At 65.9% G+C, this 52,968-nt stretch carries 52 protein-coding genes and 1 pseudogene (1 of these 53 only partly in view); 25 read left to right on the top strand and 28 right to left on the bottom strand.

What is annotated here, in order from left to right; all coding sequences use genetic code 11:
- Window positions 1-264 precede the first annotated feature (264 nt).
- The 4 genes from AAFP30_RS09140 to AAFP30_RS09125 form a co-directional block, all read right to left on the bottom strand.
- Window positions 265-1,041: a glucose 1-dehydrogenase gene (locus AAFP30_RS09140; protein ID WP_419229574.1), complete on the bottom strand. Its 777-nt coding sequence runs from the start codon at window positions 1,039-1,041 to the stop codon at window positions 265-267.
- Between the two features lie 173 nt (window positions 1,042-1,214).
- Window positions 1,215-2,879, bottom strand: coding sequence for an FAD-binding protein (locus AAFP30_RS09135; RefSeq protein ID WP_419229573.1), 1,665 nt, complete (start codon window positions 2,877-2,879; stop codon window positions 1,215-1,217).
- A gap of 11 nt (window positions 2,880-2,890) precedes the next feature.
- A complete protein-coding gene (locus AAFP30_RS09130) occupies window positions 2,891-3,268 on the bottom strand; it encodes a nuclear transport factor 2 family protein (protein ID WP_419229572.1) in 378 nt (125 codons plus the stop codon).
- A 32-nt stretch (window positions 3,269-3,300) separates the two neighbouring features.
- A complete protein-coding gene (locus tag AAFP30_RS09125; protein WP_419229571.1) occupies window positions 3,301-4,836 on the bottom strand; it encodes an FAD-binding protein in 1,536 nt (511 codons plus the stop codon).
- A 198-nt stretch (window positions 4,837-5,034) separates the two neighbouring features.
- On the opposite strand from AAFP30_RS09125, the gene AAFP30_RS09120 reads away from it, so the two are divergent.
- Window positions 5,035-6,669 carry a flavin-containing monooxygenase gene (locus AAFP30_RS09120; RefSeq protein ID WP_419229570.1) on the top strand — a complete coding sequence of 545 codons (1,635 nt, stop codon included), beginning with the start codon at window positions 5,035-5,037 and terminating at the stop codon, window positions 6,667-6,669.
- A gap of 81 nt (window positions 6,670-6,750) precedes the next feature.
- Window positions 6,751-7,356 (top strand): PadR family transcriptional regulator, encoded by a 606-nt coding sequence (locus tag AAFP30_RS09115; protein ID WP_419229582.1) that lies wholly within the window; start codon window positions 6,751-6,753, stop codon window positions 7,354-7,356.
- A 15-nt stretch (window positions 7,357-7,371) separates the two neighbouring features.
- Here the strand turns inward: AAFP30_RS09115 and AAFP30_RS09110 are convergent, their stop codons facing one another.
- From AAFP30_RS09110 to AAFP30_RS09065, 10 genes are all read right to left on the bottom strand, one after another.
- Window positions 7,372-8,223, bottom strand: coding sequence for an IclR family transcriptional regulator (locus AAFP30_RS09110; protein WP_419229569.1), 852 nt, complete (start codon window positions 8,221-8,223; stop codon window positions 7,372-7,374).
- Window positions 8,224-8,524: 301 nt separating this feature from the next.
- Window positions 8,525-9,430: a biphenyl-2,3-diol 1,2-dioxygenase gene (gene bphC / locus AAFP30_RS09105; RefSeq protein WP_419229568.1), complete on the bottom strand. Its 906-nt coding sequence runs from the start codon at window positions 9,428-9,430 to the stop codon at window positions 8,525-8,527.
- A 35-nt stretch (window positions 9,431-9,465) separates the two neighbouring features.
- The gene (locus AAFP30_RS09100) at window positions 9,466-10,647 is read right to left on the bottom strand and encodes an acyl-CoA dehydrogenase family protein (protein WP_419229567.1); all 1,182 of its coding nucleotides are present in this window, start codon (window positions 10,645-10,647) and stop codon (window positions 9,466-9,468) included.
- A gap of 134 nt (window positions 10,648-10,781) precedes the next feature.
- Entirely contained in the window at window positions 10,782-11,954 is a 1,173-nt protein-coding gene (locus AAFP30_RS09095) for a Rieske 2Fe-2S domain-containing protein (RefSeq protein WP_419229566.1), read from the bottom strand.
- Between the two features lie 142 nt (window positions 11,955-12,096).
- On the bottom strand, window positions 12,097-12,804 hold the full coding sequence (locus tag AAFP30_RS09090; RefSeq protein WP_419229565.1) for a GntR family transcriptional regulator: 708 nt from the start codon (window positions 12,802-12,804) through the stop codon (window positions 12,097-12,099).
- Window positions 12,805-12,849: 45 nt separating this feature from the next.
- On the bottom strand, window positions 12,850-14,085 hold the full coding sequence (locus AAFP30_RS09085) for a CaiB/BaiF CoA transferase family protein (protein ID WP_419229564.1): 1,236 nt from the start codon (window positions 14,083-14,085) through the stop codon (window positions 12,850-12,852).
- Entirely contained in the window at window positions 14,082-15,143 is a 1,062-nt protein-coding gene (locus AAFP30_RS09080) for an acyl-CoA dehydrogenase family protein (protein WP_419229563.1), read from the bottom strand. Before AAFP30_RS09080 ends, AAFP30_RS09085 begins: the two co-directional genes overlap by 4 nt.
- On the bottom strand, window positions 15,140-16,297 hold the full coding sequence (locus AAFP30_RS09075; RefSeq protein ID WP_419229562.1) for an acyl-CoA dehydrogenase family protein: 1,158 nt from the start codon (window positions 16,295-16,297) through the stop codon (window positions 15,140-15,142). Before AAFP30_RS09075 ends, AAFP30_RS09080 begins: the two co-directional genes overlap by 4 nt.
- Window positions 16,294-17,112: an enoyl-CoA hydratase-related protein gene (locus AAFP30_RS09070; RefSeq protein WP_419229561.1), complete on the bottom strand. Its 819-nt coding sequence runs from the start codon at window positions 17,110-17,112 to the stop codon at window positions 16,294-16,296. Before AAFP30_RS09070 ends, AAFP30_RS09075 begins: the two co-directional genes overlap by 4 nt.
- A gap of 45 nt (window positions 17,113-17,157) precedes the next feature.
- Complete coding sequence (locus tag AAFP30_RS09065; RefSeq protein ID WP_419229560.1) at window positions 17,158-17,973, bottom strand: SDR family NAD(P)-dependent oxidoreductase; 816 nt, start codon at window positions 17,971-17,973, stop codon at window positions 17,158-17,160.
- 184 nt (window positions 17,974-18,157) lie between these two features.
- Between AAFP30_RS09065 and AAFP30_RS09060 the strand changes: the two genes are divergently transcribed.
- The 5 genes from AAFP30_RS09060 (at window position 18,158) to AAFP30_RS09040 (ending at window position 22,060) form a co-directional block, all read left to right on the top strand.
- Window positions 18,158-19,246, top strand: coding sequence for a 2Fe-2S iron-sulfur cluster-binding protein (locus AAFP30_RS09060; RefSeq protein ID WP_419229559.1), 1,089 nt, complete (start codon window positions 18,158-18,160; stop codon window positions 19,244-19,246).
- Between the two features lie 70 nt (window positions 19,247-19,316).
- A complete protein-coding gene (locus tag AAFP30_RS09055; RefSeq protein WP_419229581.1) occupies window positions 19,317-20,237 on the top strand; it encodes an alpha/beta hydrolase in 921 nt (306 codons plus the stop codon).
- Window positions 20,238-20,339: 102 nt separating this feature from the next.
- Window positions 20,340-20,885, top strand: coding sequence for a flavin reductase family protein (locus AAFP30_RS09050; RefSeq protein ID WP_419229580.1), 546 nt, complete (start codon window positions 20,340-20,342; stop codon window positions 20,883-20,885).
- Between the two features lie 4 nt (window positions 20,886-20,889).
- Entirely contained in the window at window positions 20,890-21,150 is a 261-nt protein-coding gene (locus AAFP30_RS09045) for a hypothetical protein (RefSeq protein ID WP_419229558.1), read from the top strand.
- Window positions 21,151-21,187: 37 nt separating this feature from the next.
- Window positions 21,188-22,060: an alpha/beta fold hydrolase gene (locus tag AAFP30_RS09040; protein WP_419229557.1), complete on the top strand. Its 873-nt coding sequence runs from the start codon at window positions 21,188-21,190 to the stop codon at window positions 22,058-22,060.
- 110 nt (window positions 22,061-22,170) lie between these two features.
- Here AAFP30_RS09040 and AAFP30_RS09035 read toward each other — a convergent pair whose 3' ends face one another.
- The 3 genes from AAFP30_RS09035 to AAFP30_RS09025 form a co-directional block, all read right to left on the bottom strand.
- Window positions 22,171-23,028 (bottom strand): LLM class F420-dependent oxidoreductase, encoded by an 858-nt coding sequence (locus tag AAFP30_RS09035; RefSeq protein ID WP_419229556.1) that lies wholly within the window; start codon window positions 23,026-23,028, stop codon window positions 22,171-22,173.
- Between the two features lie 46 nt (window positions 23,029-23,074).
- Window positions 23,075-24,109: a zinc-binding dehydrogenase gene (locus AAFP30_RS09030; RefSeq protein WP_419229555.1), complete on the bottom strand. Its 1,035-nt coding sequence runs from the start codon at window positions 24,107-24,109 to the stop codon at window positions 23,075-23,077.
- A 103-nt stretch (window positions 24,110-24,212) separates the two neighbouring features.
- Complete coding sequence (locus AAFP30_RS09025; RefSeq protein WP_419229554.1) at window positions 24,213-24,395, bottom strand: hypothetical protein; 183 nt, start codon at window positions 24,393-24,395, stop codon at window positions 24,213-24,215.
- A gap of 102 nt (window positions 24,396-24,497) precedes the next feature.
- Here AAFP30_RS09025 and AAFP30_RS09020 point away from each other — a divergent pair, with 102 nt between their 5' ends.
- From AAFP30_RS09020 to AAFP30_RS09010, 3 genes and pseudogenes are all read left to right on the top strand, one after another.
- Window positions 24,498-25,391 (top strand): helix-turn-helix transcriptional regulator, encoded by an 894-nt coding sequence (locus AAFP30_RS09020; RefSeq protein WP_419229553.1) that lies wholly within the window; start codon window positions 24,498-24,500, stop codon window positions 25,389-25,391.
- Between the two features lie 71 nt (window positions 25,392-25,462).
- A complete protein-coding gene (locus AAFP30_RS09015; protein ID WP_419229552.1) occupies window positions 25,463-25,660 on the top strand; it encodes a type II toxin-antitoxin system VapB family antitoxin in 198 nt (65 codons plus the stop codon).
- Window positions 25,657-26,018, top strand: a pseudogene (locus tag AAFP30_RS09010) (type II toxin-antitoxin system VapC family toxin). Before AAFP30_RS09015 ends, AAFP30_RS09010 begins: the two are co-directional and overlap by 4 nt.
- 114 nt (window positions 26,019-26,132) lie before the next feature.
- Here the strand turns inward: AAFP30_RS09010 and AAFP30_RS09005 are convergent.
- Window positions 26,133-27,524, bottom strand: a complete 1,392-nt coding sequence (locus tag AAFP30_RS09005; RefSeq protein WP_419229551.1) for an amidohydrolase family protein — start codon at window positions 27,522-27,524, stop codon at window positions 26,133-26,135.
- A complete protein-coding gene (locus tag AAFP30_RS09000) occupies window positions 27,521-28,723 on the bottom strand; it encodes a CoA transferase (protein ID WP_419229550.1) in 1,203 nt (400 codons plus the stop codon). Before AAFP30_RS09000 ends, AAFP30_RS09005 begins: the two co-directional genes overlap by 4 nt.
- Window positions 28,724-28,766: 43 nt before the next feature.
- Between AAFP30_RS09000 and AAFP30_RS08995 the strand changes: the two genes are divergently transcribed.
- Window positions 28,767-29,828: an enoyl-CoA hydratase/isomerase family protein gene (locus AAFP30_RS08995; RefSeq protein WP_419229549.1), complete on the top strand. Its 1,062-nt coding sequence runs from the start codon at window positions 28,767-28,769 to the stop codon at window positions 29,826-29,828.
- Between the two features lie 225 nt (window positions 29,829-30,053).
- Here the strand turns inward: AAFP30_RS08995 and AAFP30_RS08990 are convergent, their stop codons facing one another.
- Together AAFP30_RS08990 and AAFP30_RS08985 are read right to left on the bottom strand one after the other, a co-directional pair.
- The gene (locus AAFP30_RS08990) at window positions 30,054-31,322 is read right to left on the bottom strand and encodes an amidohydrolase family protein (RefSeq protein WP_419229579.1); all 1,269 of its coding nucleotides are present in this window, start codon (window positions 31,320-31,322) and stop codon (window positions 30,054-30,056) included.
- A 52-nt stretch (window positions 31,323-31,374) separates the two neighbouring features.
- The gene (locus AAFP30_RS08985) at window positions 31,375-32,094 is read right to left on the bottom strand and encodes a metal-dependent transcriptional regulator (RefSeq protein ID WP_419229548.1); all 720 of its coding nucleotides are present in this window, start codon (window positions 32,092-32,094) and stop codon (window positions 31,375-31,377) included.
- A 169-nt stretch (window positions 32,095-32,263) separates the two neighbouring features.
- On the opposite strand from AAFP30_RS08985, the gene AAFP30_RS08980 reads away from it, so the two are divergent.
- Genes AAFP30_RS08980 through AAFP30_RS08965 form a run of 4 tightly spaced genes read left to right on the top strand, consistent with a single transcriptional unit; the run spans window position 32,264 to window position 36,245 of the window.
- Window positions 32,264-33,838, top strand: coding sequence for a methylmalonyl-CoA mutase family protein (locus tag AAFP30_RS08980; protein WP_419229547.1), 1,575 nt, complete (start codon window positions 32,264-32,266; stop codon window positions 33,836-33,838).
- Complete coding sequence (locus AAFP30_RS08975) at window positions 33,838-34,233, top strand: cobalamin B12-binding domain-containing protein (RefSeq protein WP_419229546.1); 396 nt, start codon at window positions 33,838-33,840, stop codon at window positions 34,231-34,233. The genes AAFP30_RS08980 and AAFP30_RS08975 overlap by 1 nt, the downstream gene beginning before the upstream one ends.
- A gap of 24 nt (window positions 34,234-34,257) precedes the next feature.
- Complete coding sequence (locus tag AAFP30_RS08970) at window positions 34,258-35,214, top strand: LLM class F420-dependent oxidoreductase (protein ID WP_419229545.1); 957 nt, start codon at window positions 34,258-34,260, stop codon at window positions 35,212-35,214.
- Window positions 35,215-35,258: 44 nt separating this feature from the next.
- Window positions 35,259-36,245, top strand: coding sequence for a CaiB/BaiF CoA transferase family protein (locus AAFP30_RS08965; protein ID WP_419229578.1), 987 nt, complete (start codon window positions 35,259-35,261; stop codon window positions 36,243-36,245).
- Between the two features lie 215 nt (window positions 36,246-36,460).
- Here AAFP30_RS08965 and AAFP30_RS08960 read toward each other — a convergent pair whose 3' ends face one another.
- Both AAFP30_RS08960 and AAFP30_RS08955 read right to left on the bottom strand, forming a co-directional pair.
- Window positions 36,461-36,775, bottom strand: a complete 315-nt coding sequence (locus tag AAFP30_RS08960; RefSeq protein ID WP_419229544.1) for a hypothetical protein — start codon at window positions 36,773-36,775, stop codon at window positions 36,461-36,463.
- 35 nt (window positions 36,776-36,810) lie between these two features.
- Window positions 36,811-37,845 (bottom strand): 2Fe-2S iron-sulfur cluster-binding protein, encoded by a 1,035-nt coding sequence (locus AAFP30_RS08955; RefSeq protein ID WP_419229543.1) that lies wholly within the window; start codon window positions 37,843-37,845, stop codon window positions 36,811-36,813.
- A gap of 136 nt (window positions 37,846-37,981) precedes the next feature.
- Between AAFP30_RS08955 and AAFP30_RS08950 the strand changes: the two genes are divergently transcribed.
- From AAFP30_RS08950 to AAFP30_RS08935, 4 genes are read left to right on the top strand one after another with little or no spacing between them, the layout of a single operon-like run.
- Complete coding sequence (locus AAFP30_RS08950; protein ID WP_419229542.1) at window positions 37,982-39,388, top strand: class I adenylate-forming enzyme family protein; 1,407 nt, start codon at window positions 37,982-37,984, stop codon at window positions 39,386-39,388.
- Complete coding sequence (locus AAFP30_RS08945) at window positions 39,366-40,268, top strand: acyl-CoA dehydrogenase family protein (protein WP_419229541.1); 903 nt, start codon at window positions 39,366-39,368, stop codon at window positions 40,266-40,268. The genes AAFP30_RS08950 and AAFP30_RS08945 overlap by 23 nt, the downstream gene beginning before the upstream one ends.
- Entirely contained in the window at window positions 40,255-41,340 is a 1,086-nt protein-coding gene (locus tag AAFP30_RS08940) for an acyl-CoA dehydrogenase family protein (protein WP_419229540.1), read from the top strand. Before AAFP30_RS08945 ends, AAFP30_RS08940 begins: the two co-directional genes overlap by 14 nt.
- A gap of 1 nt (window position 41,341) precedes the next feature.
- Window positions 41,342-42,109, top strand: coding sequence for an enoyl-CoA hydratase/isomerase family protein (locus AAFP30_RS08935; RefSeq protein ID WP_419229539.1), 768 nt, complete (start codon window positions 41,342-41,344; stop codon window positions 42,107-42,109).
- Between the two features lie 284 nt (window positions 42,110-42,393).
- Here AAFP30_RS08935 and AAFP30_RS08930 read toward each other — a convergent pair whose 3' ends face one another.
- Both AAFP30_RS08930 and AAFP30_RS08925 read right to left on the bottom strand, forming a co-directional pair.
- On the bottom strand, window positions 42,394-43,152 hold the full coding sequence (locus tag AAFP30_RS08930; protein WP_419229538.1) for an SDR family NAD(P)-dependent oxidoreductase: 759 nt from the start codon (window positions 43,150-43,152) through the stop codon (window positions 42,394-42,396).
- Window positions 43,149-43,910 carry an SDR family oxidoreductase gene (locus AAFP30_RS08925; RefSeq protein WP_419229537.1) on the bottom strand — a complete coding sequence of 254 codons (762 nt, stop codon included), beginning with the start codon at window positions 43,908-43,910 and terminating at the stop codon, window positions 43,149-43,151. The genes AAFP30_RS08930 and AAFP30_RS08925 overlap by 4 nt, the downstream gene beginning before the upstream one ends.
- Window positions 43,911-43,961: 51 nt before the next feature.
- On the opposite strand from AAFP30_RS08925, the gene AAFP30_RS08920 reads away from it, so the two are divergent.
- From AAFP30_RS08920 to meaB, 3 genes are read left to right on the top strand one after another with little or no spacing between them, the layout of a single operon-like run.
- On the top strand, window positions 43,962-45,428 hold the full coding sequence (locus tag AAFP30_RS08920; RefSeq protein ID WP_419229536.1) for a class I adenylate-forming enzyme family protein: 1,467 nt from the start codon (window positions 43,962-43,964) through the stop codon (window positions 45,426-45,428).
- Window positions 45,421-46,560, top strand: coding sequence for a thiolase family protein (locus AAFP30_RS08915; RefSeq protein WP_419229535.1), 1,140 nt, complete (start codon window positions 45,421-45,423; stop codon window positions 46,558-46,560). The genes AAFP30_RS08920 and AAFP30_RS08915 overlap by 8 nt, the downstream gene beginning before the upstream one ends.
- Window positions 46,553-47,440: a methylmalonyl Co-A mutase-associated GTPase MeaB gene (gene meaB, locus AAFP30_RS08910; protein WP_419229534.1), complete on the top strand. Its 888-nt coding sequence runs from the start codon at window positions 46,553-46,555 to the stop codon at window positions 47,438-47,440. The genes AAFP30_RS08915 and meaB overlap by 8 nt, the downstream gene beginning before the upstream one ends.
- A 120-nt stretch (window positions 47,441-47,560) precedes the next feature.
- Here the strand turns inward: meaB and AAFP30_RS08905 are convergent, their stop codons facing one another.
- The 3 genes from AAFP30_RS08905 to AAFP30_RS08895 all read right to left on the bottom strand — a co-directional run bounded on the left by AAFP30_RS08905 (window position 47,561) and on the right by AAFP30_RS08895 (window position 50,211).
- Window positions 47,561-48,517 (bottom strand): dihydrodipicolinate reductase, encoded by a 957-nt coding sequence (locus AAFP30_RS08905; RefSeq protein ID WP_419229533.1) that lies wholly within the window; start codon window positions 48,515-48,517, stop codon window positions 47,561-47,563.
- A gap of 137 nt (window positions 48,518-48,654) precedes the next feature.
- Window positions 48,655-49,500 carry an acyl-CoA thioesterase gene (locus AAFP30_RS08900; RefSeq protein WP_419229532.1) on the bottom strand — a complete coding sequence of 282 codons (846 nt, stop codon included), beginning with the start codon at window positions 49,498-49,500 and terminating at the stop codon, window positions 48,655-48,657.
- A gap of 54 nt (window positions 49,501-49,554) precedes the next feature.
- A complete protein-coding gene (locus AAFP30_RS08895) occupies window positions 49,555-50,211 on the bottom strand; it encodes a TetR/AcrR family transcriptional regulator (protein ID WP_419229531.1) in 657 nt (218 codons plus the stop codon).
- A 197-nt stretch (window positions 50,212-50,408) separates the two neighbouring features.
- Between AAFP30_RS08895 and AAFP30_RS08890 the strand changes: the two genes are divergently transcribed.
- The 3 genes in view from AAFP30_RS08890 to AAFP30_RS08880 are tightly spaced (at most 21 nt apart) and all read left to right on the top strand, a layout consistent with a single transcriptional unit that may run on beyond the window.
- Window positions 50,409-51,410: an acyl-CoA dehydrogenase family protein gene (locus AAFP30_RS08890; RefSeq protein WP_419229530.1), complete on the top strand. Its 1,002-nt coding sequence runs from the start codon at window positions 50,409-50,411 to the stop codon at window positions 51,408-51,410.
- A complete protein-coding gene (locus AAFP30_RS08885; RefSeq protein ID WP_419229529.1) occupies window positions 51,394-52,569 on the top strand; it encodes an acyl-CoA dehydrogenase family protein in 1,176 nt (391 codons plus the stop codon). The genes AAFP30_RS08890 and AAFP30_RS08885 overlap by 17 nt, the downstream gene beginning before the upstream one ends.
- Before the next feature lie 21 nt (window positions 52,570-52,590).
- Window positions 52,591-52,968, top strand: partial view of an enoyl-CoA hydratase gene (locus AAFP30_RS08880; RefSeq protein ID WP_419229528.1) — the beginning only. 405 nt of this gene lie beyond the right edge of the window; only the first 378 of its 783 coding nucleotides appear in the window; its start codon is at window positions 52,591-52,593; the stop codon falls past the right edge of the window.

The raw sequence follows: 52,968 nt of genomic DNA, 5'->3' as shown, positions 1-52,968 counted from the left end.
CCCCCCTGCCCCGCACCAAGCGGCGGGACCGCCCCCCACCCGCCGCCCCCGGGGGGGGCCCCGCCCGCTCCGGCACATCCGAAACCGACCACCACAACATCGGTTTCGTAGTCGAATCCGTCAACATCGGCGATGTGGACGGGACGTAAGGGTACCTTCGTTGCCATGTTCTCTCCTGTCATCGAGTGCTGCGGTACACCGCAGGGCGAATCGAGGAGTGCGAATCGGGTTCGGCGACGATGTACCGCGGGGCTGGGGTAGGGGTTACTGCCCCAGGGTCTGTGCGACCGTCGGACCGGCGGTCCAGCCGCCGTCGACGGCGAGCTCGGCTCCGGTCATGTACGCCGCGTCGTCGGAGAGCAGAAACGCGACCGCACCGGCGATTTCGTCGGCGGTGCCGACCCGTCCCATCGGGGCTCCGGGGTAGTTGCCCTCGCCCTCGGCGATACCGATAGGCGCGGTCATCGGGGTGTAGGTCATGCCCGGGTGGACGGAGTTGACCCGAATGCGTTCCGCGGCAAGTTCGACGGCGGCAACCTTGGTCAGTCCGCGCACACCCCACTTGGACGCACCGTATCCGCTGGTGAGTGGCAAACCGGTGAGGCCGGCGGCCGAAGAGATGTTGACGATCGACCCGCCACCCGCTGAGCGCATCGATGTGATGCCGGCACGGATACCGTTGAACACGCCGACGAGGTTGATGTCGAGGACCTTGCGGAAGTTCTCCAGGGTGTCCTGCTCGATCAGTGCGCCGGTGGAGATTCCGGCGTTGTTGACCACGCCGGTGAGGCTGCCGAACTCGGCGATCGCGTGGTCGACGGCGGCGGTCCACTGGTCGGGATCGGTGACGTCGAGGTGGACGTAGCGCGCGGCGTCGCCGAGCTCGTAGGCGGTCTGTTTGCCGTCGTCGTCGAGGATGTCGCCGATCACGACGCGTCCGCCGCGCTCGATGATGCGTCGGGCGAAGGCAGCACCGAGGCCGCGGGCACCGCCGCTGACGATGACGACCTTGCCGGAGAGGGGTTGGGGTGTTGGGTTCATTTGTGAGATTTCCTTTGATAGGTGGCTTTCGGCCTCGATGCGCTCGGCTCCTTCGTCGCCGGGCTTACTCGACCAGCAGGGAAGGTCCAGCGTGAGGCTCAGTTGCCGGAGTGCCCCTTCGCTGATCGAGTAAGTGAGGAGCTTGCGACGAACGCATCGAGATCATCCGCAAGTTAGAAGGACTGCCCGGCAGCCGCTTTTGCTGCTACGTAGCCGAACACCATGGCCGGGCCGATGGTGGCGCCGGCGCCGGCGTAGTCGTTGCCCATCACCGCGGCCGAGGTGTTGCCGGTGGCGTAGAGCCCGTCGATCACCGAGCCGTCTTCACGGAGCACCTGCGCCGACGCGTTGTAGACGAGCCCGCCCTTGGTGCCGAGGTCGCCGACGCGAATCCGTAACGCGTAGAACGGTCCTCGGTCCAGCATATCGAGGGTGGGCTGCGGCAGGCTGGGGTCGCCGTAGTAGTTGTCGTAGGCGCTGTCGCCGCGGTGATGATCGAGGTCGCGTCCGGTGCGGGCGAACCCGTTGTAGCGATCGACGGTGCCGCACAGGGCGTCTGCATCCACGCCGATGGCCGCGGCCAACTCGGGCAGCGATTCCGCGGTGTGGATGAGACCGCTGGTCAGCCAATCCTCGGGGAAGGATTGTCCGGGCATGATGCCGCCGACGGGGTAGCGGGACTTCGCGGTCCGGTCGAAGATGAACCAGGCCGGATCGTGGCCGCCGTCGATCTGCGCATGCACGAAAGTCACATACGGGGCAGCCTCGTTGGTGAAACGACGACCACTCTGGTCCACGATGATCGAGCGCGGGATCGACCGCTCCGACACCAACACCTGCTGAATGCCGTCGGGGCGTTCGAAGGACGGCATCCACCACGCATCATCCATGAGATCGACAGCCGCACCGACACTCTGGCCGGCACGGATGCCGTCGCCAGTATTGTCCGTCGATGCCGCGCTGTAGTCGTCCTGGCCACCCGGTCGCAGATACTGCTTACGCATCTCGTTGTTGTGCTCGAAACCACCGGAGGCGAGGAGCACCCCGGCGCGGGCGCGGATGCGCAGCGGTTCGCCCCGGTGTTCGGCAAGCACGCCGAGTACGGCGCCGGAGTCGTCGGTGACGAGCGACTGCAGTGGTGTGTCGAGCAGCAGCGGGACACCGGCATCCTTGACCGCCAACCGGAGTCGCGCGATCAGCGATCGTCCGAGGGTATCCATGTGCCGTCGCAGCACGATCGCCTTGATCGCCCGCAGGCCGGCGAGCAATGCGGCCCGACGACCCTTCCACGTCCGCGTCACCATGTTCAGCGCGACGAAGTCCTTGGACGTGATGAACAGACCCGGCGGCGTCGCCAACGCGGCCGGCCGCAACAGATCCTCGTCGACGCCGAGCTTCTTCAGATCGACCGGCAATGGCTCAATGGACCGACCCTCGGGACGCCCGCCCGGCTGTTCGGGATGGTAGTCGGAATAGCCTGGGCACCACTGGAATCGCATGTGGGGACTGCTCTGCTCCAGGAACTCGAGCATGCGGGGTCCGGCGTCGATGAAGGTGTCGATGTTGTCCGATGGTGCGCCGTCACCGACGACGGCGTCGAGGTAGGCGCGGACGTTCTCGCGGGGGTCGGTGATCCCGGCGCGACGCAACGTCGGATTGTTGGGGATCCAGATGCCGCCGCCCGAGAGCGCGGTGCTGCCGCCGTAGACGGAGGCCTTCTCGATGATGAGGGTGGACAGACCGGCGGTGGCGGCGGTGTAGGCGGCGGTGAGTCCGCCGGCGCCGCTACCGACGACGACGAAGTCGACCTCACGGTCCCAATGTTGTTGTGTGGTCATGCTGGGGGTCCTTATCGCGGTGAGATCGTCATGTCGTCGGGGGACCAGACGGCCCGCATGCTGGTGATGCGGGTGTCGTCGTCGAAGGTCATGACATCGATGGGTTCGATGACGATGATCTGGTCGGGCGTGCGGGTGGTGACGCGGAAGTGGAACGCTGCGGTGTTGCCGGCGACACGCAGGGTGAGCAGCGCGGTGTCGCAGTCGGCACCTTCGAGAGCGCCGTAGAACTCGCCGATGGCGGTGTGTCCGGTGCGGACCTCGGAGCCGGCCGGGTCCTCCACCGTGGCGTCGGGTGCGTAGAGGGCGACGATGTCGGCGGTGTTACCGCCGGCGACCGCGGCGAGGTACTTCTCGACGCGCTCGCGGATCATGTTCTGCACGGTCATGGGTACTCCTTCGGAAAGTGTTGTGGCCTGAACTATTTGGCGTCGAGCATGTCGAGCACCGCGAGATGGCTGAACAGCACGGACGCGCCGATCGGATTGCCGCCACCTGGATAGGTTTCGCCGCTCACCGCGGCCATCGTGTTGCCGGCTGCGTACAGCCCGGCGATGCGAGTGCCTGCGGTGTTGAGTACGGCAGCGGCCGTGTCGGTGCGGAGTCCGCCCTTGGTGCCCAGGTCGGAGATGCCGAAAGCGGCTGCGTGATAGGGCGCTTGATCGATCGGTACCATCGGCGACTCGCCGCCGGAGAACGCGCGGTCGTAGGCCTCGTCGCCCCGACCGAAGTCGGCGTCGACACCCTCGGCGACCATCTTGTTGTATCGAGCGACGGTCTCCACCAGGCCCTGCGGGTCGACGCCGAGCTTGCCGGCGAGCTCCTCGAGTGTGTCGGCGGTGTGCCAGAGGCCGGCGTCCACATACTTCTCGGTCTCCACCATCGACACATTGGTCGCCTTGACCGGCGGCACCACACCTTCCCGATCGTCGTAGATCATCCAGTAGGGCAGCGAGACCTCATCGTCGTCCATCGCGGCGATGATCTCGCGACCCAGGCGGTCATAGGGAGCGGATTCGTTGACGAATCGCTGTCCGGCCTGATTGACGAAGATGCCGCCGGTGAACCACAAGGCGAAGGCCGAGCGTCCGTCGGGATGGGTCATGCCCGGCGACCACCACGCCTGATCCATGAGGTCCAGGTCGGCGCCTGCGGCGATGGCCGCCTGATGGGTCTTGCCGAGATTTCCCCACGGCCCCATCGTGTCTCGCGCCGATCCGGGAACCCCGTACTCGTCGCGCATCTGCTGGTTCTGCTCGAAACCGCCGGCGGCGAGCAGCACACCCTTACGCGTCCGGATGGTGGTGCGCTGACCGTCACGTTCGACGACGGCCCCGACCACTGAACCTTCCTCGACGACGAGTTCGGTCAGCGCGGTGTTGAGCTGCAGCGTGGCATTGGGGAAGCGGCTCAGCGCCTTGAGGAATCGACCGATGAGTGCTTGTCCGCCGATCAGCAGGTCGGGGAGCGGTGCCCCGAGTCGGTCGGTGTCGAGCGGGCCGCGCAGCGAGTCCCGGAGGTCGCCGAGTTCGGCCGCGGGGAGGGGGACCGGCGTGGTGTGGCGTTGTCCGTCGAGTCGCGCGCCGGGAGCCTTGCCGAAATAGTCGGGCCAGGGGTACATGTCGAACGCGAGATCGGGATCGCTCTCGAGGTATTCGATGACATCGGCGCCGCGACGGACGTAAGTATCCTGCAGGTCGCGGGGCGTCCGGTCGCCGACGACCGCATGGTAGTAGCGCAGTGCATCGTCGACGGTGTCGTCGGTACCGGCCCGGCGCAGCGTCGGATTGCAGGGGAACCACATACCGCCGCCACCGGAATACGCGGTGGTGCCGCCGAACTTGTCGGTGGCCTCGACCACCATCACCCGCAACCCTTCGCGCGCTGCGGTGTAGGCGCCTGCCAGCGCCCCGCCCGATCCGGCCACGAGTACGTCGACCTCGTCATCCCAAGCCATGCCACATCCCTTCCTATTGGTGGGCGTGACGGTAGGGGACCGGAGGCCATCGGGAGCCGGGCTTTCCCGATTATCGGGACCGGTGTCTGGTTTGCGTGCCGTGGTACCGACCAGCGGGAGAGCTCTCTGGTGGGCGATGGTGGCCTCGCCTAGCGTCGCCGTATCCGATCCCCGACCCCGCGCAGAAGGTGAGTTCCCATGAGCGCCAGTGAACCCCAGGCCCCGTCGACGTCCACCGAAGTCCGCGCCGTTGATGTGGTCGTCGTCGGTGCCGGCATCGCTGGACTGTATGCGCTGCACCGGTTTCGGGCCGACGGGCACACGGTGCAGGTGTTCGAGGCCGGCAGCGGTATCGGCGGCGTCTGGTTCTGGAACCGGTATCCCGGCGCGCGCTGCGACGTCGAAAGCATCGACTACTCCTACTCATTCGACGACGACCTCCAGCAGGAATGGGACTGGAGTGAGAAGTACGCGACCCAGCCGGAGATCCTGCGGTACCTCGAGCATGTCGCCGACCGGTTCGCCCTGCGTCGCGACATCGCCTTGAACACCAAGGTTCTCGACCTCGCCCTCGACGAAACGACGCTGCGGTGGACGGTGCGCACCGACGTCGGGGACACGGTCAGCGCCCGGTTCGTGGTGTTGGCCGTCGGACCACTGTCGAGTGCCAACATCCCGGAGATCCCCGGGCTCGAATCCTTCTCCGGCGGTGTGTATCACACGTCGTCGTGGCCGCACGATGGCGTCGACTTCACCGGGCAGCGCGTCGGTGTCATCGGGACCGGGTCGTCGGGTATCCAGACGATCCCCAAGGTCGCCGCCGACGCCCGCGATCTGTACGTGTTCCAACGCACCGCCAACTACAGCATCCCCGCCGGCAACGTCCCCCTCGACGACGACACCCGCGCCACCCAGAAGGCCGGTTACGCCGAACGTCGTCGGCTGTCGATGGCCAGCGGTGGCGGGTCACCACACCAGGCGCATCCGCAGTCCGCACTCGCCGTCGACGACGGAGAGCGGCGAGCTGCCTACGAAAAGCGTTGGGAACTGGGCGGAGTGCTGTTCAGTAAGACCTTCCCCGATCAGCTGACCGACGCCGACGCCAACCGCACCGCCCGCGAGTTCTGGGAATCCAAGGTGCGTGCGGTGATCGACGACCCCGCGGTCGCCGACCTGCTGACGCCGCAGGATCATCCCATTGGGGCGAAACGGATCTGCACCGACGACCACTACTTCGAGACGTTCAACCGTGACAACGTCCACCTTGTTGATCTGCGCGCCAACCCCATCGAGCGGATCACGCCGGAGGGAGTCGAGACCTCCGACGCCACCATCGCCCTGGATGCGTTGGTGCTGGCCACCGGATTCGACGCCATGACCGGCACCATCGACCGCATCAACATCGTCGGCCGGGACGGACGCTCACTCAAGGAGGCGTGGGGAGCGGGTCCGAGAACCTATCTCGGGCTCGGTGTCGCGGGCTTCCCGAACCTGTTCAACATCACCGGGCCGGGCAGTCCGTCGGTGCTGGCGAACATGGTGCTGCACTCCGAACTCCACATCGACTGGATCGCCGATGCCATCGCACACCTCGACGACACAGGGGCCCGCGGCATCGAGGCGCGCGAGGACGCCGTCGACGCCTGGGTACGGGAATGCTCCGAGCGTGCGGGGCAGACCCTCATGCCGGCGGCCAACTCCTGGTATCTGGGCGCCAACATCCCCGGCAAACCGCGGGTCTTCATGCCGTTCGTCGGCGGCTTCGGGGTGTACGGGCAGATCATCGCCGACGTCGCGGCCGACGGCTACCGGGGCTTTGACCTGCTGGATTGATAGGATGCCCGGGTGACCTCGACACCCGCCCGCTTCGAGGATCTGCCGACCCTTCCGCCGACCAGCTGGGCGGTGCTGTGCATGCTGGCCTACGAGGAAGAGGTCTCCGGCTACGACCTCAAGAAGTGGGCCGACTGGAGTGTCCGGCACTACTACTGGAGCCCGTCGTTCAGTCAGATCTACTCCGAGCTCAAACGCATCGAACAGCACGGTTACGCCACCTCCCGGATGGCCGACGGCGACGGTGGGCGTAATCGGCGCGTCTACAAGATCACCGACGACGGGCGGCGCGCAGTGCGGATCTGGGCGCTCTACGCGCCGGTCGATCCGCCGATGCTCAAGCATCCAGTGGTGCTGCGGGCCGCGTTCGGCCACCTGAGCACCCCGGACAAGCTCAAGGAGATGCTGCGCGAGCATGCAGACCGGATGGCCGACCTCGAACACCGCGTTGCCACCGATGCCGAGGCCGCAGGTGTGGAGCCCGCCTGGGCTTACGCCCGCATCGCGATGCGCTGGGCCGAACGGTATTACGCGAGTGAACGTGCCCTGGCGCTGGAACTGCTCGACGAGATCGACGCGGCCGATGCGGCGTTCACCGCCGGCACGAAGACCGATACGTTTCCCCAGCCGCGACCGGGGCACTGGCGTGAAGTGGAAAAGCAAGTGGCCGAACAGGAGAGCGACTGAGCTCGGCCGGTCGAATCACCGCGCCAGCGCGACCGCGGGCTGAGGCGGACGGTGCTGCATGATCGGTCCGACGGGGCGCAGACGTTGTGGCCGCTGCAATGTGGGTGCGACCCGACCCGAGCCGCTCTCCAGGTGGCGCCAGATGGAAAGTGCGGTCATCCGGACCGGAGCGGCCAGCTGGTAGTCGAAGCTCATCTTCTCGGCGGGACCACACACCGACACGGCGGCGATCGCGTCGTCGACATCGCCGATCGGTGCTGCGACACAACCGATTCCCGGCAGCGACTCCTCGCGTTCGTAGGCGATGTTGAGAGCTCGGACCTTCTGCAGCTCGGTGTTCAATGCGGTGGTGTTCGCGATCGAATAGCGGGTTTTGCGTGCCAACGGCGACATCGAGGCCGACGGCGCTGAATCGCGGTACGCCAGAATAGCTTTCCCGACTGCAGTGCAGTGTGCGGGTTGTCGGCCACCCACGCGGGTGGGGATCGACTCGGCGAGTGCGCCGCCGATCTTCTCCAAATAGACGACATCGGAGCCGTCGAGGATCGCCAGGTGCACGACAAAGCCGGTGGCGCGGTGCAATTCGTGCAGGAACGGCATCGCAGCGGCGTGCAGTCGGTCCTGGTGCACGGCGATCGACCCGAGTTCCATCAACCGGATGCCGAGTTCGTAGTCGTGTTCGTGGCGGCGTAGCCATTTCAGCGCGACCAACCGGTCGAGCAGCCGATGTGCCGACGATCGGGGCAGACCGGTGCGGCGCACGATCTGAGCGAGCGTGAGTCGACCGGGGCCGTCGAAGGCGTCGAGCACCAGTGATGCGCGGTCGAGGACGTTGTTGGGGGTGGCGGATTCGATGTCGATGGTCATGGGTCCTCCATGTGGGCTGTCAGGAGTCCATATGCCTACTAGGCATATGCCGAATAGGAATATACAGTGTGCTGGCAGTCACATCAAGTCCCAATTTTGGGCGCCGCAACGCAGAACGTCCCGCCCCCGGGAAGGGGGCGGGACGTGTGGGTCTGGTTGCCAGGGGCTTCGAGACGCGTCGGGCTCGCAGGCTCGCTCGTCGCTCCTCAGCCAGCGGGTTGGTCACCCGATCCCTGAGGTGCGAGCCCACTCGATCCCTGAGGTGCGAGCCGATAGGCGAGCCACGAAGGGCCTGTTCGCCCTACATCGCGGCCAGCGGTTCGCTGCCGGACCAGTCGTGGCCCCAGTAGCTGTCGGCGGTGATCTCCTCGGCGGTGTAGTGCGCCTCGTCGACCCGCATGCCGTCGGTGCCGAACTCGATGTCCCAGCCGCCGGGGGCGCGGACGTAGAACGACACCATCTTGTCGTTGGTGTGGCGTCCGAGCGTCGACGAGACGGAGAAGCCGTCCTTCACGACGCGGTCGAGTGCCTGGCCGACGGCGTCGAGGGTGTCGACCTCGACCATCACGTGGATGAGGCCGGGGGCGCCGCCGTGCGGTGCGGGGCACAGCGCCAGGCTGTGGTGGCGCTCGTTGACGCCGAGGAACCGGATGCGCATCGGACCGAACTCCGGCGGCGCCGGCAGCCGCATCGCGCCGCGGGGCAGGAAGCCGAGGACGTCGGTGTAGAAGTCGAACGCGCCGCCCGGATCCATGGTCGGCAGCACGACGTGGCCGAGCCCCTGATCCCCGGTGACGAACCGGGCACCGAACTTGGTGACGACGGGACTGTGATCGAGGATCGGTCCGTGGAAGATCTCGACGGTGGCACCGCACGGGTCGGTGAACGAGATCGCCGACTCGACGCGACGTGCGTCGGCCTCCTCGACCGACAGCGGCTTCACCGCGACGCCGGCACCCTCCAGGGTTTCCTGTACCCGGGTGAGGGCCGCGGCATCGCGCACCTCCCAGCCGATGTCGATGACCTCGTCGCTCTCGCCCGGGACGACGACGATACGTGCGGCGCGCTCGTCCATGCGCAGATACAGCGCGTTCTCGTCGGGGCCGCTGCCCTCGGCGAATCCGAGGACGTCGAAAGCGAAAGTGCGCCAACGGTCCATGTCGTTGGTCTGGATCTTGATGTAGCCCAGACCCTTGATCTCTGTCATGAGTGTTCCTTTGGTGAGTGGTGAAAAGTGTTGGGTCAGATCATCGATCGCAGGTTCTCGGGCGGCTCGATGCCCAATGAACTCAGCGCCGACGCGTGGTAGACGGTGCTCGGCACGTGGATCGCGTGGTTGAGTCCGGCATGCGCGTCGCGCCAGAAGCGTTGCAGCGGCTTGTCCATCCGCAACGCGTTGCCGCCGGAGCGGGCGAAGATCTGGTCGACGGCCATCACCGCGCGCCAGGCGGCGCGGACCTGGGTGCGTCGCCCGGCGGCCCGGTCCTCGAACGACACCTCCTTACCGGAGTCGACGAGGTCCCACATCTTGTCGACGTTGGCGAGCAGTTCCTGGCGTGCCGCGTTGATGTCGGCGGCGGCCTCGCTGATGGCGAACAGGACGTAGGGATCATCCTTGATCGCGGTGCCCTGCGCGCCGACGCGGTCACGCTGGTAGTCCAGGTGGGCGGCGAGGGCGCCCTCGGCGATGCCGATGACCGCGGAACTGATGCCGAGCGGGAACATGTTGGACCACGGCATCTTGTAGAGGGTGTCGGTGACCCCGTACTCCTTCTGCGCGGTGCCGTCGATGACGTGATCGCCGTTCATCACCCGGTAGTCGGGCACGAAGGCGTTCTCCACGATGATGTCCTTGGACCCCGTGCCCTTGAGGCCCACCACGTTCCAGGAGTCGTCGACGATCTGGTAGTCGCTGCGCGGCAGGATCATGTGCAGCATCGTCGGCGGCATGGCCATCTCACCCTCGGGGGTACCGAGCATGGCGCCGAGAAAGATCCAGTCGCAGTGGTCGGTGCCGGAGCTGAACTGCCAGCGGCCGTTGAAGATATAGCCGCCGTCGGTGGGGACCGCGAGGCCGGTGGGTGCGTAGGGTGAGGCCATCCAGGTGTCGTTGTCGGTGCCCCACACCTCCTCCTGCACGCGGGGATCGGCGAAGGCCAGCTGCCACGGGTGCACGCCGACGATGCCGCACACCCAGCCGGTGGCGCCGTCGAGGGCGCCGGCGGCCATCACGGTCTCGGCGAACTCGCGCGGATGCGCTTCGTAGCCACCGTATTTCTTCGGCTGCAGCAGTCGGATCGGGCCGGCCGCCTTCAGTTTCTTGGCGGTGTCGTCGGGCAGTTGGCCGAGTAGTTCGGCTTCGTCGGCCTGGCCGCGGATGTCGTCGGCGATGGCCGCGAGGTTGTCGAGTACTTGGTAGGTCATGGTGTTCTCCTTGGGTGGTTCAACGCTGGGTGAGTACTGCCCGCTGGTTGAGCGCGACGAGCGCCCTTCGACGCGCTCGCAAGCTCGCTTGCTCAGGACCCGCGCAGCGAGCCCGACGCTGGTCGAAACCGGATTCAGCTGGTCTGCAGGGTCTTGCCGTTGGCGATGTTCTCGGCGACCTCGGCTTCCCAGCTCGCCACCGCACGTTCGGTGTCGATCTCGAACTCGAAGCGGTTGGTCATCTCCGGGGTGACGTCCTCGACGTCGACGTAGAACTGTTCGTACCAGCGACGCAGCTGGTACACCGGCCCGTCCTCTTCGGACAGCAGCGGATTGTCGATGGGCGCCTTGTTCTTCCAGATCTCGACGTCCTGCTCGAAGCCGATCTCGACGCCCTGGGCGAACTGCGCCGCCATCCCCGAGGCCATCTCGTCGGACATGCCTTCCGGCTTCTTGACCATCGCGCCGTACTGCAGCACAAAGGAATTCGACGTCACCGGGTAGTGGCAGTTGATCAGGACGGTCTCGATGGTCATGCCCTGCGCCTCACTCCACAGCCAGTCCACCATGTAGGACGGACCGAAATAGCTTGCGTCCGAACGCAGGGTGGAGTTGGGGTCGTCGTAGTTGGTGCCGACCTCGATGTCCATGCGCGGGGTGGATCGCATGTACTGGGTGGCGGTGTGGCCCTCGAAGACGTTCTTGAAGTACCGCGGAAAGGCGTAGTGCACGTAGAAGAAGTGCGCCATGTCGACGACGTTGTCGACGATCTCGCGGCAGTGCGAGCCCTCGACGAGGATCGAGTTCCAGGTCCAGTCGGTCCACTCCGGGGTGCCGTATCCGGCGATCTCCGGGATGGTCACGTCGTCGGTCGGCTTGCTGCCCTGCGGGTCATGCCAGACATAGAGTTGGCCGTTGCGCTCGAGCGTCGGCCACGACCGCGTCCGCGCGAGCGGCGGAACCCGTCGGGCATAAGGGATGTCGGTGCACTTGCCGTTGCCGCCCCAGCGCCAGTCGTGGAAGGGGCACGCGATCGAGTCGCCCTTGATGGTGCCGAGCGCGAGGTTGCCGCCCATGTGCCGGCAGTACGCGTCGAGGATGTGCAGTTCGCCGCTGTTCTCGGCCTGGAACACCACCAGCGTGGTGCCGAAGGCCTTGATCTGGTGCGGCTTGCCGTCGCGGAACGAGCTGAGCAACCCGAGGCAGTGCCAGCCGCGGGCGAACCGGGTGGGTGCTGCACCCGCCTCGATCGTCCTGAACTCTTCTGTGCCCCCGGGCGCAGAACCATTGGTGTGTGAACTCGGCATCGAGACCTCCAGCCGTCGCCGACGTTGTGTGTGACGGAGGCGATACTTCCCGAACGGCGTGCCGAGTGGACCTGGTCGGTCCTGACGAGCGGGTGACGAGTTGAGGGTGTCTCACTGAGCGGAACCCCACCGGTAGTTCGGGCTAGGTGAGCGTTCCACCCGCCTGCAGCACCATGGCGGTCCCGCTCTCTCCGCCTTGCCGGTGTTCGGCCATCAGCGTGACCAGTCGTTCGTTGTCGCCGACGGCGAGTGCCTCGATCATCGCATCATGCTCGGCGAGAACGCGTTTGCGTGCTTCGGGATCGAAGAGGTAGACAGCGTGATAGGGCATGGCCATGGTCCAGAGGCGACGCAACTCGGCGACGACGAGCCGTAGGGGCGATCGGTCGAACATGGCGAAGTGGAAGTCGTGATTTCGCAGACGCATCTCGAGGAGATCGGTCCGACCCGCGGCAGCGGTCACTTCGGCGCCGGCTGCGCGTACGTCTTCGAGATCGGTGGCGGCGAGATGCGGCAGCGACCGCAACACCGAGGGCTCGAGCGCGGCACGCATCAGGTAGATCTGATCGAACTCGGACTGCTCGAGCCGGGCCACCGTGTAGCCCACGTTGGGGACGTGGCTGACCAGGCCCTCGGCGGCAAGGTGGCGCAGCCCTTCTCGGATGGGGAGCCGCGATACACCGAGCCGCTCGGCCATCGACTCCTGCCGAATCGGCTGTCCCGGCAACAACTCTCCGGACACGATCATGCGTTCGAGTTCGATGACCACCTGTCCCGCGGCGCGTCCCATGCCAATGGGCTTCTCGTCACCTACCGACGACGACGACCGCGGTGTGAGCTGTCGGGCCACGGGAACCTCCTCGAATGCTGTCGATGACGATAGCTGCCGATGCCGCTAGCCGAGCACGCCGTCGGTTCGCAATGTGTCGACTTGGTCGGTCGAGTAGCCCATGGCGGTCAACACGTCCGTCGTCTGGGCGCCGCGAGCGGCCGCGGGGCGCGGTGACCGTGACGTCGAACGACTCAGGTGCAGTGGCACTCCGACACCCCGGTAGTCGTCGGTCTCCACGAACAGATCCCGATGTCGTACCTGCGGCTCGGTGAGTGCCTCGGCCACCGAATTGACCGGGCTCGACGGCACTCCCGCCTCGTCGAGACGTGTGGCGAGCTCGGCTTGCGGCCAGGTGGCGATCCGCTCCGACAACGTCGCGATGAGTTCTTGCCGATGCGCATGGCGATCCGCGTTGGTTGCGAACCGCGTGTCGGTGCCGAGCTCGGGAACACCGATAACGGCAGTGAGGGAACGGAACTGACGGTCGTTGGCGGCACTGATGAAGACGTCACCGTCGGCGGCCTCGATGATCTGATACGGCACCACCGTCGGATGGACTTCCCCGGTGCGTTGCGGGATCTGTCCGTTCGCGGTCCAGTTCGCCGAGTGCGGATGCAGGATCGAGACGACGGCGTCGAGGAGTGTCACGTCGACCACCTGTCCGCGGCCACTGCGCATGCGTTCGAACAGGGCGAGCAGCGTTCCGCTGAACGCGAGGTTGGCGGTGGTGATATCGACGATCGGCACTCCCATCCGCAGCGCCTTGCGATCCGGGTAGCCGTTGATGCTCATCAGCCCACCGAAGCTCTGCAGGATGGCGTCATACCCGGGCGCGCCGCCTTTGGGGCCGTCGACGCCGTATCCGGTGATCCGGGTGTACACCAACTGCGGGTTGCGGTGGGCCAGTACGGTTTCGTAGTCGAATCCCCACCGCGCCAGCGTGCCGGCCTTGAAGTTCTCCACCACGACGTCGGCGGCATCGAGGAGGTGGCCGAGCACCTCCCGGCCCGATTCGGTGCGCAGGTCGAGGCAGATGTTCTCTTTGCTGCGGTTCATGCCGGTGTAGTAGGCGCTGCTGTCCTCCGACACGAATGGTGGTCCCCACCCGCGGGTTTCGTCACCCATCGGCGCCTCGACCTTGAGTACCTCGGCACCCTGGTCGGCGAGCATCTGTGCGGCAAGCGGCCCCGCGAGCACACGACTCAGGTCGAGAACCCGGATACCGGCCAGCGCACCGCCATTGCTCGCGTCGTCGGCCGACCGCCAGGCGGCCGTCCCGTCGATGTTCGCGGCGGTCAACGGGAATCCTGTCGAACCGTGGGCTCCGCGCCGACGATGATGTCCCACACATCGGCGCCGTCGTCGACGATCTGCCCCGCGAGCACCCGTGCCCACTCCTGCTCGGTGCCGTAGCGATCGCGCCAGGTCCACAGGGAAGTGGTGGCCCGGCCGAGGGCGTGCTCCGAGGTGAAACCGATGGCGCCGTGGATCTGGTGCCCCGCGGCGGCGACCTCGCGGGCGCACGCCGAGGTGACTGTCTTGGCGGCGGCGATCACCGCGGTGTCGGCGTCGGTCGAACCGGTCTGGTACTGCCGGGCGGCGGTGGTGGCCGCGGTCTCCATCAATGCCGTGGTCGCGGCGAGTTGTGCCAGCCGCTGCTGGATGGCCTGGAACTTGGTGAGCGGACGCCCGAATTGGGTGCGGTCACCCGCGTAGGCGACTGTGGTGTCGCGTACTCGGGTCGCCGCCGCGGCCAGGGCGGTGGCATAGGCCAGGGCGCCGCGCTCGCGGACCTGCTCGACCGAGATGGCGGCACGACCGCAATGTTGAGCCGCCACATCGGTGAAGTCGATGTCGCCGTACGGTGCGCCGACCAGATCTGTGCCGGCCTGGATCGAAACACCGGTTGCCGCAGGGTCTATCACGCCAACGGTGATCTCGTCGTCGGTCGGCACCGCGACGAGAACCATCGCCGCGCCGGTCAGGGCGACGTCGGTGACAGTGCCGGTCAGTGTTGTGCCCGAACCGGATTCGCTGAACACGCATCCGTCGTCGGCGATGGCGACGGTGGTGGTCGCCGACAGTTCCAAGCCGGCTCGGGTGGCAAGCCAGTGGGCCAGCGCGGTGTGTTCGATCAGTGGGGTCACCGCACCGGCGGCCGACACCGCGGCGATGACGGTGAGCAGATCGGTGAACGAGCCCTCCTCGTCGTCGACACCGATGTCGGTGAAACCGGACTCGCGCAGCGCTTCCCAGACCTCGGTGGACCACCCGGCGGCGGGTGTCTCGGTGTCCACACCGATGCGGTCCACGATCTGTTCGGCAGCAGCACGCAGTTCGTCGCTCAGGTCGCTCATCGGATCCCCAATCCCCGCGCCACGATCCCGCGCAAGATCTCGTTGGTACCGCCGCGCAGGGTGAATGCCGGCGAGTTCAGCACGCCACCGGCAAGCAGCGTGGCGAACCGGTCCCCACCGCCGCGGCGGGCAATCGTGCCGCTCGACGCACGGATCGCCTCGACGAGGTCGCCCTCGAACGACGACCCGAGATCCTTCACCATCGCCGCGAGCACATCGGGTTTGCGGCCGGCGGCGAGTTCACCGGCCACCGACCACGACATCTGCCGCAACGCCCACGCACGGGCGGCCAACTGGCCCAACGTCGTTCGTTGTGACTCGGTCGCGCCACTGCGGCGCAGCTCGTCGGCCCAAGCGCGCAGCAACGGGATGGTGCTCAGATAGCGTTCCGGTCCGGAGCGCTCGTAGGCCAGTTCGCCCATCACCTGCGCCCAGCCCGCACCACGTTGTCCGAGAAGGGCATCCGCGCTGATCTCCGCGTCGTGGAAGATGACCTCGTTGAAGTGGGCATCACCATCGATGCTGCGGATCGGCCGGATCTCGATATCCGAATGCGGCAGATCGACGATGAACTGCGATAGTCCCTGCTGGCGGTCCCCGGCCTGACCATCCGTCCGGGCCAGCACCACCATCGCATGCGAATGATGCGCCTGCGTGGTCCACACCTTCGTGCCCGAGATGCGCCATCGGTCACCGAGATCGACGGCCCGGGTGCGGATGCTCGCCAGGTCGGAGCCCGAATCCGGTTCACTCATCCCGATGGCGATGAACATGGTGCCCGCAGCGATACCGGGAAGATAGCGGCGTTTCTGCACCTCGGTGCCGTTGTTACGGATGCTTGGCGCCATCTGCCGGTCGGCAATCCAGTGCGCCGCAACGGGTGCGCCGGCCGCCAGCATCTCCTCGGTGACCACGAACCGTTCCAGCGGGCTGCGACCGTGCCCGCCATACTCGGTGGGCATCGTCATCCCGAGCCACCCGCGTTCGGCGACACGGCGACTGAACTCCGGATCGCACCCGGTCATCCAGCTGTCGCAGGAGGGCTCAAAGGTTCCGCGCTCGAGTTCGTCGGCCAGGAAGGCCCGCACGTCGCGACGGAGCTCCGCCAGATCGGTGTCGGCAACTTCAGTACTGGCGTTCACGGCCGCGGTCATGACTTCTGTGGTCCGCGAGACGACCAGTCCTGCTTACCTTTCCGCGACATCGACCACATCTGCACACCACGCTCGACCTCCAGCGCCGACGGCCAGTTGATGGCCGGTGGCCCGAGTTCCAGGCGTGCGCTCTGCAGGATACGACGCGTCAACTCCGGGTCTTCGGCTGCCGATGCCGCCAAAGCTGTTGCGTAAGCTGCGATGTCGTCTTCCTCGACGGCGGCGTGCGCCAGGCCACGTTCGACGGCTTCGGCCCCGCTCAGTGAGACCCCGCAGGTCGCCATCGCGATCGTCGTCGACCAGCCGACCTTGCGGCCGAGCAGCGCGAGGTGGCCGCCGCCCGGGTGGATGCGTCGGGCCAGGAACCCGCTCTCCAACGTGGCGTCAGGGGTGGTGACCAGCATGTCGGCGGCCATCGCGAGGTTGAGTCCGGCACCGACCGCACCGCCGATGACCACCGAGATGGTGGGCACCGGCAGTGAGCCGACGCGCACGAAGGATTCGTAGACCGCCGACGTCCGGCGCACCGCCTCGGGAGAGGCCGGATCGGCCGACGACGCCGCCAGGTCGCGGGTGTCGGCGCCGCTGCAGAAATACCGTCCTGCGGCATCGACGATGACCGCGCCGATGGTCTCGTCGGCGGCGACACGGTCGCAGAACTCGCCGATCGCGGCCGCCATGTCGAGCGTGATGGCGTTCTTGCGACGCGGATTCTGCAAGGTCAGGCGCGCGATGCCGTTGTCGAAACGAGTCTGAACAGTGCCGGTTTCGGTGTCACCCGACGACGGGGCAGGGGGAGGTGTGACTGCGGTCATGCGACGACCGTAGCAAATTGGATACAAAATAGGTAGACAAAAACCTCACATATGCGTGCCGCCGTCGATCCGCAGCTCGGTGCCGGTGATGAACGCACCGTCGTCGGAGGCGAGCATGGCGATCGCGCCGGCGACCATTTCCGGTCCACCCATGCCCGGGATGTCGATGTCGGCGTCGGTCGGGGGAGGGGTGAGGGCCGGGGTGAGCCGTCCAAACCAGGTGAAATCGGCGTCGTCGGGAATCCCCGGCGCCGCGGTCATGCCCGAGGAGATGCTGCCGGGTGCGACGCACACCGCCCGGATCCCCTGCTTGGCGTACTCGGCTGCGATGGCGTGGGTGAAGGACTGGATGCCGCCCTTACTCGCCGCGTAGGCCGACATATAGGGGTGCGCGAACGACGCCGACGTCGAGCTGAAGTTGACGATGACGGCGTGCGACGATTCGAGCAACGCCGAAATGCATTGGCGCACCATCAGGAATGTGCCGGTGAGGTTGATGCCGATGATCTGGTTCCAGTCGTCGAGCGCGAGTTCGTGGGTGTGCGCCGACCGCAGGATGCCGGCCGCGTTGACCAGCACATCGAGTCCGCCGAGTTCCTCGAGAGCCGCCGTCACGCCCTCCGCGACCGACGTCTCGTCGCTGATGTCGGCAACCCGGACACTGACCAACCCGGATCCGGTGGCCGCCTTGGCCAGTTCCGACGTCGCGGTCAATCCTTCGGCCGCGACGTCGATGGCCACCACATGCGCGCCCTCAGCGGCGAGACGCAACGCGGTCGCGCGGCCGATACCGGACCCCGCACCCGTGACGATGGCCTTGCGTCCGTCGAATCTGTTGTCCACCCGAGTACTCCTTCTCATCACGCGGTCGCACTGCCGCTCAGTACCGCCATGATGGCCCACGACTTGCATCGGCGGCGCCGGTTTCCCGCATCGACCGGGACAGCGCAGCCCATCCTCCCGATCAGCGAGACACCGACTCAGCGACGGCCGCCCCGACCCCTACTGTCGAGCCACTACGACTGCCCGCCATGAGGAGAGCGCCATGACGAGTGAGCTTGCCGACGCAGCCACCCTCCGGCGACCGGCCGATTCCGCGCCCGGCGTCCGGACCGTGACCGTCACCTCGGTCATCGACGAGACCGATGACGCACGGTCCTTTGTCGTGCAACCAGACTCCGACCAGGCAGCCGAATTCGTCTATCGTGCCGGACAGTTCGTCACGGTACGAGTGCCCGATCACGGTCGGGGCACCGCACGCTGCTACTCCCTGTCGAGTTCCCCGCACACCGACGGCGAGGCGCAGCTCAAGTTCACCGTCAAACGGGTGGCCGGCGGTACCGGCTCCAACTGGATCTGCGACGAGGTCGCGCCCGGCCACATCCTCGAGGTGCTGCCGCCGACCGGTGTTTTCACTCCGTCGTCGTTGGACGAGTCGGTGGTCCTCGTCGCCGGAGGTAGCGGCATCACGCCGGTGATCTCGATCGCGAAGTCGATCCTGCACGGCGGCAGCGGCAGCGTTCTGCTGATCTATGCGAACCGCGACGAGAAGTCGGTCATCTTCGGCCACGAACTACGGCGTCTCAGTGAACGGTTCGGCTCGCGGCTGACCGTCATCCACATCCTCGAATCGGTGCAGGGCTATCCGGCGGCAACCCAATTGGCCGACCTCATCGGCCCGATCTCGACGCGCGAGGTCTTCGTGTGCGGCCCCACGCCGCTGATGGATCTGGTGACCTCGGTGTGCGCGGACCTCGGCATGCCCCGGCAACGTGTCCGTGCCGAACGATTCTTGTCACTCGCCGGCGACCCGTTCAACCCCATCGCCGACGAACCGACGCCAGGGGGAGACGAGAGTGCCGACGCAGCCGCCGTCACCGTTGCGCTCGACGGCGAGCGGCGGAGCGTGCCGTGGCGTCGATCGCAACGCCTGCTCGATGCACTGCTCGACGCGGGCGTCGACGCCCCGTTCTCGTGTCGGGAGGGAGCGTGCAGTGCGTGTGTCTGCAGCCTCGTCTCGGGGGAAGTGCGGATGGTGCGCAACGAGGTCCTCACCGCCGACGACATTGCTGATGGATACATCCTGACCTGTCAGGCCGAACCGGTCAGCGACGATCTCACCATCGAATACTGAAGCACTGCAACGTGAAAGGACGCTTGTGACATCACCCCGTCGCCCAGACCTGCACCCCGACGTCGAGGCCATGCTGTCCACCCTGGAGGCCGGATTCCCCGACGTGACACAGTATTCCGCACACGAGTTGCGTGAACTGATCCGCTCGCGTCGTGGCCCGCTCACCTCCGAGCCCGACATGCGCATCGCGCGCGACGTGGTGATCGCCGGTCCGGGCGGCGATCTCACGCTGCGCGTCTTCGCCCCGCACTCCCATGGGGCGGCATCCCTACCGGTTCTGGTGTTCGCCCACGGTGGCGGATTCGTTTTCTGCGACATCGACACTCACGACGAGTTCTGCCGGTCCATGGCACAGCATGTCGGGGTGATCGTGGTGTCCGTCGACTACCGGCTCGCACCCGAACACCCCGCTCCCGCCGCGATGAGCGACATGTACGCGGCGCTGTGCTGGACGGAGGACAACATCGCGTCCTACGGCGGTGATCCCGACCGGATCGCGGTGGCCGGGGACAGTGCCGGCGGCAACCTCGCGGCGGCGACCACGCTGTATGCGCGTGATCAGGGTGGCCCAGCGATCGCGGCGCAGGTTCTGCTGTACCCGGTGATCGATGACGACTTCACCACCGAGTCATACCAGCGCTACGGCGTCGGCTACTACAACACCACCGCGGCAATGCGTTGGTACTGGACGCAATACGCCCCCGGAGGTCGGGACAACCCCTACGTCGTACCGACCGCAGCGAAGACGCTTGGCGGGTTGCCGCCGGCGTTGGTGGCAACCGCCGAACTCGACCCGCTGTGTGCCGCCGGCGAAGACTACGCACAGCAACTGGCCGATGCGGGAGTGCCCGTCGTCACCCATCGCTTCGACGGACTCTTCCACGGTTTCCTGACGTTCCCGACGTTGTCGCTGACCGGTCCGGCGCGCGAGACTCTGTGGGCCCGCATGCGGGTGTTCATCGCTGAATCTTCAGTGGCACAGAAGTATTAAGCGTCCCGTCCAACGGGAACCACGCCCGCCGAGAGGGTTCGGTCCGACTACCGTCGTCGACACAGCAATCAAGGAGGCGCGATGACCATGACCGACGACGTCATGCAGGTCGGGGTCGACCTGCCGGCGGTCGATCTACCTGGGGTCGATCTACCTGGGGTCGATCCGGTACAGATGCGACATGTGCTCGGCCACTTCGCCACTGGAGTTGTCGCCATCGCCGGACTCGACCCCGTCGACGCCACCCCGACCGGACTGGCGGCGAACTCGTTCACCTCGGTCTCCCTGGATCCGCCGCTCGTCGCGTTCTGTGTGGCGAACACCAGTACATCGTGGCCACGAGTGCGGGCCGCGGGCCGCTACACAGTCAACATCCTCTCCGCCGATCAGGAACACGTGTGCCGGCAACTGTCCGCGCGTGGTGCGGAGAAGTTCCGCGGCCTCGGCTGGAGTCCGTCCCCGTGCGGGGCACCCGTCCTCGACGACAGCCTCGCCTGGATGGAAGCCGAACTGCAGGGAGAACATCCGGCCGGTGACCACACCATCGTGGTATCCCGACTGCGGCACCTGCACGCCTCCGACCTCGCTCCGCTGCTCTTCTTCCGCGGCGCCTACGGCGGCGTCGCGCAACCCACGGCAGGACGGTGACCCGATGGCCATGCAACCCCTGAACTGCGACACCTGCGGTCGCGGCATCCTCGTCGAAAAGTTCAGCGCCGCGCACACATCCATCCAATGGTTGTCCGATGCCGGTGACTGTCCACTGATCGCGGCCGGCCACCACGGCTACGGCGACGTCGCCCGCACCTGTGAGGCGTTGCGCCGCACTATCGACAAGGCCGTCGCCCACGACGAGATCGTCGAATCACAGATCGAACTTCCCGTCGGCGCGGCAATCCCGCGTCTGCACTGACCCGAAACCGCATCCCGTCACAGCTATTCGAGGAGATATGACCACACAACTCGACGCCATCGTCACCCCCGAACTCCGCGAACTCCCCATCACCGAGGCGGGTGTGCTGCGTTATCGCGAGGCCGGCGACGGCCCACCGCTGGTGCTGCTGCACGGATCGGGTCCCGGCGTCACCGGCTGGCGCAACTTCCGCGGCAACCTCGACTTCTTCGCCCAGCGTTTCCGCACCATCATCCTCGAGTTCCCCGGATACGGCGTCAGCGACGAGTTCGACGACCCGCACCCCATGCTCTCGGCGCAGCGCGCGGTACCCCTGTTCCTCGACGGTCTCGGCCTCGACCGGGTGTCGATCATCGGCAACTCCATGGGCGGTGGTGTTGCCATTGATTTCGCCATGAAGCAGCCCGACCGCGTCGAACGACTCGTCACCATCGGCGGGATCGGCGGCAATGTCTACAGCCCGTTCCCCGGCGAAGGCATCAAACTGCTCAGCGAGTTCACCGACAACCCGACCCGTGACCGTCTCATCGCCTGGCTGCACTCCATGGTCTACGACCCGGCGCTGGTCACCGAGGAACTGATCCAGGAACGCTGGGTACAGGCCACCGACCCCGAAACCCTCGCGAGCGCGCAACGGATGTACGGAAAGACCGCCATCGACCGAATGGTGGCCGCGCAGCGCGTCTCGACCGATCCGCCGCAGTGGGCGAACATGCGCTCGATTCAGGCGCCGACCCTGGTCACCTGGGGCCGCGACGACCGGGTGAGCCCGCTGGACATGTCGATCATTCCGATGCGGCTGCTGCCGCGTGGCGAGGTGCACATCTTCCCCGATTGCGGGCACTGGGTGATGATCGAGCAGAAGGACGCCTTCGAAGCCACGGTGATGTCGTTCCTGACGCGACCGTGAAACATCCGCTCCTTCATTGCGAATCCGCTCCTTCGGTCGAGGGAGCGGATTCGGATTGGGGGAGCGGACATGCCGTCATCGGGTCGCGCCCCTGCGAAATATGCTCTGGGTCAGTGCAGCCGGGGTATGGCGTCGTCGAAGAGATCGATGATGCGTTGGGGTTCGGTGATGCCGCTGGCGTAGACATAGGCGGAGGTGAAGCCGAGTTCTGCCATGCTGTTTGCGGTGGTGACGATGTCGTCGACGGTGCTGTCGGGGTCGATGCGGAAGATCGTGGTCTTGTCGATCTCGTCGTAGTCGCGTCCGACTGTGTCGCAGTGGGCGCGGAGGACGTCAAGCTTGTGGGCGGCGTCGGGGCCGCCGAAGATGTTGCAGGCGTCCGCGTATTGCGCGACCAGACGCAGCGTCTTCTTCTCGCCCGACCCGCCGATCATGAGGTAGGGATGCGGCTGGCTCAGCGACTGCGGCGAGTTGAGTGTGCGACCCAGCTGATAGTGCTTGCCGTTGAACGGTTCTTCGGAGTCTGTCCACATCTGCAGGCAGATCCGGATGGTTTCCTCGAGACGCTCGAATCGTTCTGCGGTGGGCGGGAACTCGAAGCCGAGTCCGTCGGACTCTTCGTCGTTCCAGGCGGCGCCGATACCGAGTCCGACCCGGCCGCCGGCGAGCACATTGAGGGTGGTGACCGCTTTGGCCAGCAGCGCCGGCTCACGATAGGTGACGCCGGTGACCAGGGTGTGCAGCAGTGCGGTCTCGGTGTGAGCGGCGATGAAGCCGAGTGCCGAGTAGGCCTCCAGCATCTCGGTCTCGGCGGGACCCACGCCACGGATCTGCCAGAAGTGATCCATCACGCTGATGCGGCGCACGCCGATGGCCTCGGCGTCGCGGACGTGTTTGGCGAGGGCCGGCCCGAGTGCGGGCGCACCTCCGGACCAGGTGAAGTCGGCGATGTGTAGGGCGAGTTCCATGTATTCCTCCGTCAAGTGCTGATTCCGCGGGCGTTTCGGTGGAGCACTAGTCAGTGATGAGCACTTTCAACGCCTTTCGGTCGGCCATGGCCTGATATCCGTCGGCGATGTCGTCGAGGGCGAGTGTGCTGTCGAATACCTTGCCTGGTTCAACCGTACCGTCGAGGATGGCGGGCATCAGGTCTTCGATGTAGTTGCGTGCAGGTGCGACGCCGCCGGTGAAGGTGATGTTGCGCAGGAACACACCGAAACCGGCTTGTGCTTCGGTGTATTGGGGTGCGCCGACGCGGCTGACGACACCCCCGTCGCGGACGACGTCGAAGGCGGTGTCGACGGCGGGGGAGAGTCCGACGCATTCGAGGACGGCGTGGGTGCCGTCGCCGCCGGTGAGTTCGCGGACTCGTTGCACCCCTTCGTCGCCGCGTTCGGCGACGATGTCGGTGGCGCCGAACGCGCGGCCGAGATCCGTGCGGGCCCGGTGCCGCCCCATCAGAATGATCTGCTCGGCACCAAGCTGTTTCGCAGCCAACACCGCGGACAGGCCGACAGCGCCGTCGCCGATCACCGTGACCGTCTGTCCCGCAGTCACTCCCGCACTGACCGCACAGTGGTGACCGGTGCAGTACACGTCGGACAGGGTCAGCAGCGACGCCAGCAACGCGGAGTCCTCGGCCACGGGAAGTTTCACCAGGGTGCCGTCGGCCTGTGGCACGCGGACGGCTTCGGCCTGACATCCGGTGACATCACCGGCATTCCACGATCCGCCGTGCCGACACGACGTCTGCAGGCCTTCCGCGCAGAAGTCGCAGGTATTGTCCGACCAGGTGAACGGGCTGACGACGAGGTCTCCCTTCTTCAGTCCGGTCACGTCTGCGCCGATGTCTTCGACCACTCCGAGGAATTCGTGCCCGATCGTATTCGGTGCGCTGTCGGCCGGTTTCGAGCCGTAGGGCCACAGGTCGCTGCCGCAGATACAACTGCGGACCACGCGGACCACGGCGTCGGTGGGGTTCTTGATGGTGGCGTCGGGGATGTTCTCGACGCGGATGTCGCCTGCGGCGTAGATCATGGTTGCTTTCATGGGTTTCTCCTCACTAGTTGGTCGGTGGTCATCGGGAGGATGGCGAGGCCGGCGGGCAGTGACCCATCATGGCCAGACCGACGGGCGGTATATGGCAGCGGTGTCAGCGATCGGCCGCGCCAATAGTTGTTGCGAGATGCCGCAGACGCCGTCGCTGTATACGGTAGAAGCCGGCCCGCCACGACACCCAATGTCGAGCAGGATCATGAAGTAGCTGATCATGATGGTCGCCAGGATTGCGGCGGTTGTGGCGGTCGGCGCTGGGCTTCATGGGGGTGGTCTTCATGGTGACCAGTTCACTCCTTGATCCGCGCGTATGGGAGTGCCGCTTGTTCCAGGTAACGCCAGTACCTCCCACGACCAGCGTCGTCGCCTTACCGTGAATGTCATGAGTACGCCAGCCGACCATCGTGCCGAAGTCCGGGAGTTCCTCACGTCTCGACGTGCGCGGATCACCCCGGACCAGGCAGGTCTGCCGGCCTACGGCGGTGCCAAGCGTCGGGTGGCGGGGCTGCGCCGGGAAGAGGTCGCCTTGTTGGCCGGGGTGAGCATCGACTATTACGTGCGGATGGAACGCGGCAACCTGGCCGGTGCCTCCGACGCCGTGCTCGACGGTGTCGCCTCGGCGCTGCAACTCGATGAGGCCGAGCGAGCCCACCTCTACGACCTGGCGCGGGCCGCGCAGCAGCGTCCGGTGCGTCACCGTAGCCGTAGCGTCGGTGTCACCCCAGGTGTGCAGCAGTTGCTCGATGCGATCACCGATGCACCCGCCTGGGTGCGCAATGCGCGACACGACATGCTCGCCGCCAACACCATGGCTCGCGCGCTGTATGCGCCGTTGCTTGCCAGTGATCCCACCAGGTGTCCGAACACTGCTCGTTTCGTCTACCTCGATCCGGCGTCCAAGGACTTCTTCGTGGACTGGGAGCGCGGTGCCGACGACATCGCCGCGATGCTGCGGTCCGAGGCCGGGCGCAACCCTCATGACAAGAAGCTCATCGAACTGATCGGCGAGTTGTCCACGCAGAGTGAGATTTTCCGGACCCGGTGGGCGGCACACAACGTCCGATTCCATCGGACCGGGAAGAAGAAGCTGCATCATCCGGCGGTGGGGCTACTCGAACTTGATTACGAGGCAGTGGAATTCCCGGCACACCCCGAGTTGACGATGTTGGCGTACACCGCGGCTTCGGGCACTCCGGCTGCTGATGGACTGAAGCTGTTGGCGAGCTGGGCGGCCACTGCCGAGGATGCGGGGGAGTTGGCGAAGCTGGTTTGGTAGGTATCGGTGGCGAGAACTGCCGGCAGCTGGCATCGTGGTTGACATCGATTGACGCGATTTGGAGATGCGTCATGCGTACGACGGTCACCCTGGACGACGATCTATTGGCCAAGGCGGCCGAGCTGACCGGAATTCACGGACGGGCAGCCTTGATTCGCGAAGGACTGCAGGCGCTGATACGCATTGAAAGTGCGCGTCGCCTTGCTGCGCTCGGTGGCACCGATCCGACGGCCGCGGCGGCTCCGCGTCGCCGATCGTCGGGCGGATGATCCTGGTTGATACGTCGATCTGGATCTGCACACCAAGAGTGAGCGGTTGAGCGCGCTGCTCGGCGACGGCGAGATCGGTTGTCACCCATTGGTTGTCGAAGAAATCGCAATGGGGTCGATGGCCCAACGCGATGTGGTGATCGACTTACTCGTCAACTTGGTGCCGTTTCCGATGCTGTCCCATGACGAGTTGTTACACCTCGTCGAGACTCGACAACTTTGGGGCCGTGGATTGAGCCCAGTGGACGCCGGACTGCTCGGATCGGTGCTTCTCGTCGATGGTGCGGTGCTGTGGACTCGAGACAAGCGGCTGATGGCAGAATGCGGGGCTGCCGGAGTGGACACCATCTCGGAATGACTATCTCGGCCATCCGCGCGCATCCGGCCGCTGCCGATGGAGCTTGCGCCGCTGCACTCGGCGAATGGTTGGCTGCGGGATCGGTTGTCGCGGAGGTGCTCCCGCCGCCTGCATTCAACGCAGGCGATGCACGTGCCCGCGAATAGTGGTGCAGCGTATGTTCCTTGCATTGGGTGAGGATAGTGCGGTGCGGAGAGAGCAACCGAGCAGGACGAGATCCGCGGGTGCCCCGACGACGACTTGCCGCGGCTCACCGCCGGGATCGTCGAGTGGAGCCAGATACCTGTTCAACGCGGTCGGCGGCGACATGGATTCGTTTGTCCCGATCGCGATGCCGGTGGCGGATTGCCGGGTGATCGCGGCCGCGATGACCGCCCATGGGTCGAGCGGTCCGTAGGGCGCATCGCTCGACAGAGCAATAGGCACAGAACGGTCCACAAGGGACTGGCACCTGTAGAGGTGAGGGAGGTCCTCGGCATCGACACGATCGAGATAGTCATCGCCGCGGTCGGCGATGAAACCGGGCTGGGTGACGATCGTCAGTTGACGGTCCGCGAGTTCGCTGATGAGCTCGTCGGGGATCACCGCGCCATGCTCGATCCGGTCCCCGGTGACGGTGCCGGCGTCGTCGAACGCCGCCAGTAGCAGGACGAGTGCTACGCGGCTGACGCAGTGGACGGCGACGGGACGACCGTGGTCGTGGGCGTGGCGGATTGTCTGGGTCAGTGAATCGAGTTCGGGTAGAGCGGAATCGGCGATGACGATCTTGTACGGGCCGGTGGTGACGGTCGGGCCGGTGGTCTCCTGGCCGATCGGAACGCCCAGCAGGTGCACTCGTTGGGGCAGGATCCCCGTTTCGTGTGCCTCGATGATCGCGGATTGTGTTCGGGCGTCGAGATCGGGGGTGGCGTCAGTGACTCCGGTGATTCCGTAGCGCGTGAGCTCTGCGGCGACCGCATCCAGTGGCGGTGGTCCGTTGTCCGGCAATCGGTCTCGTAGCCACGAGTCCGCACGCCACACACGTCCGGTGGGGTGACCGTGATCGTCGCGTTCCACGCCCGGATGATCAGCCTGCTCCAATCCGACGGCCGCGGCAGCCGCGGAGTTGAGAAACCATACGGCGCCGCTACGGTGCTGGATACGCACCGGGCGAGTTGCCTCGAAACGATCCAGTGCGACGGAGTCGAGAAGACTCGCCACCGTTTCGACGTATCCGACACCACGAATCCAGCTGTCGCCCGGAGCGTTACGCAATACGGCGGCCAAGGCGTCGGGAGACGTGACCGCCGGTGGTCCGCACCGCACCGACGCCATCGCCGCTGCCGTCGCATGGAGATGGATGTGGTGATCGTGCAGCCCGGGTAACAGAGCGCCGCCGTGCCCATCGATCACCTCGTGGTCGTGGGGATCGAGGCGGTCGGCGATATGACTGATCCGCCCGTCGGCAATCGCGACATCGCGGCGAACCCCGGACACCTCAACATTGCGGAGCAGGAGGTGTGTCATCGAATACCGAACCCGCGCAGGACGGCCCCGGTACCCTCGCCGGACTCGGGGGCCGTACCGTGTGCCGTCCGCGGGGTGGGTGGGGCGAGACCGATGTCCATTGTTGTGCCGCTGCGGGATTCGTCGTCGATGAGTGTTGCGGCGACGACACCGGCCATCGACACATCCCAGAGCACGCCAGCCGAACGCGCATGCTCGGCTTCCGACATCACCAACGCCGCTGCCGCAAGGCCGGTGAGTGGATCCGCGATGGCGTCGCCGACGAACATCGGGCCCGCCGGATCGGTGGCCACCAGTCCGGCACAGGCCGCGACGTCGTCGCCGAATCCGATGCGCTGCGAGTCCCGTCCACGCGCGGTGATCGAGACCCACGTGCCACCGGACTCGACGAATTCCTCTGCATCCAAGCCGAATCCGCGCAGTGCGCGTGGCCGAGACGCTTCGATGACGACATCGGCCGCCGACACCAGCGCGGCCAACGCGCGGCGGTCGTCGTCGAGGTTCGGGTTGAGCATCACCGATTCGTGCCCGGCGTGCAGAAGTCGGTAGAAGTCGAGGTTGCCGCGGCGCGCACCGTCGGGGCGCGTTGGGGTTTCGACCTTGATCACCCGGGCGCCGGCCAGACCGAGAAGGTGGGCGCACAACGGTCCGGCCCACAGCGCGCTGAAGTCGACGACGACCAGTCCGGCCACCGAGCGCGGTCGGAGGCCGTCGAAAGACGGGTTCCGGTTCGCTTCTTCTGCGGCTTCACCGACCACCCCCGCTGCGACACCCAGCAACTCGGCGCGTTCGCTGAGGTCGGCTCCGGGGTGCTCGCTGAGCCATCGGGTGACCGCAGGCCAGGGATCGTCGTCGATCGCGGTCTCGATCATCGCGCCCAGCAGGGACGGATCGTCCGGCCGGGCGCACGACACCGCTGCCCATCCATCCGCGGTGGGCAGCAACCGGCACGATCCACCCACCGAGCGGGCGCCGGATCGCCGATGCCCGGTGAACGCGGCGCGCTCCGCAAGTAGCTGGGCGCCGTCGAGATCGACGGTTCCGTTGCTGGCGTTGGCAATCCATGTCGAATGTGCTCGCGCGGTGGTCGCGGCGTGACCTGGCGGGACCACCGGCGGTCTGTCGGGTCGCCCGGTGAGCGGCACGATCCCGCTCTCGGTCCAATCCCGAACGCGGTCGGCGGTGGAAACTCTTGGCACGGTCTGATCCTACCGATCGATGAGCGTTTGACAGGATGGTCAGATGACGACGTCGTATCCGGTTATCAGCGTCGCGGAACTCGCCGAGAGTCCGGCGGTCTCGCCGCTGCTCGATGCGACTGCCGGCCTGGTCGAGCCAGTGGTGATCGTGGATCTCGACGACGCCGACCCGGAGTTAGCGCAGCGGGCAGCGGAGCGGGTTGCGGATCTGGATCGGGTCCTCGTCGGCCGGGCACATCAACAGGTCGACGACGGACTGTATTCGTTGACGTCGGCGCTGGATCTCACCTACGTTGCCGTTGATTCGCCTCCACATCGCAGCCTCGTGGGTGTCGTCGACGTTGACGCGGCGGTGGAGAGCTTCGTCGACGTGGCCGATCGCTTGCCGCAGTCGACTCTGGTTGCGGCACAGGTGGTTCGTGCGTCGGAATCGCTGACCGTTCCGGCGGCGGTCGATGTCGAGTCGTTCGGGTACTCCACCTTGCAGGGCGGTGATGAGTACCGTCGCTGGCTGGAGGAGCGACAGGCGAAGTCGCGCGAGCCGCGTCGACAGGAGTTCGCCGACGACCCCGTTCTCATCGAGCGCGTCGACGACATCCTGCGGCTCACCCTGAACCGCCCGACACGACGCAACGCCTACAGCGCCGAGATCCGTGATGCGCTCGTCGATGCGCTACGTATCCCGCTGCTGGACAGCTCGATTCAGCGGATTGTGCTCGACGGAGCCGGACCGTCGTTCTGTGCGGGTGGAGACCTCGACGAGTTCGGGCACATGCCCGATGCCGTGACCGCGCACTTCATCCGCACTCGCGGTGGCGCGGCCCGACTGATGGGGAGGCTGGCGGATCGGATCGAGGTGCGGCTCCACGGTCATTGCGTGGGTGCCGGGATCGAGATCCCCGCGTTCGCCGGTCGGGTGGTGGCTGAGCCCGACACGGTCATTCGACTTCCCGAGGTGTCGATGGGGTTGATCCCCGGTGCCGGTGGCACCGTCAGTGTGCCCCGACGCATCGGCCGGTGGCGGGCACTGCATCTGTTCGTTACCGGCGCTCCGCTGAACGCGGAGCAGGCGTTGGCGTGGGGGTTGGTGGACGAGGTGGGGTGATCTCGATGCGGCGCCTCGCTTCGCTCGGTGCCTTACTCGATCCGCGGAGGGAGTCGCCAATCCCGCTGGTCCTATCCGCTGATCGAGTAGCGAGGAGCGATAGCGACGAGCGTATCGAGATCATGCGCGCGTCGGCCTCGATGCGCTCGCTCGCTGGCGCTCGCGGGCTTACTCGACCAACGGAGGGTGCGACCAACGGAGGGGGCGACCAGGGGATAGGGTTTGCTACTCGACCAGCGAGGGGGCGTGCTTGTTGGCGTAGCGCTCGGCCCATTCCTTCCGCGAGCGGATCGACACGTCGACGTCTGTCGATGCGCGGCGTAGGGCCCCGACGTTGATCTCCTCACGTTTGTGGGTGTCCAACGGATTCCAGTTGAAGAATCGGGCAGAGTTCTGCCAGGAGATCTGGTCGATGTCGGAGTCGTCGGCGCCCGCGGCGTTGAGTTCGGCGAGCATCTTCTCCGGCGCGTCGGGCCAGAAGCAGTCCGAGTGCGGGTAGTCGCATTCCCAGGCGATGATGTCGATGCCGATCTCGTGACGCATTTTCAGCGCGGTGGGGTCGGTGACGTAGCAGGCGAGTGAGTGCTCGCGGAACACCTCGCTGGGCAGCCGGCCGCCGAAGTCGCGGCGCAGCCACTTCTGGTTGGTGTAGTGACGGTCGCTGCGGTCGAGATAGAAAGGTATCCAACCGATTCCGCCTTCGGAGAAGGCGAACTTGAGATCCGGGTAGGTGCGCATCGCCGGACCCCACAGGAGATCTTGGCAGGCGAGTGCCGAAATCTGGCTGGCGAGCACCATCAGACTGTCGATGGTCGAGTCCTTGGCCAGATTGAGTGCGGCGAAGCCGGTACCGATGTGTAGGCACATCACCAAGCCGGTTTCCGACAGGGTCTCGAACACCGGACCCCAATAGTCCAGGTTGTGGTAGCTCGGCAGGCCCTCCAGATGGGGAAGCTCCGGCATAGTCACCGCGCGACATCCCTTGGCGGCCACGCGTCGGATCTCGGCGCACATCGCCTCGACGTTCCACGTCGGCAAGAGCGCCAGCGGGATGAAGCGGTCGGGATATGCGCCGGCCCACTCGTCGATGTGCCAGTCGTTGTACGCCGACACCATGACCAGCGTGATGTCACTCTGGTGCTGATTCAGGTGGCGTGCGGAGAACCCGGCGAACGTGGGGAAACACATCGAGGCCCAGATACCGTTGCGGCTCATATCCCGAACCCGCTCGTGCACGTCGTACACACCGGGCCGCATCTCGGCGAAGCCTGCGGGGTCACGGCCCCACTCCTCGGCCGGCCACGACACCACGGCGTTCAGTCCGCTGACACCGGCCTGTTTGCCCATGTACATCCACTGATCGACACCCTTGTCGTCGGTCACCACCACCGGCGCCTGGTCACGGTACTTGTCCGGCACATGTCGCAGGAACATGTCCGGGGGTTCGACGACATGGTCGTCGATGCTGAGTAGTACGAGGTCATCGAGGTGCATGGTCATCTCCTTGATCGTGGGGCTGATTGCGCGGTTGTGGGTCGACGTCGCGTCACCCGTTGGGCGCCAGGGTGATCCAAATGGACTGGGCGGCGACGTCACCGAGCACCACATCGGTGTTGCTGCCTTCCGGCACCACCGACATCGTTCCGGCGAACGGTCGGGTCACACCGATGGTGACCCGACGATCGAGTGTCAGGCCGACGTTGTGGAAGTACTCGAGCATGGCCGGATCGGAGTCGTCGATGCGGGCAACGGTGCCCACGACGCCGGTGGCGCATTCGGCGAGTGGCGTGAGCGTCAGCCTGGGGAGCGTGCCGTCGGCGGCGGGTATCGGGTCGCCGTGCGGGTCTCGGGTGGGGTGGCCGAGCCGCTGATCGATGCGATCGATGAACCGGTCGGAGGCGGCGAGCGCCAGAACGTCGGCGTCGTCGTGCACCTCATGCCAGCCGTAGCCGAGTTCGCGTACCAAGAACGTCTCGAGCAACCGCAGGCGTCGGATGATCCGGATGGTGGCGTCGATGCCCGTGTGGGTGAGACGGATTGCGCCGTAGCGCGGATGTGTCACCAGGTCCTTGTCGACCAGCTTGCGCAGCGCGGTCGACACCGTGGATGCGGCAACCCCCAGTTCGTCGGCCAGTGACGTGGTGGTGACCTTGCCGTCGTTTCGTTCGCCGACAACCCAGATCGCCCGGAGATACGCACACGACGTGTCCGTCAGGTCGGCGAGTGGATCGAGCGGCGTCACCAGCGCCATGTCCTTGGCGGTCATGAGATGAGCGTAACACTCGTATCCGATGTTGAGAATCATGTTCTCAGCGAGAGTGCCACGAAGCGTGCAGGTCAGTGGCCTCACTCTCGGTCTGTGCTGGGACGATGGTCCGAGAGAGAGGTGAGAATGGTATTGGCATTCTCCAAAATCGGAAGTAACGTATTCGCTGATGGACTACACGACTGAAACCGCATCGGGCATCCCCCTCGAGACCTCCTACGGTCCCGAGGAGCGGGCCACCCCACCGAATCCGGGCGAGTACCCGTTCACCCGAGGCAACTTCCCGAACGGCTACCGCGGACGGACCTGGACGTTCCGGCAATACTCGGGATTCGGCACCGCCGAGGAATCGAATCGCCGCTACCGCTACCTCCTCGACCAAGGCGGCACGGGACTCTCGGTCGCACTCGACCTGCCCACCCAGTGCGGCTACGACTCCGACGACCCCGAGGTCGGCGAAGAGGTCGGCCGGGTTGGCTGCGCGGTCGACACCCTCGCCGACGCCGAGGTGCTCTTCGACGGCATCCCGCTCGACAAGATCAGCACCAGCTTCACCATCAACGGCACCGCCGCGATCTTGCTGGCGTTCTACGTCGCCGCCGCCGAGCGCAAAGGCGTGCCGCGGGAGAAGCTGACCGGCACCATCCAGAACGACATCCTCAAGGAGTACGCCTCCCGCGGGACGTGGATCTGGCCACCGGAACCCTCGTTGCGCCTGATCGCCGACACCATCGAGTTCTGTGCCGCCGAGGTGCCGCGGTTCAACGCGATCTCGGTGGCGGGTGCGCACTTTCGTGACGCGGGCGCAAATGCGGTGCAGGAGATGGCCTTCACCCTCGCCGATGGTGTGACCTACTGCGACACAGTGGTGGAACGCGGCCGGATGACGATTGACCAGTTCGCACCCCAGATCTCGTTCTTCTTCTACACCCATGGCGACTTCTTCGAGGAGATCGCCAAATACCGTGCCGGACGACGTCGTTGGGCGACGATCGTCCGGGACCGCTACGGCGCCACCACGGACAAGGCCTCGATGTTCCGTTTCGGCTGTGTGGCCGGCGGTGCATCACTCTATGCGCCGCAAGCGCAGAACAACCTGGTGCGTGTCGCCTATGAGGCGATGGCCTCGGTCCTGGGTGGGGTGCAGTCGATGTTCACCGCGGCCTGGGACGAACCGTTCGCGCTCCCCAGCGAGGAGTCCGCGACGCTCGCACTGCGCACGCAACAGATCCTGGCCCACGAGACCGGGGTGACGCGGGTGGTCGACCCGCTCGGCGGCTCCTACTTCGTCGAGGCGCTCACCGACGCGACCGAGGAACGGATCATCGAGATCATGGCCGACCTGGAAGCGCACGGCGGCATGGTGCATGCGATCGAGGACGGGTATCTACAGGGACTCATCGCCGATGAGGCGTACCGCATCCATCAGGAGGTCGAACGCGGTGATCGTCCGGTCGTCGGTGTGAATCGCTTTGTCTCCAACGAGGAACCACCGGAGATCGCCACCTACGAACTGGACGCCGAGGGGCGCGACCTGCAACTCAAACGACTGGCAAAGGTCAAGGCCGACAGGGATTCCGGGGAGGTGTCGCGAACCCTGGCGGCATTGAAGCGGTCAGCAGAAGGAGACGACAATCTGATGCACGCGCTGATCGATTGCGCCAACGCGTATTGCACTGTGGGCGAGATGGTCTCGTCTCTGAAGTCGGTGTGGGGCGAATTCTCCCAGCCGGTGGTGTTCTGATGGCCGCGCGCGTTCTGGTCGCCAAGCCTGGCCTCGACGGCCACGACCGCGGCGCCAAGATCGTCGCCCGCACCCTACGGGACGCCGGATTCGAGGTGATCTACACCGGCATCCGTCAGCGGATCGAGGACATCGTGTCCATTGCGCTGCATGAGGATGTCGCTGTCGTCGGACTGAGCATCCTGTCCGGCGCACATGTCGCGCTGACCACCCGCACCGTCGAAGCGCTGCGGGCCGCCGACGCCGGCGACATCGCCGTCGTCGTCGGCGGCACGATCCCGCAGGGGGACGTCAAGAAGCTGCTCGACGCCGGTGCCGCCGCGGTGTTCCCGACCGGAACCCCGCTGGAAGAACTCGTCACCGGCGTGCGAGCCCTGACGACATCCCCAGCCTGAGCGAGAACGGATTTCGGAGACGCTATGAGAATCGGTGTGATGATCGGCCCCGAGCGTGGGGATTCGGCACGCAAGGTCGATCGAATGATGAAGGACATCGAGTGGGCCGAGTCGGCCGGCATGGACACCGCGTGGATTCCGCAGGTGCCCACGGACTTCGACGCGCTGATCACCGTCGCGCTGATGGGGGCCCGCACCACGCGCATCGAATTGGGCACCGCGGTGGTGCCGCTGCAGGCGCAACATCCGATTGCGTTGGCACGCCAGGCATTGTCGGCGCACGCGGCGTCCAACGGGCGTCTTGCACTTGGCCTTGGGCCGTCGCATCACTGGATCGTGCAGGATATGCTCGGTATCCCTTACGAGCGGCCCGCCGGATTCACCCGCGACTATCTCGACGTCCTCGACCAGGCGCTGCACGGACCCGGTCCGGTCGATGTCGAGAACCGGTCCTTCACCGTCCACAATCCGCTCGAACTCGGTCCGGTGGCACCGATGCCGGTGTTCCTGGCTGCGCTCGGTCCGGTCATGCTCAACCTCGCCGGGGAACGCGCCGACGGCACGATCCTGTGGATGGCCGACGAACGCGCCATCGAAAGCCACGTCGTCCCACGGATCACCAAGGCCGCCGACAATGCCGGTCGTCCGGCGCCACGAGTGATCGCCGGCATCCCTGTCTGTTTGTGCCGGCCGTCGGAGGTCGACGAGGCCCGGTCCCGCGCGAATCGCATTCTCGCCGAGGCGGAATACTCGCCCAACTATCAGCGTCTGCTCGACCAGGGCGAAGCCCGCGACGTCGGCGACCTGTGCGCTGCCGGCGATGAGGAGGCGATCCTCGCCCGGTTCCGGCAGTTCGCCGACGCCGGGGTGACCGACCTGTCGATGCGGCTGCTGCCGATCGGCGACACCCGCGACGAGCTCATCGCCTCGAAGTACCGCACCCGTGAGGTGATCGCCGAACTCGCGAAAGAACTCCGGTGACCGACGGCCCACTGGCCGGCATCCGCGTCCTCGAGGTCGGCACGATGCTGGCCGGGCCCTATGCGACGATGACGCTGGCCGACCTCGGCGCCGAGGTGATCAAGATCGAACCCGCCACCGGCGAGATCTCGCGTCAGGTCAGCGACAGCTACTTTCAGAGTCTGAATCGCGGAAAGCGCAGTGTCTGTCTGGATCTCAACTCCGAGGACGGGCAGCGGAAACTCGGCGAGTTGGTTTCTGGTGCCCACGCGTTGCTGGTCAATCTCAAACCCTCGGCCATTCACCGGCTCGGCCTCACCTATGAGAACCTGCACCGGTTCAACGAACAGATCGTGTGCGTGGCGATTACCGGCTACGGGCTGCACGGCGGCGACGACCCGGCGTTCGACTACGTCATCCAGGCGGCCACCGGGGTCGCGGCGCTGACCGGTGATCCGTCCGGTCCGCCGACCCTGCCTGGCTACTCATCGGCCGACAACTCCACCGGATTGACTGCGGCACTGGGACTTCTGGCGATGATTGTCGGTGGACGCGGCGGTCAGGTCGATGTCTCACTGCGCGACGTGATGCTCTCGCAACTCAATTATCACGCCGCGACGTATCTCAACACCGGTGTCGAGCCCGTCCGGCGGCCCGGTGGTGCGCACGCGTATTACGTTCCAGCACAGATGTTCCCGACAGCCGACGGACACCTCGCCATCTTCATCACCCACGACTCATTCTGGCGGGCGTTCGCCGGTGAGGCGAGTATCGACAGCTTCGCCACCATGGCGGAGCGTGCCGCGCACCGTGACGAGGTCCTCGGGCTGGTGACCGCGGCGCTCGCCACGGACTCAGCGGCCAACTGGGAGAAACGTCTCAAACCGCTCGGCATTCCGGTTGCCGCGGTGCGCACGATGCCCGAAGCCCTCGAGGAGACGCCGTCGGCGATCGTCGAATCCGGTGACTTCCGGACCGTGCGGTGTCCGATCGGGATCGATGGGTACACACCGGATTACCGGTCCGCGCCGGCTCTTGGGGAGATGTCCTAGGAGTGGCCTCAATGCGCTCGGCTCCTTCGTCGCCGGGCTCACTCGACCAGCGGTGGGGGCGATCGATCTCCCACCCGCTGGTGAGGAGCGCTAGCGACGATCGTATCGAGATCACAGTCGTGAGTGGCCTCGACTTCGACAAGCTCAGCCCGGCGGATGCGCTCGGCTCCTTCGTCGCCGGGCTCACTCGACCAGCGGGGATGGTGCGCTGCGGCTCAACGCTCGACGGTGAGCTCCAGGAACCGCATGGCCGGTGGGGGATCGAGCTGCATCGAATCCGACATGGCGAACTCGCCGTTGCGGGCCGCGGTGAACAGCCGTTTGGCGACGAGTTGGAGATCGTCCCCCTCGATGTCGTAGATCGACACATAAGGCCCTTGTCCGTCCAACGGTCGTAGCCGCCGCGCGGAGATGTATCCCTCGAGCGACAACACCTCGGGGATATGGACCTCCTCGTACCAGGTGTTGAACTCGTCGGCACGGTCGGCCGAACTCGGGTGGCTCTCGACCAGCAGAACGCCTCGGGACATGGGTGATCCTCCTTGTAGTGGTGGGGTTTTCGTACTCAGGCCTCGTAGTCGACGACGGTGACGTCGGTGTCGGGCACCGCCTGGCAGGTCAAGGTATAGCCGTCCTCGATCTCGTCGTCCTCGAGCGCGTCGTTGACGCGCATGGTGGCGGTACCTTCGTCGAGGTGCGCGATGCAGGTGGCGCAATTGCCGGCCTCGCAGGAGAACGGCGGGGTGAGACCGCCTCGCCGGGCGGCCTCGAGCAGAGTCTCGTTCGGTTGGCGTGGGACCGTGACCTTCTTGCGGCCCAACTTGATCGTGATGCTGCCGCCGGTCGCGGGCGCCTCGTCGGATGGTGGCGCCGGGGCGTCGAGAGTCTCCGCGTCGGCGTCGGGAAACGGTGTGGCCGTGCCGAACCGCTCGACAAAGACCTGGCCTCCGGTGGGCACCACGGATTCGATGAGATCCATGAACGGAGCCGGACCACAGATGTAGCTGTCGGCGTGGGTGTCGTCGCCGATGAAATCGTGAACGACGGATGCGGTGAGGAATCCGTTGTCTTCGTCGAAGCTCCGCACGACGCGGAACCGATCGGGATAGCGGGTCTCGAGGTCGGCCATCTCGCGGCCGAAGATGACTGCCGACCGATCGCGATCGGCGCACAGTAGGCGGACCGGGCGATCGGTGGTGGCCAAGGCGCTCTTGGCCAGCGACAACACCGGCGTGATGCCGCTGCCGCCGGCGAATCCCAGGAGCGGGGCAGTGCTCTCCTGGAGGCAGAAAGTTCCGGCGGCTCTGGTGATTTCGACGGTGTCGCCGTCGGAGACATGGTCGAGCAGCCAGTTGGACACACGCCCGCCGACTACTCGTTTGATCGTCGTGGTGATCTCGTCGTCGGTCTCCGGGGCGCTCGACATGGAGTACGACCGGTAGAGCACCTCCCCGTCGACGGTGACCCGGAAGGTGCAGAACTGGCCGGCCCGGTAGGACAGGGCGCCTGACTCGGGTGCGATCACGAACGTGTGGGCGTCGTCGGTCTCCTTGATGACCCGAGTCACGGTCGCACGCTGGAACAGCGGGGCTCTGGCCACGATTGATCCTTTCGGAAGTCGCGCCGACACCTCTGTCGGCATTGCAATTCTGTCTATTGGAGAACTATATTCTCATCATTGCCTGCTTCTCAAGGGGCCATGTGTTCGAAGCCGAGTCAGAGAGTGAGGTGTCAGGGTGACCGAGCGGGTGATCCTCGAGTTCGAGGACCGGCGGTACACGCGCGCCGATCTCGACACCGCGGCTGCGGGGCTTGCGCAGGCACTGGCCGGACGAGGCGTTTCTTCGGGGTCGCGGGTCGCACTGATGTCGGGTAACCGGCCGGAGTTCGTGATCGCGGTCCTCGCAATCTGGCGGCTGGGCGCGGCCGCAGTGCTGATCAGCCCGGCGTGGCGGACCCAGGAGGTCACGCACGCCCTCGGCGTCTCCGAGGCAACTCATGCGGTGGGGGACAACCCTGTGTTGGCGGATCTGATGTCGATGGTGCACCTCGACGATCCGTTGGCAGCGGTGCCCGCCGGAACCGCTCCTGCGCTCGATCCGGAGGCCGAGGCCGTCCTCGTCTTCAGTTCGGGTACGACGGGTCTGCCGAAGGCGGTGCGGCACAGTCACGGGTCGTTCGCAGCCGCCGTGCGACATTGGCGCGAAGTGCTCGATCTCAGCGAACGGGACCGCATCCAGGTGGTCACTCCGCCCGCACATATTCTCGGTCTGCTCAACATCGTCACCGCCCTCGATGTCGGCGCCTGGGTGCGACTGGATGCCCGTTTCGATCTCGAACGAATGCTGACTCGCATCGGGCAGGACGGCATCACCATCGAGATGGCTGTCGCTCCCATCGCTTTGGCGATCGCTTCCCATCCGACGCTGGAATCGTTCGACCTGTCGCCGCTGCGGTACATCATGTGGGGGGCCACGCCGGTGACACCCAGCGTCGCCGAAACCGTCACTCGCCGCACCGGGATCGGCTGGTTGCCGGCCTATGGTGCCAGCGAGGTCCCGGTGATCGCCTGCAACCCGATCGGCGACGCGCGACTCGATTCGGTCGGCAAGGCGGCACCCGGAGTGGGCATCCGCGTCGTCGACCTGCAGACCGGGAAACCGCTGGCTCCCGGCGAGGTCGGCGAAATCCAAGTGCGCTCAACATCACTCATGCTCGGTTACCTACCCGAGGAATCGAATGCCGAAGCGTTCGACGACGGGTGGTATCGCACCGGCGATGTCGGATCGGTCGACGCCGATGGCTGGGTGCGGCTCACTGATCGATCCAAAGAGATGATCAAGGTGCGCGGATTCCAGGTGGCACCGGCCGAGATCGAGGCGGTGCTGCACGGTCATCCGGCGGTTGCGGACTGTGCCGTGTTCGGCATCCCGGACGAACGCGACGGAGAACGCATCGTCGCCGCGGTGGCGCTATCGGTCCCGGTCGACGACGCCGAACTGATCAACTTTGTGGGCGACCTACTGGCCTCGTACAAACGCCCCCGCGACGTCCTCGTCGTCGACGAAATCCCGCGATTGCCTTCGGGAAAGGTCTTACGGAGAGTGTTGAAGGAGAACTATGGATGCACGGCTGACCAGTGAACAGGCGCAACTGCGTGATGCCGCCGCGAAGATGGCCGCCGACCTCGGCCCCGGCTCGGTGGCCGACCTCGGAGATGATGCGCGGCGGACCCGACTGGAGGCGAGCGTGGCCCGCACCGGCTGGCGGACACTCCGCTCGGATGGGGCATCCGGCGTCGAAGTCGCCCTTGTGGCGGAGGAATTCGGGCGCGGACTGATCGACGTGCCGTTCCTGGGACCGGTGCTGGCCGATGACCTGTTGCGGCACACCGATACCGAAGTGCAGGCCACATTGGCGGTCGCCGGGCGGGCGTTCGATGCTGGCGGCTACGCACACGCCGCCGCACTCGACGGGCAACAGATCCTGCTCGGCGACACCGACCGTGACGCAGACTCGGCGGATCTGACACGCAAGGCGAAGCACGTCGACGACCGGTTCGGCTCCGTGGGTTCGATATCGGCGGACGCGGCGCAACGCTGGACGGCGCTGGCTGTGGTGGCGACCACCGCGGACCTGCTGGGCGCGGCGTACGGTGCCCAGACCCTGGCATGTGAGTACGCCAAGATCCGCGAACAATACGGCAAGACGATCGGGTCGTATCAAGCCATCGGCCACCTCCTGGCGGAAAGCCTTGCGCTGCTGGAGGGATCGACCAGCATCCTGCGCCACGCAGCCTGGGCCGTCGACGAATTGACCCCCGACGCAGCGCTGCACGCCGCACGGATGGCCAAACTCTACGCGGCACGCGCTGCTCTCACGGTGTGTGAGAACGCGATCCAGGTACACGGTGGTATCGGCAACACGTGGGAATGCCTCGCGCACGTCTATCTGCGTCGAGTCCTGGTGTCCACCGAAACATTTGCCGTGAGTGTGAAGGAGATCAGCAGTGGACTATCGTGATTCACCCGACGAAGCAGCCTTCCGGCACCGGCTCCGTGACTGGCTCGGTGAGCACGCCGGCGAGTTCCCCACCTCCGGAGACGAATACTGGGCGCGGCAAGGCGAATGGCATCAAGCGCTGTATCAAGCAGGGTTCTTCGGTCTGTCGTGGCCGGCCGAGTTCGGCGGACACGATCTGCCGCCGGTCTATGACGTGATCCTCGACGAGGAACTCACGATCGCCGGCGCACCACCACGGCCCAGCCTTGGCTATCTTTTGCACGGGCTCGGACGACACGCGAGTAGCGAACTGCAGCAACGTTTTCTGCCCGGCATGATCAACGGCACCGAGCGCTGGTGCCAGGGCTTCTCCGAACCGGGTGCCGGCTCCGACCTCGCCTCTCTGCGAACGACGGCCACCCGCGAGGGCGACGACTACGTCATCAATGGGCACAAGATCTGGACGAGCTACTCCGACGTCGCCGACTGGTGTCTGCTGCTGGCCCGCACCGACCGAGATGCCCCCCGCCACCGGGGGATCTCCGCATTCATCATCTCCATGCACCAAGACGGCGTCGAACAACGACCGCTGAAAATGATCAGCGGCATCACCACCGAATTCGGGCAGGTGGTGTTCGACGGCGCGCGGGTGCCGGCCGACCAGATGATCGGCGCGCCCGGCGACGGTTGGGCGCTGGCGATGACCGTCGTCGGGCATGAACGTGAGCCGTCCACCCTCGGCTACGTCGCTCGATATGGCAAGCTGGTGCGACAACTCGCCGCCCGCTCCGACGGGAACTCCGACGAGATCACCTGGGCTGCAGTCGAAACAGAGATGCTCCGCCTCCACGTACGACGACGACTGTCCGAACAACTCGACGGGGTCACGCACACCTCTGAAGGGTCCCTCGACAAACTGCTGATGACCTGGGTCGACCAGGCCGTCGGACACGCCGCGCTGTCGGTCGGCGGCACCACCGACCCCGACCTGCTCGGCTCGTACCTCTACAGCCGAGCCCAGAGTGTCATGGGGGGAACGTCACAGATCCAGAAGAACATCGTCGCATCGCGCCTACTCGGACTAGGAGTCTGACATGTACGGAATGCCCAGCGAAATCGAGGTCACCGCAGAAGGACCGTTGCGGATCATCACCCTCAATCGTCCGGATGCCCTCAACGCGGTCAACGACGCGCTGCACTCTGGACTCGCGCAACTGTGGACCCAGCTCAGCGACGACCATGAAGTCAGGGCTGCCGTGCTCACCGGCCGTGGCAAGGCGTTCTCGGCCGGTGGCGACTTCGGCTATCTGAAAGAGCTCGGCGACGATGCAACGCTGCGTGCCAAAACAATCCGCCATGGCCGCGAGCTGGTGCTGGGGATGGCGCGGTGTCGGGTCCCGGTCATCGCCGCCGTCAACGGTCCGGCCGTCGGCTTGGGCTGCAGCCTCGTGGCGCTGAGCGACATGGTGTACATGAATCCGGCTGCGTACCTGGCGGATCCGCATGTGCAGGTGGGGCTGGTCGCCGCCGACGGCGGCCCCCTGACCTGGCCGCTGCAAATCAGCCTGCTACAGGCCAAGGAGTTCGCGCTCACCGGAACACGCATCTCGGCCGAACGCGCGGTGTCCCTGGGACTGGCCAACCACATCGCCGACGACCCGCTCACCGAGGCCATCGCCTGCGCGAAGAAGATGATGGAGCTTCCCCAGTTGGCGGTGGAATCCACCAAGCGCATGCTCAACATTCACCTCGAACGGGCAGTGCTGGCCAGCCTCGACTATGCGAACATGGCCGAGGACTTGACCTTTCAGACCGACGATTTCCGCGCAACAATCGCCCGACTGACCGCGCCGAAGGGATAGCACCGCCGCCCCACCCCCGCTGGTCGAGCCAACCTACCCCCGCCGGTCGAGCCAAACCCGCCCCCGCCGGTCGAGCCAAACCCGCCCCGCTGGTCGAGCCGTACCCGCCCCCGCTGGTCGAGCCGTGAGGAGCGTTAGCGACGAGCGTGTCGAGGCCTTTGGCGAGATGATTTCGGGACTGTGGTTCGGGTCACGGGGGTTTCGACACGGGCCTGCGCTATCGCTCCGGTCCGGCTCAACCGGCGGTGGGGGCGCTCCGGTCCGGCTCAACCGGCGAGATTGGCTCAACCAGTGGCTGCCGCCACCAACTCCTCCGACCGCGCGACAGTACCGGTGATACCGTCGGCGCGTTGTGCAGCAAGCATTGCCGCGGCACGGCCCATGGTCTCTGGTGGTTCGACCATCTCCGGTGGAATGTGTTGGCCACCGCCGGCGGCGCGCCAGCCCTCGGTGAGCACCACCCGCGACGGGCTCAGGCAGTTGACCGCGATGTTGTCGTCGCGCAGGTCGGATGCCAGCCCCAGATAGAGCCGTTCGACGGCAGCCTTGGATATCCAGTAGGCGTTGGCGCCGCGGTCGACCATGCCCACTCCGGTGGTAGTGACCGCGATCAGCGATCCGCCGCCGCGGGCGCGTAGGTGCGGTATTGCCGCCTGCGTCACGAGGAATGTGCCGGTGAGGTTCACGTCGAGGCAGAGTTGCCACCGTTTGGCCGGGGTCGTCTCGATCGGCCCGAGCCACAGGACGCCGGCATTGGCCACCAGGATGTCGAGACCACCGAACTCAGCCACCGTCGCATCGACCGCCGCGGTCACCGACTGCCCGTCGGTCACATCGCAGGCCACCGGTATCGCGCGCCCACCTTCGTCGACGATCTGTTGCGCTACTTCGTGAATGGTTCCGGGTACCCGTGACTGCGTCTCGGTTCGCGCTGCCACCGCGACGGTGGCGCCCGCCGAGGCGAGCGCGGTGGCGATGGCAGCGCCGATCCCGCGACTCGCTCCGGCGACGAACGCCACCTGCCCGTCGAGTGGCCCGCTCACTTCGGCGGGAAGCGAAGTGCCCCGTCCAGACGGATCACCTCGCCGTTGAGATAGTCGTTGCTGCAGATGTGTTCGACGAGCGCCGCGTACTCAGGTGACTGTCCCATCCGGCGAGGCCACGGCACCTGCTTGCCCCAGTACTCCTCGAGTTGGTCGGCGTGCTTTCCGTACGCGGGGGTGTTGAACGTGCCCGGTGCGATCGTGACCACGCGAATCCCCAACGGCGACAGGTCGCGTGCGGCCACCAGTGTCATGCCGACGACACCGCCCTTGGCCGCCGAGTAGGGAAGCTGCCCGATCTGCCCTTCGTAGGCGGCGATCGACGCGGTGTTCACGATGACGCCCCGCCCGGAATCGGTTGCCTCCTGGCGTGCGATGGCCGCTGCCGACAATCGCATCACGTTGAACACCCCGGTCAGATAGACATCGATGGTGGTCTTGAAACCCTCGAGATCCAATGGGCTGCCGTCTTTTCCGACGAGCCGTCCCCCGGATGCGGGTCCGCCGTGGGTGTCGACCGAGATGCGCAGCGGACCCTTCTCTTCGGCCTCGGCGATCGCCGCGTTGACGTCGTCGGTCTGCGTCGCGTCGGTACGCACGTACCGAACTCCGAGTTCGGCCTCGAGTTCTTTGCCCTTCTCGTCGGCGAGATCGGCCACGACGACGTGGGCGCCGGCCGCATGCAGGCGCCGAACCGTCGCCTCGCCGAGTCCGCCCGCGCCGCCGACCACCACTGCAGAGCTACCTGCGATGTCCATTCCTGCTCCTCCTTGCAAGTCATGCTCTCGGTCTGAGAGAATAATGTTCTCATGAACATCACCATGATTCTCGATATGACGTCAAGCGTCGACGACAGATTGGTCATCACGGCCGGTCGACGATCGGTTACTGCGGCCGAACTCGCGGTGTTGGCGGGTCGCGCGGCGCACGGGGTGCGCAGTAGCAGCGCGGTCGTCTACGAGGGTGTCAACCATCTCGCCTATCCCGTTGCCCTGTTCGGCGCAGCCCTGGCCGGCATTCCGTTTGTGCCGCTGAACTATCGACTCAGTGACACCGCATTGGCGACCTTGGAGGCGAAACATCCGGGCGCAACAATCCTGCGCTCGGAAGACCTCGACCGGTGGATTGCCGAACTCGACGACGCGCCGGATGCCCCACTCGACGACCTGGGCACCGATCTCACGGACCCCGACGCGATTGCGGTGATCATCTACACCAGCGGTACCACGTCCGAACCCAAGGCCGCGGTACTCCGTCATCGGCATCTGTTGGCGTATGTGCTCAACACCCTGGAGTTCAACTCCGCCGAGGTCGGAGATGCGGCGTTGGTGGCGGTGCCGCCGTATCACATTGCCGGACTGACCAATCTGATGTCGAACCTGTACACGGGCCGCCGCGTGGTCTACGCCAGTGGATTCGATGCCCGCGAGTGGGTCGACACGGTGCGGTCGGAATCGGTGACGCACGCGATGCTGGTCCCGACGATGCTCGCCCGTGTCGTCGAGGTGCTGGCTGCGGAAGCCGAGACCCTGCCGTCGCTGGCCAGCCTCGCCTACGGTGGCGCCCGCACACCGCGAGCGGTGATCGAAAGAGCGCTGGAGCTGTTGCCCGACACCGGTTTCGTCAACGCCTACGGGCTGACCGAGACCGCGTCGTCGATCGCCGTCCTCGGTCCCGACGATCACCGGACGGCGATCGCGTCCGACGTGCCCGGTATCCGGGCACGATTGGGATCTGTCGGACGGCCACTACCCGGAGTGGAGATCGAGATCCGCGACGAGTCGGGTGCGGTTCTGCCGCCCGACACCGACGGCCTGGTCTTTGTCCGCGGTGACCAGATTTCGGGAGAATACGGCAACCGCAGCGTCCTCGATCCCGAAGGATGGTTCGCCACCAAAGATCTCGGCCGACTCGATGCCGACGGCTATCTGTTCATCGAAGGCCGCGCCGACGACACGATCATTCGAGGTGGCGAGAACATCGCGCCCGCCGAGATCGAGGACGTCCTGCTCGAGCACCCGGCCGTCACCGAAGCGGCGGTGATCGGAGTCCCCGATCCGGACTGGGGGCAGCGGCTGGTCGCCGTCATCGTCGGTGAGGGCGACCCGGAGGAGCTCCGGTCGTGGGTTCGCGATCGGCTGCGGTCGTCGAAAACCCCCGACGCGGTGCACTTCGTCGGCGAACTCCCGCGCACCGAGACCGGGAAGCTGCTGCGTCGCAACTTGATCACCGACCTGACCGAACCGACACCCGAACTGGAGAACAACCATGCCTGAAGCCGTCATCGTCGCTGCGCGGCGGACACCGATCGGAACCGCGTTCAAGGGCACCCTGCGCGACACCGATGCCTTCGACCTCGCCGAGCACACCGTGAGCGCCGTGATGCAGGACATCGGATCGGCGCCGGTCGACGATGTGATCCTCGGGGAGGGGCTCTACGGCGGCGGGGTGATCGCCCGGCACGCGGCCATCACCGCCGGCCTCGTCGATGTGCCGGGAATGGCCGTCAACCGGCATTGCGCGGCAGGGTTGGCGGCAGTGCAGGCGGCGGCGGGCAGCATCCGTTCGGGCATGGATCGGCTCGTCCTCGCCGGCGGGGTGAACTCGGCATCCACCTCACCCAAGTCGAAGTTCCGGGTGGGCGAGGAATGGATCGAACCCTGGATGTCGCCGACCCACCCCAACCAGCCGGATGCACCGAACAAGGACATGTCCATCACCGTCGGCTGGAATTCGGCTGTTGCCGCCGGAGTTTCGCGGACCGAGATGGATGCGTGGGCGTTGCGGTCGCACCAGAACGCGATCGCCGCCATTGACGCGGGCCGCTTCGATGAGGAAGTCGTGCCGATCAAGACCGTCCACGGGTTGTTCTCCGTCGACGAGCATCCACGACGCGGGACCAGCATGGAGAAGCTGGCGGCGCTCAAGCCGCTGCATCCGGAAATCGAGGGCTTCTCCATCACCGCAGGTAACGCGAGCGGCGCGAACGACGCCGCTGCGGTGCTTGCGATCGCTGCCGACGACCTGGGGCTACCCGCGCTCGCCACCGTACGGTCCTGGGCGTCTGTCGGCGTCGAACCCGCGCAGACCGGCTTGTCGCCGGTCAAAGCGATCCCGAAAGCACTTGACCGAGCCGGACTCTCGCTCTCCGAAATCGATCTGTTCGAGATCAACGAGGCGTTTGCCGCAAACTGTGTGGCCTGTGTGAAGCTACTCGAGATCGACCCCGACAAGGTCAACGTCAGCGGTAGCGGTTGCTCGCTGGGACATCCCGTTGCGGCCAGCGGGGCGCGGATGCTCACCACTCTCGTGTACGAACTCCGCAGGCGCGGAGGCGGACTCGGGGTCGCATCGATGTGCGCCGGCGGCGGGATCGGCTCGGCGGTGGTCATCGAGGTCCATGCCTGACACCGTGACCCGGGCGACGTCCATCGCGGAACTGTTGGCGTCTGCGCGCACTGGCTCCGCGCGGGCGGCCGGACGATTGCTGACCCAGGTCGAGGGGGAGGGTCGGGCCGCGGTGCTCGACGCCATCGGTCCAGCGACCGGGCAGATCGCGGTTGTCGGGATCACCGGGCCGCCCGGCGCGGGCAAGTCGACCACGATCACCGCGTTGGTCGCCGCCTATCGGGCCGACGGCAGGCGGGTGGCGGTGCTGGCCGTCGACCCGACGTCGCCCTACAGTGGCGGAGCGTTGCTCGGCGACCGCATCCGGATGACCCAGCACATCGACGACATGGATGTACTCATCCGGTCGATGGCGACTCGCGGCCACCTCGGCGGGCTCACGTCGGCCGTCCCCGCCGCCATCCGCCTGCTCGAAGCGTTGCGGTACGACGTGGTGCTCGTCGAGACCGTCGGTGTGGGCCAATCGGAAGTAGAGGTCTCGGCGGTCGCCAATCCGACTGTCGTGGTGCTCAATCCGGGTGCCGGCGATGCGGTGCAGGCAGCCAAGGCGGGCCTGCTCGAGGTGGCCGACATTCTGGTGGTGAACAAGGCGGACCGGGAGGGCGCCGAGCAGACGGTCCGCGACCTCCGGATGGAGTCGATGGCCCCGGTGCTGACCCTCATCGCCACACGCGGTACGGGAATCGACGAGCTCGTCAACACAATCGACCAGCATCGACGTGACGATGACCCGGCACGCCGGGCCGCGCGGACACGGACGCAGATCCTGTCGCTGGCCATGACGCGATTGCGTACACATCCCGCGCTTGATGATGCGGTTGACGATGTTGTCGTCGGGCGCAGTGATGTGTATGCGGCGGTGGAGAAGCTGATCCTCTGAGACCGACTGTCACGCAACGGTGGCCTCGACTTCGACAAGCTCAGCCCGGCGGATGCGCTCGCTCGTTGGCGCTCGCGGGCTTACTCGACCAGCGGTAGGGGCGACCAGCGGTAGGGGCGACTAGCGAATGGGGGCGTCCAGCGGTAGGAGCTGCGCGATGATCTGCGGCAGCTCCACGGACGTGCGGATTCCGGGATCTGCGGCACACACGGCGGCGACGGCGTTGACCGCGCGGTTGGCGGTGTAGCCGGGGGTGGTCTCGGCCATCCGGTCCAACGGGATCGGCATGTTGACGTCGACCGAGAGTGGGGCGTCGCCGTCGACGACGACGCGCCAGCCGGTCGCCAGGAGATCCCACTGCGGCTCGACATCGGCGGTGCAGTACCAGTTGGCGCGGAATCGGAGCACCGGCCGGCCGTCTCGCATTCCGGACACGGTGATTCGTTGCGCACCAACAGTTCCTTCCAGGAGGACACCGGCAGCGATGGTGACCTCCCGCGTTGTGACACCGACCTCGCCGGCGACCTCAACCGAATCGAGTGGCACACCGAGGGACTCGGCAAGCAGTTCCAATGATGGTCCGAAACTGCCGCGCAGATACTCCAATCGGTAGTCCGCGAACTCCTGGGCCGCCGCACCGAAGCCCATCACCTCGAAGAGGAGGTCGGGCGAATCCCGTTGCGAGAGATCGGCGAACTCGTCGATGGTGATCTGATCGATCCGCCGCTGGATCGAGGCGAGGACCAGCGGAAGTGCCTCGCTGATGAAGCCCGGGCTGCTACCCGTCGAGTGTATCGACGCGCCGCCCACGCGGCACGCCCGCTCGATCCGGTCCCGCAGCTCGGCGTCCATGCTTGCCGGACGGTGGAATTCGCCACGCGTGGTGACGATGTTGATGCCCGCCTCGAGCAGTCGCGTCACTTCGGCGGCGTCGAGCGCGGCAGCCATGTAGAGCACGCAATCGGGTGCCAGCGCAATGATGTCGTCGATACTGTCGGTGGCCGTGACGCCGGTCGTCGTCGATCCGCTCAGTTCCCCGGCATCGATACCGATCTTCGCCGGAGACGTGGCGAACACCCCCGCCAGTTCCAGCCCTGGGTGCTCGATGATGCCACGTAGAGAACGTGATCCGATGTTGCCCGTCGCCCATTGGACACATCGAAGGGCCGAGGATCGTGCCGCGGCGTTTGTCGAAATGGAGGGCGCCGTCGCGGTCACGACGGCATCCGTACGACGGCCTCTTGTGCGAAAGAGGCGACCAGGGAACCACTCTGGGTGATCACGTCGCCCCGGCCATAGCACCTGCCTCCGGCGAGGATGGGACTGTCCTGCCGGATCAAGAGCCATTCGTCGGTCCGGAAGGAGCGGTGAAACCAGATTGTGTGTGACGTGACCGCGGAGTGGAACGCCGTACCGTTGCCGCCCTGGCTGAATCCCTCGAGGGGGCGCAATGCGGTTCCGATGAGCGTGAGATCTGTGGCATAGGCGGCCACGCAGGGATGAAGGCGCTCGTCATCGACAGGTGGTGTGCGCATCCATAATTCGTGGTGCGGCCGGGCGGCGGACGGATCGTCGAGATCGTCAACGGTGCGGACCTCCCACGGCAGCAGCCCGATGGTCTTGCGGGCATCGTCGCCGGGAAGCGGGGGAACGGGATCGATGGTCTGGATGTCGGGGCCGTCGTCGGGGACGTGCATGGCGACCGTCGCAACCGCGATGAGCCGGTCGCCCTGCGCGGCAGTCAGGGAGAGGGTGTCGAACGACCGTCCCTGGTGTCGTGCGTCCACATCGTAGCGGACGTCGGTGTCCACGAGGCCTTCTCGTGGAAAGTTCGTGTGGATCGAGCGGATCGACTTGTCCGGGCTTGCGAGGCCGGCCGCTGCCACGAACTGCGCGAGTAGTTGACCGCCGAACAGGCGACGATACGGCAACGACAGATTGGCGCCCTGATAGCAAGTCGTCAAACCTGGCGGCGCCGAAAGGCTTCCCGCGCCAACACCTACCGGGGTGCAATCACGGAGTTCGAGAACGGACAACAACTCACGCCAGTCAGCAGCCATCCCCAAAGTGTAATGGCAAATGCCGAATATGAGAATACGGTTCTCAACGCCGAGTCAGGCTTGTCGACTGAAACCCTGCGAACAGAATTCCCACACCTCGTCCGCGGTGAGGGGGTGATTGTCGGGGTCGTCGGTGGCCACGCTCGACTGGGCGATGAACATGACGGTCTGCATCACCATTGCCGCAATGCGTCGTGGCTGTAGTCCTTCCCGCAGTTCGTCTTCCGCGGCAGCGTCCTCGAGGAACTCGGCCAGCAGTGCGATCAGGGGCGCGTGGGCGACGCGTACCTCATTCGGGTGGGTGATGAGCAGCTGTGGTGCGAAGTCGCTGAACAATGGACGCTTGGCATTTGGGTCCGGGCGTGAGAGTTCGAACAGCAGGGTCACCGCGACGCGCACGCGGTCGATCGGGTCCTTCTCGGTCGCTGCCGCAGCGCGAATTTGGTCTGCCGACTTGCCCAGCGCGTCCTCAAACAATGCGAGCAGCAGTTCGTGCTTGCCGTCGAACTGAAGGTAGAAGCTGCGCAGTGACTGCTTGGACCGCTCGACCACCTCTTGCACCGTGAACTCTGTGGTGCCCTTCTCGGTGATGATCGCCTGGGCGGCATCGAGGAAGCGCTGGACACGTTGTTCGGCCCGCAACTTGGCAGTCTTGATGGATCGTTCGACCGCGCGTTGCTTCCATGCGGGCTCGTCGTTGGCGCTGGTCACCGCGTCGACTCTCCCTCGAGTTGCACATGCATGTCGCGAGTTTAGCCCAGTGAACCTTCGGTTGTGGCGAAGGCCGTTGCAAAAAGCGGAAGTATTCCATTCGCGGAAAGAGAACGCTATTCTCTCATTATGTATAGATCAGTCTCGCAACTATCTGGATCCGGCGGGACAGGCAACGCGCAGAGAGAGGAGTGCCAGTGCTCGTAGAGTTCGATTCCGATCAGCGCCTATGGGGCAAGACCGTGCGGGACCTATTGGCCAAGGAATGCTCGCCGGTCTGGGTGCGGCAGGTCGTCGACGACGGCGTCGACCCGTCGCCGCTCTGGCGTACCTACGTCGAGCAGGGATTCACCGAGTTGACCGACGCCGGAGACGCGGTGGAGCTGGCGATCGCGCTCGAGGCGATGGGTGCGGCGACCGACCCGACGCCCTTTCTTGCGACCGTGACGCAGTTCGCTCCGCTGGCCGGCGCACTCGGCGACCCGGGCCGACCGGGAGCTGCTGTATCCAAGGGTGTTTCGGCGCATCTGAGTGATGGAGGGTGGGTGCTGTCGGGGACGTGCCGCACGGTCCTCGACGGCGACCGGGCCGAGCAGTTCGCCATTGCCACCGCTGCAGGTGTGTTCGTCGTGCCCGCCGATGGTGTCATCGTCACACGTGTACCGTCGTTCGATCCGCTGCTGCACATCGCCGACGTGACCTTTCCGTCACTGCGCGTTGATGATTCACAACGCAATCCGGTATCGGACGTGGGTCGTGCGGCCGCCACGGCGCTCATGGGTCTCTCCATCACGATGGTGGGTGCGTGTCAGCGGATTCTCGATCTTGCGCTCGAACACGTGCGCAACCGTCAACAGTTCGGTGTCGCGATCGGCAGCTTCCAGGCCGTCAAACACAAGGCCGCCGACATGCATGTCGCGATCGAACGAGCTCGCGCGCTAGCGTATTACAGCGCGCTGACCATCGCCACCGACAGCCCGGACGTTCGCCTCGCGGCATCGATGGCGAAAGCGTCGGCCGGCGAATGTCAATCCATCGTGTTCCGCAACGGATATCAGCTCTTTGGCGCCATGGGATACACGTGGGAGAACGATCTGCAGTTCCCCCTCAAACGGGCCAAAGCCGGAGAGCTGATGCTCGGCGGCACCGACGAACACCGGGCACTGATCACCGAGGAGTACCGTGCAGCTCAAGTTTGACGACGACGTCGAAGAGTTTCGCGCCGAGTTCATCGCGTTTCTCGACGAGCATCTGCCGAGCGAGGCCGAGGCCACCCGGCGTACGAAATCCAGTGCGGACATACCGGATTGGGCCCGCGAGTGGCAGCGCATCCAGTTCGACAACGGTTGGCTGCAACCGGGGAATCCACCGGAGTTCGGTGGCCGCAACGCCGGCATCCTGCAGCAGTATGTCCACCTCGACGAATTGTCCCGACGGCGGATCTATCACAGCTACAACCCGCAAGGGCTCGGGATCATCGCGGCGTCGTTGCTGACTTTCGGCACCGCCGAGCAGAAGCAGAAGTGGGCGGTGCGGATTCTCCGAGCCGAGATCACCGCGTCGCTCGGCATGAGTGAACCCGGCGCCGGTTCAGATCTCGCCTCGTTGCGGACCAAGGCCCGCCTCGACGGCGACGAGTTCGTCGTCAACGGGCAGAAGGTATGGACCTCGGGTGCCCATGATGCCGACGTCCTGCTCACCTTCGTGCGAACAGACCCGGACGCGCCGAAGCACAAGGGAATCAGTGCGATCATGATCCCGACCGATCTGCCGGGCGTCACCCGCAGACCGTTCGGCGCCATCTCGTCGCGGACGGATCTGGACTTCAACGAGGTCTTCTTCGAAGATGTGCGGGTGCCCGCCGAGAATCTCATCGGTGAGCTCAACCAGGGCTGGTTCGTCGCCAACGGTTCTCTCGGCCATGAGCGAACTCTGTTGTGGCTCAGCTTTGCTGAACGGCTGGAAGATCTTCTGCGGGACTTCCGGCCGCAGACGGTCCTGGATCGTGATCGGTACGCCACCCTGGTCATGGACAGTCACGCGTTGCGGTTGCTCGGATCGCAGGCCCTCGGCCGCGCCGCACGTGGTGAGCAGGATGTGCCGGCGCTCTCGGTGCTGAAGCTGATGGGATCCGAGGCCGTGCAGAACGCCACCGAGCACGCGCTCGCCGCTGCCGGGGGTGATGGCTTCGTACATCCCGCACTGACGGCCCCGTACAACCATATGGACCTCGAAATGCTCTACACGAGTTGGTTTGAGCGATACGCCCGCAGTTTCGGGTACACGATCGCCGGCGGCACGTCGGAAATCCAGCGCAACGTCATCGCCGAACGTGTTCTCGGACTTCCCCGCCGCTGAGGCAACAACTGTGGAGGAAACATGAACATTCTGTACGAGGTCGCCGACAAGATTGCGACGATCACCCTCAACCGACCCGAGGTCGCCAACGCGCAGAACGCGGCGTTACTCGACGAACTCGATGCTGCGTGGACCAAGGCCGCCGACGACCCCGAGGTTGCGGTCATCGTCCTGCGTGGTGCGGGCAAACACTTCTCGGCGGGACACGACCTCAAGGGTGGTGGACCCCGGCCGGACAAGATCACCCTCGAGATGATCTACGGCGGCGAGGCGCGCAGATACCTCGAGTACAGCCTGCGCTGGCGCAACACTCCGAAGCCGAGCATCGCTGCGGTGCAGGGGCGATGCATCGCGGGCGGACTCCTGCTGTGCTGGCCGTGCGACCTGATCATCGCTGCC

It is taken from the genome of Gordonia sp. CPCC 205515 (assembly GCF_048537925.1).
Classification (GTDB): Bacteria; Actinomycetota; Actinomycetes; order Mycobacteriales; family Mycobacteriaceae; genus Gordonia.
Note: the sequence above shows the minus strand (reverse complement) of the source record. Positions and strands in the feature narration are given on the sequence as shown.

Coding starts and splice junctions, on each gene's coding strand:
- AAFP30_RS09140 (WP_419229574.1), bottom strand. CDS start 1,041: ATGAACCCAACACCCCAACCCCTCTCCGGCAAGGTCGTCATCGTCAGC.
- AAFP30_RS09135 (WP_419229573.1), bottom strand. CDS start 2,879: ATGACCACACAACAACATTGGGACCGTGAGGTCGACTTCGTCGTCGTC.
- AAFP30_RS09130 (WP_419229572.1), bottom strand. CDS start 3,268: ATGACCGTGCAGAACATGATCCGCGAGCGCGTCGAGAAGTACCTCGCC.
- AAFP30_RS09125 (WP_419229571.1), bottom strand. CDS start 4,836: ATGGCTTGGGATGACGAGGTCGACGTACTCGTGGCCGGATCGGGCGGG.
- AAFP30_RS09120 (WP_419229570.1), top strand. CDS start 5,035: ATGAGCGCCAGTGAACCCCAGGCCCCGTCGACGTCCACCGAAGTCCGC.
- AAFP30_RS09115 (WP_419229582.1), top strand. CDS start 6,751: ATGCTGGCCTACGAGGAAGAGGTCTCCGGCTACGACCTCAAGAAGTGG.
- AAFP30_RS09110 (WP_419229569.1), bottom strand. CDS start 8,223: ATGACCATCGACATCGAATCCGCCACCCCCAACAACGTCCTCGACCGC.
- bphC (WP_419229568.1), bottom strand. CDS start 9,430: ATGACAGAGATCAAGGGTCTGGGCTACATCAAGATCCAGACCAACGAC.
- AAFP30_RS09100 (WP_419229567.1), bottom strand. CDS start 10,647: ATGACCTACCAAGTACTCGACAACCTCGCGGCCATCGCCGACGACATC.
- AAFP30_RS09095 (WP_419229566.1), bottom strand. CDS start 11,954: ATGCCGAGTTCACACACCAATGGTTCTGCGCCCGGGGGCACAGAAGAG.
- AAFP30_RS09080 (WP_419229563.1), bottom strand. CDS start 15,143: ATGAGCGACCTGAGCGACGAACTGCGTGCTGCTGCCGAACAGATCGTG.
- AAFP30_RS09075 (WP_419229562.1), bottom strand. CDS start 16,297: ATGACCGCGGCCGTGAACGCCAGTACTGAAGTTGCCGACACCGATCTG.
- AAFP30_RS09070 (WP_419229561.1), bottom strand. CDS start 17,112: ATGACCGCAGTCACACCTCCCCCTGCCCCGTCGTCGGGTGACACCGAA.
- AAFP30_RS09065 (WP_419229560.1), bottom strand. CDS start 17,973: ATGAGAAGGAGTACTCGGGTGGACAACAGATTCGACGGACGCAAGGCC.
- AAFP30_RS09060 (WP_419229559.1), top strand. CDS start 18,158: ATGACGAGTGAGCTTGCCGACGCAGCCACCCTCCGGCGACCGGCCGAT.
- AAFP30_RS09055 (WP_419229581.1), top strand. CDS start 19,317: ATGCTGTCCACCCTGGAGGCCGGATTCCCCGACGTGACACAGTATTCC.
- AAFP30_RS09050 (WP_419229580.1), top strand. CDS start 20,340: ATGCAGGTCGGGGTCGACCTGCCGGCGGTCGATCTACCTGGGGTCGAT.
- AAFP30_RS09045 (WP_419229558.1), top strand. CDS start 20,890: ATGGCCATGCAACCCCTGAACTGCGACACCTGCGGTCGCGGCATCCTC.
- AAFP30_RS09040 (WP_419229557.1), top strand. CDS start 21,188: ATGACCACACAACTCGACGCCATCGTCACCCCCGAACTCCGCGAACTC.
- AAFP30_RS09035 (WP_419229556.1), bottom strand. CDS start 23,028: ATGGAACTCGCCCTACACATCGCCGACTTCACCTGGTCCGGAGGTGCG.
- AAFP30_RS09030 (WP_419229555.1), bottom strand. CDS start 24,109: ATGAAAGCAACCATGATCTACGCCGCAGGCGACATCCGCGTCGAGAAC.
- AAFP30_RS09025 (WP_419229554.1), bottom strand. CDS start 24,395: ATGAAGACCACCCCCATGAAGCCCAGCGCCGACCGCCACAACCGCCGC.
- AAFP30_RS09020 (WP_419229553.1), top strand. CDS start 24,498: ATGAGTACGCCAGCCGACCATCGTGCCGAAGTCCGGGAGTTCCTCACG.
- AAFP30_RS09015 (WP_419229552.1), top strand. CDS start 25,463: ATGCGTACGACGGTCACCCTGGACGACGATCTATTGGCCAAGGCGGCC.
- AAFP30_RS09005 (WP_419229551.1), bottom strand. CDS start 27,524: ATGACACACCTCCTGCTCCGCAATGTTGAGGTGTCCGGGGTTCGCCGC.
- AAFP30_RS08995 (WP_419229549.1), top strand. CDS start 28,767: ATGACGACGTCGTATCCGGTTATCAGCGTCGCGGAACTCGCCGAGAGT.
- AAFP30_RS08990 (WP_419229579.1), bottom strand. CDS start 31,322: ATGCACCTCGATGACCTCGTACTACTCAGCATCGACGACCATGTCGTC.
- AAFP30_RS08985 (WP_419229548.1), bottom strand. CDS start 32,094: ATGACCGCCAAGGACATGGCGCTGGTGACGCCGCTCGATCCACTCGCC.
- AAFP30_RS08980 (WP_419229547.1), top strand. CDS start 32,264: ATGGACTACACGACTGAAACCGCATCGGGCATCCCCCTCGAGACCTCC.
- AAFP30_RS08975 (WP_419229546.1), top strand. CDS start 33,838: ATGGCCGCGCGCGTTCTGGTCGCCAAGCCTGGCCTCGACGGCCACGAC.
- AAFP30_RS08970 (WP_419229545.1), top strand. CDS start 34,258: ATGAGAATCGGTGTGATGATCGGCCCCGAGCGTGGGGATTCGGCACGC.
- AAFP30_RS08965 (WP_419229578.1), top strand. CDS start 35,259: ATGCTGGCCGGGCCCTATGCGACGATGACGCTGGCCGACCTCGGCGCC.
- AAFP30_RS08960 (WP_419229544.1), bottom strand. CDS start 36,775: ATGTCCCGAGGCGTTCTGCTGGTCGAGAGCCACCCGAGTTCGGCCGAC.
- AAFP30_RS08945 (WP_419229541.1), top strand. CDS start 39,366: ATGGATGCACGGCTGACCAGTGAACAGGCGCAACTGCGTGATGCCGCC.
- AAFP30_RS08935 (WP_419229539.1), top strand. CDS start 41,342: ATGTACGGAATGCCCAGCGAAATCGAGGTCACCGCAGAAGGACCGTTG.
- AAFP30_RS08925 (WP_419229537.1), bottom strand. CDS start 43,910: ATGGACATCGCAGGTAGCTCTGCAGTGGTGGTCGGCGGCGCGGGCGGA.
- AAFP30_RS08920 (WP_419229536.1), top strand. CDS start 43,962: ATGAACATCACCATGATTCTCGATATGACGTCAAGCGTCGACGACAGA.
- AAFP30_RS08915 (WP_419229535.1), top strand. CDS start 45,421: ATGCCTGAAGCCGTCATCGTCGCTGCGCGGCGGACACCGATCGGAACC.
- meaB (WP_419229534.1), top strand. CDS start 46,553: ATGCCTGACACCGTGACCCGGGCGACGTCCATCGCGGAACTGTTGGCG.
- AAFP30_RS08900 (WP_419229532.1), bottom strand. CDS start 49,500: ATGGCTGCTGACTGGCGTGAGTTGTTGTCCGTTCTCGAACTCCGTGAT.